Raw genomic sequence first — 57,671 nt, forward strand, 5'->3', positions numbered from 1 at the left:
GCATCTTGCGGATCAGACGGTCCGACGACGGGATGATCGAACCCACCATCACCGGATGTTTGAGAAACCCCTGGAAGAACATCGAGACCGGACTCGGCACGCCGGCAGGACGGGAATTGCGCCGTGCGGCGGTGGTCGGACTGGGCATCATAATCCTGTCGTGTTCGTGATCGGCCCGCGTTCGACCCGCGGGTGACACCCCGTGCCACGTTTCCCGAACGCGTTTCAAGACACAGGGTTGCGTTTGCGCGACGCTTCACCGCAGCCGGCGCGCTTGTCCGGCGTCCCCGCCGGCCTAGAATGGACCGCGCCGAGGACGTCGGAGGAGCAGCGATGACGAAGCGGGACGCGGGCACGATGGTGGTGATCTTCGTATCGCAGCGCACCGGCGCCGATCCGGCCGGCTATGACGCCGCGGCAGCGCGGATGGACGCGCTCGCCGCCGCGCAACCCGGCTATCGCGGCGTCGACAGCGTGCGCGACGTGGCCGGGCTCGGCATTACGGTGAGCTATTGGGCGGACGCGGTGACCGCCGCGGCGTGGCGCGACCATCCGGAGCATGTCGCGATCCGCGAGCAGGGCCGGGCCTTGTGGTACGACTGGTACACGGTCACCGTGAGCGAGACGACGCGCGCGTACCGCTGGACGCGCGGTTGAGCCGACGGGCGGCCGTCATGACGATTTCGGCGCAGCAATGCTGCCGTGGGCATGGCTAAGGTATTGTCAGGCCAGCGCGGATGACGTCCGCGCAACGGCCGGCGCGGCGCTTGGGAAGAGCGGCGCTTCGACATGCTGAGCGCGAACGGGGGTGGGGGTGGCCGCTTTCCTCCCCCCTGCCCCTGACTTCTTCCGTTAGTCCTGACTCCTCGTTGGCCCTGAGTTCGACGAAGGGCGGGGTTCTGCGAGCGAGCACCCGCCCGTAGACAGGTGCCCTTCCCACTCACTCCGCCCGCGCAAGCAGAGGCGCAAGGCGATCAATGGTCCGCCTTGCCGCCGCGGCTCTGCAACTGGCCGGGCGAGATGAAGCCGATCGGCTGGATCGCCGCGGCGTCCTGCTTCAGCCGGGCGGCGATCTGTTCGTAATCCTTCTCCATCTCGGGCGTGACGCTGGCGCGCGATTCGGTCAGCGCCTCGTCGAAGTCGGCCATCGTCACCGCGGTCGACTGCAACGAGCGGCGCAGGGCGACGAGGCCGGCGCGGCGCACCACGTCTTCCAGATCCGCGCCGGTGAAGCGGTCGGTCCGCCGCGCCACCGCGTCGAGGTCGACATCGTCGGCGAGCGGCATCTTCTGCGTCTGGATCGCGAGGATGCGCCGCCGCCCGTCGCTGTCAGGCACGCCGACATAGACGAGTTCGTCGAACCGCCCTGGCCGCAGCAGCGCCGGATCGATAAGATTGGGCCGGTTCGTCGCGCCGATCACCACCACCGATTGCAGCTCCTCCAGCCCGTCCATCTCGGCGAGGATGGTGTTGACGACACGCTCGGTCACCTGCGGCTCGCCCGCGCCGGACCCGCGTGCCGGCACCAGGCTGTCGAGCTCGTCGATGAAGATCACGCAAGGCGCGACCTGGCGCGCACGCTGGAACAGCCGGGTGATCTGCTGCTCGCTCTCACCATACCATTTACTCAGCAGGTCGGAGGATTTGGTGGCGATGAAATTCGCCTCCGCCTCGCGCGCCACCGCCTTGGCGAGCAAGGTCTTGCCGGTGCCCGGCGGACCGTAGAGCAGGAAGCCCTTGGCCGGACGGATGCCGAGCCGGCGGAAGGCGTCGGGATCCTTGAGCGGCAGCTCCACCCCCTCCTTGAGCCGGACCTGCGCGGCATCGAGCCCGCCGACATCGTCCCAGCGGACGCGCGGCGCCTCGACCATCACCTCGCGCATCGCCGACGGCTGGACGCGCTTCAACGCGCCGAGGAAATCCTCGCGCGTCACCGACAGGGTATCGAGCACCTCCGGCGGCACCGTCCGTTCCTCGAGGTTGAGCCGCGGCATGATCCGCCGCACCGCCTCGATCGCCGCCTCGCGGGTCAGCGCGGCGAGATCGGCGCCGACGAAACCGTAGGTGGTCCGCGCCAGCTCGGCGAGGTCGACCTTGTCGCCGAGCGGCATGCCGCGGGTGTGGATGCCGAGGATCTCGCGCCGGCCGCGCTCGTCGGGCACGCCGACGACGATCTCGCGATCGAACCGGCCCGGCCGGCGCAGCGCCTCGTCGATCGCCTCGGGCCGGTTGGTCGCGGCGATGACGACCAGATTGGCGCGTGATTCGAGCCCGTCCATCAGCGTCAGCAATTGCGCGACGACGCGCTTCTCCGCCTCACCCTGGACGTTGCCGCGCTTGGGCGCGATCGAATCGATCTCGTCGATGAAGACGATCGACGGCGCCGACTTGGCCGCCTCCTCGAAGATCTCGCGCAGCCGCCCTTCGGACTCGCCATAGGCCGAGCCCATGATCTCGGGGCCGTTGATCAGGAAGAAGCTCGCATCGGATTCGTTGGCGACGGCGCGCGCCAGCCGCGTCTTGCCGGTGCCCGGCGGGCCGTAGAGCAGCAGCCCCTTGGGCGGCTCGACGCCGAGCCGTTCGAACAATTCGGGATAGCGCAGCGGCAGCTCGACCATCTCGCGCAGCTGGTCGATCGTCGTCGCCATGCCGCCGATATCGTCATAGGTGACGTCGGCGCGGCGCTGCGTCGGCTCCTCATATTCGGGGCGCAGCTCGATCTCGGTATTCTCGTCGATATGGACGATGCCCTTGGGGCTCGCCGCGACCACCGCGAGGCGGATCTCCTGCAAGGCATAAGCGGGGGCGTTCATGAACTGCTGGATGCCCGGCGGCATGTTGCCGACGCGCTGATGCCCCGCGGTCGCGACGACATCGCCCTGGCAGAGCGGCCGACCGAAGAAGGTCCGCTTGAGCGCCTGCGGCTGGCCCTGCAGCCGCAGATTCTGCTGCGCCGGCGCGAAGACGACGCGCGTCGCGGGCTTCGATTCGACCTTGCGCACCTCGACGAAGTCGCCCGCGCCGACGCCGGCATTGGCGCGTTGCAGACCGTCGATGCGCAGCACCTCGATCCCCTCGTCCTCGCTATACGGCCCCACCGCCCGCGCCGGCGTCGACTGTTTGCCGACGATCTCGATCACGTCGCCTTCGCCGACACCGAGCGCCGCCATCAGGCTGCGCGGCAGATGCGCCAGACCACGGCCCGAATCTTCGGGACGGCTGTTCGCCACCTGGATCTTGCGGGTGGGGGTATCGCTATCGGCCATGCAGCTGGAATCCTCGAAACGGCGTCGAGGGTGGGAGATAGGAGCGAGGGAGCGGACGCGCTACCGGCGGCAAAGCCAAAAAAAGGGCCAGCCCCGAAGGGCCGGCCCGTGAAAGTTTTTAGGAGAGGATGCCTGAAAGGCCCGTCCCTTTTGTCCGCCGACACTTTATGTTGCAACTGCGAAAAGAGACGGTACGATTGCAGAAGTTGCACTCGTTGGCGTAAGGCGCGTCGGCGAGGCAGGGAGAGGATCGTCATGCGCAGACTGCCGCCGCTCGGCGCGATCGAGGCTTTCGTTCAGGTCGCGCGGCTCGGCTCGGTCAAGGCCGCCGCGACCGAACTCGCCTTGTCGGCGCCGGCACTGAGCCGCCGCGTCCAGTCGCTCGAACGCTTCATCGACCGGCCGCTGTTCGAGCGCCGCCACCAGGCGATGGTGCTCAACGCCGATGGCGAGCGACTGCTCGGCCAGATCGCGCCGGTGCTCGACAGCCTGTCGGACGCGGTCGAGGGGATGACCGGGACGATCGAGGTATTGCGGCTGCGGCTCGGCATCCTGCCGCTGTTCGCCTCGCAGCGGCTGTTCCCGCGGCTGGGCGAGCTGCGCGCGGCGCATCCCGAACTGCACCTCGACATCGATACCGCCGGCCACGGCATCGCCCGGCTCGGCGAAGGGCTCGATGCGGTGATCGCCCTGTCGCGCGAGATCGATCCGACGCTCTACGCCAAGCGGCTCGATCGCAACTCGGTCTATGTGATCGGCGCGCGCACCCTGCTCGACGGCCCCGATCCGGTCAGGCGGCCCGAGCAGCTTGCCGGGCTGACCGCGCTGATCCATCGCGAGATGCCCGACAATTTCACCGCCTGGCGCGATGCGGCGAAGATCGATCCGGGCATCGAGCCGCTGGCGATCGACTATTTCGATTCGGGCGCGCTGATGCTGGAGGCGGCGGCGCAGGGCCTCGGCGTCGCCTTCATGCACGAGAGCCATTTCCAGGAAGCCCGCGACCCGCGGCTGGTGCGCCTGTTCGATATCGTCGTCGAAAGCCCGTACAGCTATTGGTTCGTCTGCCGCCCGCGAGCGCTGCACCAGCGCCCGGTGCGCATGTTCCACGACTGGCTGATCAAGACGCTGGGCGAGGTGTGATCCTCCCCGGCACGGGGAGGTGGCAGCGCGCCGGCGCTGACGGAGGGGGAGCTTCCACGAACGCCTCGCTTGCGGAAGCCCCCCTCCACCACGGCCTGCGGCCGCGGTCCCCCTCCCCGGTGCTAGGGAGGAGTGATTACGCCGCCCGTGCCTTGACGATCTTGCCCGGCTCGCGCGGCGGCTCGCCCTTGGGCAGCGCGTCGATCAGCTCCATGCCGTCGGTCACTTCGCCCCAGACGGTGTACTGGTTGTCGAGGAAGCGCGCGTCGTCGAAGACGATGAAGAACTGGCTGTTCGCCGAATTGGGATCGCTGGTCCGCGCCATCGAGCAGATGCCGCGCACGTGCGGCTCCTTGTTGAACTCCTGCTTCAGGTTCGGCTTGGTCGAACCGCCGGTGCCGTCGCCACGGCCGCCGTCGCCGCCCTGCGCCATGAAGCCGGGAATGACGCGGTGGAACGGCACGCCGTCATAAAAGCCCTCATTGGCCAGTTCCGCGATCCGCGCGACGTGGTTCGGCGCCAGATCGGGCCGCAGCTTGATCGTAACGTCGCCGTCGGCCAGCGTCAGCGTCAGTGTAGTGTAGGTATCGGCCATGGTTCTTCCTCTTATGGTTGACACGCAGGTAGTATCGCTGACGCCCGGAGGCAAATCCGCAAGGGTGGCCAATACGGTCGCGGCGCGATAGAGCGCAGGCGAACAACGCCGGGCGGAGGCTGCGATGAGCGAGATCGAACTTCCCGAGCCGCCGGTCGTCGAGCAGGACGAACTCGACGAGGACGATCGCCTCCGTCCCGAATTCGTCGACGCGGTGCTGGAAGCGGTCGCCGACGGCGACGACGAGGCGGCGCGTGTGCTGGTCGAACCGCTCCACCCCGCCGACATCGCCGACCTGTTCGAGCTGACCCCGCACGAGGATCGCGGGCCGCTCGCCAAGGCGCTGAAAGACCTGCTCGACGCCGACGTCTTCGCGGAGATGAACGATTACGTCCGCGAGGACCTGATCGACGCGCTGACGCCGACCCAGGTCGCCGACCTCGCCTCCGAGCTCGATACCGACGATGCGGTCGCGATCATCGAGGACATGGACGAGGCCGAGCAGCGCGCGGTGCTGCGCGCGCTCGACCCCGACGATCGCGCCGCGATCGAGGAAGCGCTCTCCTATCCCGAGGAATCCGCCGGCCGGCTGATGCAGCGCGAGCTGATCGCGGTGCCCGATCACTGGACGGTCGGCGACGCGATCGAATTCCTGCGCGGCCATGACGAACTCACCACCGATTTCTGGGAGATTTTCGTCGTCGATGCGGGGCATCACCCGGTCGGCACCTGCCAATTGTCGTGGATCCTGCGCACGCCGGGCAGCATCGCCATCGCCGACGTGATGAAGCGCGAACAGACGCTGATCCCGGTCGACATGGATCAGGAAGAGGTGGCGCTGCGCTTCCAGAAATATGCGCTGATCTCCGCCGCGGTGGTCGATGCCTCCAACCGGCTGGTCGGCATGATCACCGTCGACGACATCGTCCATATCATCCAAGCGGAAGCGAGCGAGGATACGCTGCTGCTGTCGGGCGCAGGCGACGGCGACATCAACGAACCGCTCCGCCTGACCGTGCGCACGCGGCTGATGTGGCTGGTCGTCAATCTCGGCACGGCGATGATCGCTTCGTCGGTGGTGGGGCTGTTCCAGAGCACGATCGCCGCCTTTGCGACGCTGGCGGTGCTGATGCCGATCGTCTCCGGCATGGGCGGCAATGCCGGCACGCAGACGCTCGCCGTCGTCGTCCGCGCGATCGCCACCAACCAGCTCACCGATTCGAACACGCGCTGGATGGTGTTGCGCGAATTGCGCATCGCGGCCGCCAACGGCCTCGCGCTCGGCGTGCTGATCGGGCTTGGCACCTTCATCATCTTCGGGCGCACCGATCTCGCGCTGGTCATCGCCGCGGCGATGTTCACCAACAACATCACCGCCGGCCTCGGCGGCGTGCTGGTGCCGGTGACGCTCGACCGGATGAACGTCGATCCCGCGGTGTCCTCGGCGGTGTTCGTGACGACGCTGACCGATACGATGGGCTTCTTCTCGTTCCTCGGCCTTGCCACCTTGTGGGGACTGCACGCTTGACCCACATCGCAAGGCCATGTTGCACCTGACGAAAGTGGCCTTCGGCGCGACCAGCGTCGAACATCTCGCCGAGCGGTTGACGCTGCGCGCCGCCGATGGGCCGGTGTTCCTCACCACCCGCTACCTGCCCAAGCGGCACGAGGAGGTCGCCGGGGTTGGATCGCTGTTCTGGATCCTCAAGCACCAGCTCGTCGCCCGTTCCGCGATCACCGGCTTCGGCGAGGCGGAGGGCGGCCGCGTCGCGATCCATATCGATCCCGCCCTGGTGCTGGTGCAGACCCGCCCCAAGCGCGCGCATCAGGGCTGGCGCTATCTCGAGGCGGCGGATGCGCCGCTCGACCTCGGCGGCGAGACGGACGGGCTGGCGGCGATGCCGCCGGCGCTGATCGGCCGGCTGGCGGAACTCGCGCTGATCTGAGCCGGGTCGCCTATTCCCCCGTGCCGCACGTCACCGGCGCGCCGGCGCTGGCGACGACGCGGCATTTCGGCCGCCCGGCGACGCTCACCGTCCCCAGACCGTTGCTCGCGACCAAAGCGGTGTAGCCCGCCTGCGCGCGTACCGTGCCCGGTCCGTCGAGATGGACAGTGAGGTCGTTGGTCGCCAACGCCGCGGCCTCGATCGTCCCCGTCCCGCTCGCCACCAGCCGCGCATCGGTGGCGCGTCCGGCGAGCGTGATCTTGCCGTCGCCGGCGAGCTGCACGCCGAGCTGGTCCGCCTCCACCGCGGCGACCGCGAGCGTCGCCGTCCCCGCCGCGGACAGGTCGACACGGGCACCCTTGAGCTGCGCGATCGTCACCACGCTGCCGCCGATCACGGTTAGGGCGGCGAGGCGCGGCGTGGTCAGGCGGATGCGCAGCGGCGCCGTCGCCGCCTGCCGCTGTTCGCCCCAGCGTGTCGCATTGGTCTGGCGGATGGTCAGCGTCGTGCCGTCGGCGTGGAGGTCGACGGCGCCGATCGCCGCGCGGTCACCCTCCACCGTCGCGGCGGGGGCACCGGTGGCGATCGTCACCGCAAAGCTGCCGTTGATCCGCACACGCTCGAAGCTGCCGAGCGCAACGTCGCGCTGCTCGGCGGCAGCGGTGGTGGGAAGCAGGGCGAGCGCGGCGAGCAGGCGGATCATCGGCCGGAGACTCGCATCCGCCGCGCCTCGGGGCAAGTCAGCCGCCGCAGCGGACCGAACCGGTGCCGTGATTGCTGACGGTGCAGCGCGCGCTCGCGCCGAGATCGACATCGCCGGTGCCGCTGATCGCGACCTGTGCCGGTCCGTCGACCGCGGCGCGCACGTCGCCCATACCGGCGACAGAGACATCGGCGCGTGCGACGCGCAGCCCCGCGGCGTCGACGCTGCCGGTCCCCGCCACCGCGACGTGCAGCATCTTGACCGCACCGCCGGCGCGTACGTCACCCGTGCCGGTGATCGACAGATCCGCCGTGTCGACGGTGAGCGCGGCGATGTTGAGGTCGCCCGATCCGCTTACCTCAGCCTTGAAGCCGGCGCCGGTGATCCGGTCGACCGCCACCGTCGCGGTGCCGGTGACGCGCGCTTCGGCGAGGCGCGGCAGCGTCACGAACACCTTCACCGCGCGGTGGCGGCCCCAGCCGATGCCGCGCTTGCGTCCGATCGTCAGCGTCCCGTCGCTTTCGGCGATGCGCAGCGTATCGAGCTCGTCCGCCGGCCCCTCGGCGCGCACCGAAAAGCCATTGCCGAGCCGCACGTCGACGTCGTCGCTGCCGGTGACGTCGATCCGCGAGAAGCCCTGGGCCGGATAGGTCCGGCTCGGCCCGCTGCCCTTGGCGGCGAGCGCGGCGCCATCGTCATATCCCATCGAGCAACCGACCAGCATCATCGCTGCCATCGCCATCGATATGTTGCGCATCGCCCGTCCCTCCTTGTGTATTGCATCAATAATACACTATCAGCGGATAGGCAAGCGCCGGTGCGAGCCGCCCCATCGTCATGCGACCGTCTCGCCTAAAAAAAGGGCGGCCCCGCAGGACCGCCCCCTCGTCATCAGCGAAGTTACCAGCGGTTACGCCGGCACCTTCTCCTTGTTGTAGATCGCCGCGGCGGCGCGGAGGATGTCGAGGATCTTCTCCTGCGCCTTGGGCTCGTCGATCTCTTCCATCGCGGCGAGTTCGCGGGCGAGACGGCTGCACGCCGCTTCGAAGATCTGCCGCTCCGAATAGCTCTGCTCGGGCTGGTCGTCGGCACGGAACAGGTCGCGGACCACTTCGGCGATCGACGCGAGGTCGCCCGAATTGATCTTCGCCTCATATTCCTGAGCGCGGCGCGACCACATCGTGCGCTTGACCTTGGGCTTGCCCTTCAGGGTCTCCATCGCCTCGCGCATCGTCTTGTCGGACGACAATTTGCGCATGCCGACCGATTCGGCCTTGTTGGTGGGGACGCGCAGCGTCATCCGCTCTTTCTCGAAGCGCAGCACGTACAGTTCGAGACTGCACCCGGCGATCTCCTGCTTTTGCAGCTCGATCACACGGCCGACGCCATGCTTCGGATAAACAACGTAATCACCGACATCGAAGGACAATGCCTTGGCAGCCATGAACGGGCCTTTCTGGATCACATCCGTCGCCGGGATCATCCGGGGCGGGGACCGCCGGGCCGGATCGCGAGGATGGTTGGTACGAGTGTCTCCTGACGGGCAGGACTCATCATGCCCGTCGTGGACACTTTTAACACAGTCGCAACAAAATTACCAGCGCCGTTAAGCCAGTCGCGCTGACTTACCGCCAAGACCGCCGACGTGATTCGCCCGCTCAGTCGCCCGCGCCGGGCTCCGGCGAGAAGAATTGCTCGTATTTGTTCTCGACCCCCTTCATCGCATCCGCGTCGGGCGGCGTCTGGTCGAGCTTGCGCGTGACGTTGGGCCATTGCGCCGAGAAGGTGGTGTTGAGCTCCAGCCATTGTTCCAGCCCGCTCTCGGTATCGGGCAGGATCGCCTCGGCCGGGCATTCGGGCTCGCACACGCCGCAGTCGATGCACTCGCTGGGGTTGATGACGAGCATGTTCTCGCCTTCATAGAAGCAGTCGACCGGACATACCTCGACGCAGTCCATATACTTGCAGCGGATGCAGGCATCGGTGACGACGTAGGTCATTCTGGTTCCTTGCGGCCCTGCGGCCACGATGATGCGGCGAGGGAAAGACGGGTGATGAACGCGAGGCTGCTATGCCGCGTTCCCGCCGACGTCAATCGATGCCGTTCGCCGTCGATACGTTTGCTACCAGCTCCTGATAGCATCCCTGTGCCTCCGGTGCCGGTCCGCGCCGGGTCGGCAGCGCCTCGACGCGGAGTACGCGCACCCGGTCGTGCAACGCGAAGGTGAGGATATTGCCGACGCGCACCGGGGCGGCGCTGCGTTCGATCCGCCGTCCGTCGATGCGCAACCGGCCGTCGCAGGCGAGCGCCTGCGCGATGCTGCGCGTCTTGGCGAGACGCACGAACCACAGGAACATGTCGATCCGCATCGTGTCAGCCATGGCCGCTCCACGCCGCCAGCGCGGCGAAGGCGCCGGTCGGCGACGGTGCGGGTCGTTCGGCACGCCGCGGCGGCCGGCGGCCGCGCCACACCCAGGCGGGCGGCGCATCCTCGTGCGCGGGGACGGTGCGGAAGCCGAGTTCGGCCATCAGCCGCTCGAATGTCGCCGGCGCGATCCCCATCGAGGTGGCGAGCGCAGGATCGGGCGCGAACGGCTTGCGCCCCTGCCGCGCGTCATGCGCGCTGCGCGCGATCCGCTCGACGAGGTCAACACGCACTGCCTGCGCGGCGAGCGGGCGGAAGCCGGTGGCGAGCTGCGCGCCGAGGCCGCCGCGCGGCAACACCGTCGCCCCCTCGCGCGGCAGCACGGCACCCCGGCCGCGCACGCCGAGCAGCGTCTGCCGCCAGCGCGCCGCCGCCGGCTTGAGCAGCCGCGGATCGAACAGGTCAAGCGTGCCGATGGTGATGCCGATGCGGCGCAACCGCTTGCGCTCGTCCGCGGTCAGCGCGTCGACCGGTTCGTAGATCGCCAGCCGCGGCACCAGCCCGCCCGCCGCCTCCAGCTCGCCGGCGACGACGCGCAGCGACGGCGTCGCCTGCGGGTCGCGCGCCGCCTCGGCCAGCGCGACCAGCGCCGGGACATGGCGGTCGAGCATCGCCGCGAGCCAGCGCGCGAGCCGCGCCGCCACCGCCTCGCGCAGCGGCTTGGCGAGGCAGTCGAGATCCCGGTCGAGCCGCAGCTGCGGTCGCGCCAGCGACGGCCCCGGCAGCAGCTGCGCGACGCGATGGCCGTTCCACAGCAACGCATCGCCCTCGATCCCCAAGGCCGCATCCTCCGCGGCGACCAGCGCCTCGCCACGCCGCCGCCGCTCGCCGCTGAGGTGGCGCTCCGCCGCGGCGAGCAGCAGCCGGCGGTCGGTCGCGCGCGCCTGCGGGTCGACGGTGAAGCGGAAGCCGTCGAGCCGGCCGATCGCATGATCCTCGACCAGCACCTCGCCCTCGGCGCCGATCACCACCGGCAGCAGCGAGGCGTCCGCGCCGATCTGGCGGATCAGCGCGGTGGTGCGCTTGTCGACGAAGCGCTGCGTCAGGCTGGCGTGGAGCCCGTCGGACAGCCGCTCCTCGATCGCCTGCGTCCGTTCCGCCCCCGCGGCGGGATCGGCGAGCCAGTCGGCGCGCTGCGCGATATAGGCCCAGCTGCGGATCGCCGCGATCCGCCCGGCGATCGTCTCGACATCGCCGGCGATCGTATCGAGCCGCGTCACCTCGTCGGCGAACCACTGGTTGGGGACGACGCCGCGGCCTTCGCTGAGATAGCCGAACACGCGGCTGACGAAGCGGGTGTGCGGATCGAGCCCGAGCTTGCGGAAATCGGGCAGGCCGCACGCCGCCCACAGCCGCTTGACCATCGCCGGCGACCGCGCGCGCTCGCGCACCCACGGTTCGTCGGCAAGCCGCTTGAGCACCGCGAGATCGGTCGATTGCGGCGCGGCGAGCAGCACGCCGGGCTCGGGCCGCCGTTCGAGGCTGGCGATCAGCGCATCGATGCTGGCGTAATCGGGCTCGCCGTTGCGCCAGTAGAGCTGCTCGATGCGCGGGAAGCGATGTTCCTCGATCGCGAACACCTCTTCGGGGAGGAAGGCACCCGGCCCTTCCTCGGTGACCCCGCCGAAGGTGCCGTCGCGCTGGTGCCGCCCGGCGCGCCCGGCGATCTGCGCCATCTCGGCGACGGTCAGCCGGCGGCTGCGGCGACCGTCGAACTTGCTGAGCCCGGCGAAGGCGACGTGCGCGACGTCCATGTTGAGGCCCATGCCGATCGCATCGGTGGCGACGAGATAATCGACCTCGCCCGCCTGGAACATCGCCACCTGCGCGTTGCGCGTGCGCGGCGAGAGCGCCCCCATCACCACCGCCGCGCCGCCGCGCAGCCGGCGCAGCATTTCGGCGACGGCATAGACTTCCTCGGCGCTGAACGCGACGATCGCCGAGCGTTTGGGCAGGCGGCTGATCTTCTTGGCGCCCGCATAGCTGAGCTTGGAGAAGCGCGGACGGACGATGATCTCGGCATCCGGCACCAGCGTGCGGATCATCGGCCGCAGCGCTTCCGAGCCGAGGATCATCGTCTCCTCGCGTCCGCGCCGGCGCAGCAGCCGGTCGGTGAAGACATGGCCGCGCTCGGCATCGGTGCCGAGCTGCGCCTCGTCGAGCGCGACGAAGGCGGCGTCGTGTTCCGGCATCGATTCGACGGTGCACAGGTGCCAGCGCGCGTTGGGTGGGACGATCTTCTCCTCGCCGGTGACCAGCGCGACGCTGTCCGCGCCCTTCAGCTTGACGACGCGGTCGTAGACCTCGCGCGCGAGCAGCCGCAGCGGGAAGCCCATGATCCCGCTCGAATGCGCGCACATCCGTTCGACGGCGAGATGGGTCTTGCCCGTGTTGGTCGGTCCGAGGACCGCGGTGACCGCCGCTTTCATAAGGGTAACATCGTGCCTCCCGACCGATCGCGCAATGAGGCAAAACGACCGCAGCGACCAAGCCGCCGCCCGCCCCCGGACCGCCGCGCCCGCACCACCGTCCGTCGCAGCCGCCGCCGGTTAATTTGACTTTCAACAATGCGCCTTACAGGCAGCGACGACGCGCCGGGGGGTGATCGGCGACACCGTAGCTGAGATGAGGCGCGCTTCGTGTTTCTGCGCAACGACCAGGGTTTCGAATCCGCCGGGGGCACCGCCGCCCGGCCGTTCGGCCGTGCGCTCGCGGTGCCGCGGCGAATCGGGACGATCGAGCGGCTGCGGCGGCTCGACTGGGCACCCGATCTCGGCGCCGACATCGGCAGCCGCGACTGGTGGCGCGGCCTCGCCACGCTCGGCACGCTGCTCGGCACGGTATGGCTGCTCGCCCCCGGCCTCGCGCCGTTGCCGGGCGCGGTCGCGCCGCCGCTCGACGGCGTCGCCTATGAGGAAGCGCGGACGCAGGCGATCGCCCCGCTCGCCTGGGGTGGCGACACCGGGCGGCGGATGGCGGCGAACGATCTGGTCGCGCCGCTCGCCGAGGCGCCCGAACGCCCGCGGATCGAACTCAGCGCGACGCTCGGCGAGGGCGACGATCTCGACCATGTGCTGATGCGCGCCGGCGTCGGCCGCAAGGACGCGCAGGCGGCGGCGGGTCTCGTCGCGCAGGCGGTGACGCTCGGCGATATCCAGCCGGGCACCCGCCTCGCGCTGACGCTCGGCCCGCGCCCGACCAAGACGGTGGCGCGGCCACTCGAAAAGCTCAGCCTGCGTGCCCGCTTCGACCTCGCGCTCAGCCTCGACCGCACCGCCGCCGGGCTGGCGATGACGCGCCAGCCGATCGCCATCGACACCACGCCGCTGCGCATCCAGGGCCTCGTCGGGTCGAGCCTCTACCGGTCGGCACGGGCCGCGGGCGCACCGGCGCGGATCGTCGAAAGCTATATCAAGGCGCTGGCGACACGCCTGTCGATCGGCCGCGACGTCAGCGCCGCCGACGGGTTCGACCTCATCATCGAACAGCAGCGTGCCGCGACCGGCGAAGTCCAGCTCGGCGATCTGCTGTTCGCCGGCATCGATCAGGACCGGCGCAAGCTGGAACTGGTCCGCTGGGACGACGACGGCCGGCCGGGCTGGTTCGACCTGCGCGGCCAGGGCGAGCGGCGCGGCGGCAGCATGGGCATGCCGGTGGCGGGCCGGATCACCTCCTCCTTCGGCTTCCGCATGCATCCGCTGCTCGGCTATCTCAAGATGCACAAGGGGCTCGACATCGGCGCGCCTTATGGTTCGCCGATCTTCGCCGCGCTCGACGGCGTCGTGCAGGGCGCGGGGCGCGCCGGCGGCTACGGCAATTTCGTCAAGCTGGTCCATGGCGGCGGCCTGGCGAGCGGTTACGGCCATATGAGCCGGATCGCGGTGACGCGCGGCCAGCACGTCCGTCAGGGTCAGGTGATCGGCTATGTCGGCTCGACCGGCCTGTCGACCGGCCCGCATCTCCATTGGGAAGTGTGGCGCAACGGCCAGACGATCAACCCGCGCTCGATCGCCGTCACCCAGGTCGACGCGCTGTCTGGCAGCGCGCTCAGCCGCTTCAAGACACGCGCGGCGAGCCTGCTCGCCGTCCGGCCCGGCCGCACCGGCTAGCCGCGGGCGGCGCGCTTACCGCCCCTGCGCGCGCCAGCGCAGCACGGTGCGCTGGATGATCGCCTCCTCGCCGCCGACATCGCGCCACAGCGTCGAGAACAGGGGATCGCCCGAGGCCGGCCGCTTGCCCTCTTCGAGCGCGTCGAAGCTGACCCGGATCGGCACCGCGACGCCCTCGCCGCAGATGATGCATTCACGGTTGCGCAGCGCGGGGATCGAATCGAGGAACCCGCGCGCGCCCTCCGGCATCGCGGCGCGCACGAACGCCTGGTCGCGCTCGTTGTTGAGCCGCATCGCGATGATCGTGCCGCATTGCGACAGCACGCCCTCTTCGAGGTCGGACGGCCGCTGCGTGATCAGGCCGAGGCTGACGCCATATTTGCGCCCTTCCTTGGCGATCCGGCTGAGGATCCGCCCGACCGAGGCCCCCCGCCCCTCGCCGCGCGCATCGCTGGGGATGTAGCGGTGCGCCTCCTCGCAGACGAGCAGGATCGGCCGCTTGGGCTCGTTGCGCGACCAGATCGCGAAGTCGAACGTCATCCGGCTGAGCACCGCCACCACCACTGAGGTGATCTCGGACGGCACGCCCGACACGTCGATGATCGAGATCGGCTTGCCGTCGCCCGGCATGCGGAAGACGCGGGCGAGGAAGTCGCCCATCGTATCCGCGACGAGCATGCCGGAGAACATGAAGCTGTAGCGCGGATCGGCCTTGATCTCGTCGATCTTCGCCTTGAGCCGCAGATAGGGCGAGGTATCGCCGGCGCGGTCCATCTTGCCCATCTCGGCCGCGAGGATCGCGGTCAGGTCGCTGAGCAGATAGGGGATCGGCGCATCGACGGTGAGCTTGGCGATCTCCTGCCCCAGCCGGTTCTTGGCGCGCGCCATCAGCAGGCATTTGGCGAGGATGTCGCGATCGACCGAGCGGTCGCCGCCGGTGCCGGTGACGAAGACCTCGCAATGTTCCTCGAGGTTCATCAGCCAATAGGGCATCGCCAGATTGTTGACGTCGTAGATCGCGCCATTGCCGCGGAACGCCGCGGCATATTCGCCGTGCGGATCGATCATCACGACATGGCCCTGCGGCGCGAGCTCGCAGATGCGGTGGAGGATCAGCGCCGCCGCGGTCGACTTGCCGGTGCCGGTCGAGCCGACCAGCGCGAAATGCTTGCCGAGCATCGCGTCGACGTAGAGCGACGCATGGACCGACCGCGTCGGATAGACGGTGCCGACGCGGATATGCGGCTGGTCCGCCGCCGAATAGATCTGTTCGAGGTCGCGGGTGGTGATCGCGAACACCTCGCAGCCGGGGATCGGATAGCGGGTGACGCCGCGGCGGAAGCTGTAGAGCTTGCCGGTCAGCCGCTCCTCGTCGCCCTCGCCGAGGAAATCGATATCGGCGGCGACCCAGTCGTTGCCGGTGCCTTCGAGCACCAGGCTGCGGATATTGGCGATCAGCCACGCGCCGCCGACGCGCATCTTGATTTGGCCGCCGACCTGGCCCGCGGTGGCGACGACCGGATCGGCATCCTGCGCGATCAGTTCGAGCGCGTTGCGGTCGAACAGCACGCGGCTGCCGCCGCCGGCGACCGCGAGCACGCAGCCGATCGGCATCGGCATGCCCCCCGCCGCCACCGGCGCGGCGGCGGCTAGAGGTGTCGCGCCGGCGAAAACGCCCGGCCCCGGCATGTCGGTCATCACGGCTGCTTCCTGCTTATTACCGGCGGATGCTAGCCGATGGCCGTTAAGATACCGTCATCAGCGACTTAGAACCGCCGTGCGATCCACCCCGCGGCGAGGCCCAGCCCGACCGACAGCGCCACTGCGGCGAGGCCGTAGAGGATCGCCTGCCGCTCCGCCGCGCGTGCGACGAAGCGTTCGAAGCCCGATTTGCGGATGTCGATCTCGCGCACCGCGGCGGCGAGCACGCGGCCGTCACGGATCAGGAAGGTCTCGGCGGTGAACCGCCCGACCGGCACGCGCGCGGGGATGGTCAGCCGCGCCCGGTACAGCACGCCGGCGCTGATCTCGACCGCATGCGGCGCCTCGAGATACAGGCCGGCGCGGCGCTTGAGGTCGACGAGGCCGCGCTGGAATCCCTGTTCGACGCCGGTCGCGGTGTTCGACCCCGGCGACAATTGCAGGCTGTCGAGCCCCAGTTCGTAGATCGCGCGGGTGCGCGCGTCGACGATCCGCCCGATCGGCCGCGACGAGGCGAGCGCGTAGAAGCTCGGCACCGAACTATAGCGCTGATGCTCGGCATTGACCCAGATGCCGGCGACCTTCTTCTTCTCGCGCACCAGCACCGGCTGCGTCGGCCCCTTGACGACGACGACGATATCGGTCGGCGCCTCGCCCTGCGGCAGCCGCCCGCCGGGATAGAGGATCGCGCCGAACAGCAGCAGTTCGGCGCCGGTGAAGCTGTAGGCGATCTCGATATCGCGCTGCGACACGTCGGGGACGAGCACCGGCTTGGGCGCCTGTGCCATCAGCAGCGGCGCGAGCAGCGGCAGCGCGCGCCTCACGTCAGCTCGACCGTGAAGATCTCCTCGGGCCGCCAGACGAGGCCGAGCAGGATCCGCAGCCCGACGAGCAGCACCATGATCGCCAGCGCGAGGCGGAGATATTCGGGCTTCACCTTGGTGGCGAAGCGCGCGCCCAATTGCGCACCGATCACTGAGCCGATCAGCAGCAGCCCGGCGAGGACGATGTCGACCGCCTTGGTGGTCATCGCATGGACCATCGTCGCCACCGCGGTGACGAACAAGGTCTGGAACAGCGAGGTGCCGACGACGACGCTGGTCGCCATGCCGAGCAGGTAGATCATCGCCGGCACGAGGATGAAGCCGCCGCCGATGCCGAGCAGGATGGTGAGGATGCCGGTACCGAAGCCGAGCAGCAACGGCGCGAGCGGCGAGATATACAGGCCCGAGGCGTAGAATCGCGTGCGCAGCGGCAGCGCGGCGACGAGCGGATGATGGCGGCGCTTGCGCGGCTTGACCGGGCGGCGGCCGCTGGCGACACTGATCGCGCCGATCGACTCGCGCGCCATCAGCGTGCCGATCGAACCGAGCATCAGGACGTAGACGACGCCGATCACCGTGTCGATCTGGCCACTCGCCTGCAGCAGCCGGAAGATCCACGCGCCGGCGAAGCTGCCGAGGATCCCCCCGGCGACGAGCACCCCGCCCATCTTGGTATCGACGCCGCGGCGATGGAAATGCGCGATCACCCCCGACACGCTCGCGCCGGTCACCTGGCTCGCCGAGGAGGCGGCGGCGACGGTCGGCGGGATGCCGTAGATGATCAGCAGCGGCGTGGTGAGGAAGCCGCCGCCGACCCCGAACATCCCCGACAGCAGGCCGACACCGCCGCCGAGCAGGATGATGACGAGCGCATTGACCGACAGATTGGCGATGGGAAGATAGACGTCCACGCCGCGCTTTATAGCCGGTGCGCGGGCGCGGACCATCACAAGTTGCCGCCAAGGCTGATGGCCAGGCCCGAAGCCGGCGACGCGGCGCCGCCGACCCGCTGCCGCCAGTCGACGGCAAGCCGCAGCGCATGTCCGCCGACGGGCAAAGCGAGCCCCACGGACGGGCCGACATCGAGCCGAGACACACCGGGCTGCATCCCGCCCCAGGCACCCACGCCGACATCGATCGCCCGGCGACCGGTCCTAGCGAGCGGCCGGGTGACGCGGATCGCGCCGTCGGCGAACAGTCCGCCGCCGCGTCGCGCCACGCCGCCGGCCTGCGCATAGGCTTCGGCGGTCCATCGCCCGGCGATCGCAGCCGGTCCAAAGCCGCCGATCACGCCGATCATTGGGCCGCTCGTACCCTCGTCGAGGGCGACACGCTCTTCGGCGATGACATGCACCGGCGCCCGCGTCGGCTGCCAATCGAGCCCCACCGCCAACTCACGCCCGACACCCGTGCGAGGCGTCGAGACTCGGGCAGCCGCGGCGAGCCGGCGGGTGCCGGTCAGAGCATAGGTGATCCGCACGCCGGCTTGCGAAGCCCCTAATTGGCCGTTCGCCAGTCCGAGGCTGGCGCCGTCGCGCACGACCAGCCATGCGCTGCCGCTCCATCGCGCGGCCGCCACCGGCGGCAAGCGGTACGGGGTCAGGATGAAGGGAGCCGGCATGAGCACGATTCGCGATGCAGGGTCGGCGGTCATCGGCTCCGCCAGCGCGACAGGCGCGACATCACGGCCGATCGCACCGCCACGATCATCGAGTGCGGGGCGGCCGGACGATGACTTCATGGTCCGATCGGCGATTCTGACGGCAACGCGCTCGCCGGCTTTGCGACTCGTATGCGATGAAACGGCAGAGACAGGCCACGGGCTCGCGCGATGCGGTGTCTCGGCGAGCAGCGGCGCTTCGGCTCGGGTCAGCCGATGGGCCGAGCCGCTGCCGTGCGCCTGGGTCACCGCCGCCGTCGGCGGCGCGGCACCGGATGGCCTGCGCCGTCCATCGACATCCACCAGCCGCATCGAAATCCACAGCGCCAGCACCAGCGTCAGGAAGCGTAGCGGACGGCCTCGTCTCACCCGCCCTGCTCCAGCTCCGGAAAGCGGTGCGACGTCTTGTCCCAGACCGGCGCCGATCCGCACAGCCATTGCTGGTAGCGGCGCAGCGCCAGCAGCGCGGCGACCAGCATCACGGCATTGGCGAAGAAGAAGCGAGGGACGGCCCGCCACGCTTCTCCCCAGCCGTAAGCGCTCGCGGTACAGGCCATGCGCATCAGAAGACGCCAGCCGAACAGCGCCGTCGTCGCCCACCACAGCCACATCGCAATATGCCGGCCGTCATCGGGAATGGCGGCGATCCAGTGCAGGCTCGTCGTGATCGATAGCAGCAGCACGGCGAGATAGGCCGCCGTCAGGACGATCACCGCGATCGGGCCGCGCCGGTCACGCATCCGCATCCAATGATCGATCAGCGCGTGCGGCCGGCCCCAGCCGATACGATCCCATCCCGCCAGCGCGATGCCGGTCATCCACCGCGCCTTCTGCCGTACCGCCGCCATGAACTGCTCGGGAAAATAGGCGCGCACCGCGACGAGGCTGCCGTCGACCGGATCACGCAGTCGTGCGAAACAGACGCCCCTGCCCGAGGCGGAGACGCGCAGGCCCAATTCGTAATCCTCGGTCAGGCTCATCGTGTCGAACGGCCGGCCGGAGCGCTCGGCGGCGATCGCGGCGAGAATGGCGGTCGTCATCGCGCAGCCGGTGCCGGCCAGCGGCAGCGGTGCACCGAGCAACGCGCGCACCGGCTGCTGCACGCCATGGGCATAAGCGAATTCGTCGGCATAATGGCCCGACACCCAGGACCCGTGCCGGACCAACGGCAGCACCGGCAGCTGGACCACCGCATGATCCGGAAGCAGCGCGGAAAAGACGCGCAGCTCCGCGCGATGGACGACATCCTCCGCATCATGGATGATGACCGCGTCCGTATGCCGGCCGGTGTCAGCATCATCGCGACACAGCGCCACCCACAAGCTGTTGAGGCAATCCGCCTTGGTCGTCGGGCCGGCATGCGCGCCGATGACGACGCGGATGCGCGCGTCGCGAACCGCCGCCGCCGCGGCTGCGCGGATCGTGTCCGGATCATTGGGATAGACGCCGACGAAAATACGGCAATTTGCATCGTCCAGGCGCGACGAAGCCGTCGCCAGCATCGCCTCGATCACGGCGGCTTCCTGCCAAGCCGCGACGAACGTCGCGACGATCATCTTGGCCGGCGGCGGCAGCGTAGCGACCGACCGATCGGCGACCCGATAGCGCGCCATCCAGCAGAGAAGGAAGCAGAGATCGACGGCAAGATCATCGATCCCGCCAAGCAACAGGCCGACCGACGCGAAGAGCATCGACTCGCGCGCCGCGCCATCCAGACTATTCAAGACGAATTCCAAGGCCCCCGCCCCAAGATCCCGCCTGACTATATCCGATTTGGATACGTCATGAGCAAGCGGGATCGCGCAAGCTGTTCTTGCCGCGGCCTTTCCCTGATTGCGCCGACGGCAGTCGCCAGAGGGAAAATCGTATAGTCTACGTGCGACGCCAACGGGTTGCCGTGAGCCGCGCCGCGCGACTCATCACGGCAACAGGAACGTCCCCTCGATCACCGTCACGCACGCCCCGCCCAGCACGACGCGGTCCGCCTCCAGCCGGCAGGTCAGCGCGCCGCCGCGCGCGCTCGCCTGATAGGCGGTGAAGCGGTCGGTGCCGAGCCGGTCGGCCCAATAGGGCACGATCACCGCATGCGCCGATCCGGTCACCGGGTCTTCGTCCACACCCGCGCCGGGCGCGAACATGCGGCTGACGACATCGGCGGTCTGCCCGCGCGCGGTGACGATCGCCTGATGGTCCCCCGTCGCGGCGAGCGCGCGCAGGTCGGGGCGGACTTCGCGCACCGCCGTCTCGGATTCGAGCACGATCACGCCATAGCCGCCCTCGCGCCACAGCGTCTCGACCACGCCGTCGACGCCGAGCGCCGAGACCACCTCGGGCAGAGGCTTGGGCTCGGGCTTCCACGCCGGCAGCGCCAGCGCATAGCCGACGCCGTCGCGCGCGACGGTGAGCACGCCCGCCTGCCGGGTGCGGAAGCGCACCGCATCGCCGTCACCGCCCGACGACAGCACGAAATGCCCGCTCGCCAGCGTCGCATGACCGCACAGCCGCACCTCCGCGCCCGGCGTGAACCAGCGCAGCTCGAAATCCGCCGCGCCGCTCGTGTCCGGCACCAGAAAGGCGGTTTCCGACAGATTGTTCTCCGCGGCGATGGCGAGCAGCACGTCGTCGGCGAGCCACGCGGACAGCGGCATCACCGCGGCCGGATTGCCGCCGAACGGCGTCGCCGAAAAGGCGTCGATCTGCGCAAACGGGATTCGCATCGCTGAGGCTTTCGGGCAGGAGGTCAGAGGCGCTTGCTGAACCAGTGCGGCGTGACGTCCGCCTCGACCAGCGGATTGTCGGTATCGACATGGCCTTCGGGATCGAGATGGATCAGCACCTCGACCTTGGGGAAGGTGCTGCGCAGGGTACGTTCGACCGATTCGACGATGTCATGCGCCGCGCCGACGGTGAGGTCGCGGTCCACCTCCATGTGGAATTGAGCGAAATCGTGGCTGCCCGAGCGGCGGGTGCGGAAGTCGTGGATGCCCTTGAGCCCCGGCTGGCGTGCCGCGACGTCGAGGAAGGCGGCGCGCTCGTCGTCGGGCCATTCCTTGTCCATCAGCTGGTCGATCGCGTTGGACGAGGCCTGGAAGGCGCCCCAGGCGAGCCACAGGGCGATGGCGATGCCGAGCACCGGGTCCGCCTTGTGCCAGCCGAGATACTGGTCGAGCACCAGCGCGACGATCACCGATCCGTTGAGCAGCACGTCCGACTGGTAATGGACATTGTCCGCCATGATCGCGACCGATCCGGTCTGGCGGATGATGCGGCGCTGATACCAGAGCAGCACGATGGTCGCGCCGATCGCGACGATCGACACGCCGATGCCGAATTCGGCGTCGGCGGTCGGGCCGTTCTCCGACAGCGCGGCGATCGCGCGCCAGGCGATGCCTGCGGCCGAGGCGGTGATCAGCGCGACCTGGAACAGCGCGGCGAGCGCCTCCGCCTTGCCGTGGCCGAAGCGATGGTCGTGGTCGGCGGGCGTCGCGGCGAGGCGCACGCCGTACAGGGTGACGAGGCTGGCGAGCAGGTCGAGCGCGGTGTCGGCGAGACTGCCGAGCATCGCCACCGATCCGGTATGCCAGGCGGCGAAGCCCTTGAGCGCGAGCAGCGAGCAGGCCATCGCCACGCTGGCGAGCGCGGCCCGGGTGGCAAGCGGCAGCAGCTGGCGCTGTTCGTCACGGGTCATGGAAACAACAGTCCTTCGGTCCAGCCGTCGGCTCCCGCGGCGGTGCGGGTGAACAGGCGTCGTTCGTGCAGGCGGTGCGCGCGATCCTGCCAGAATTCGATCCGGTGCGGCGTGACGCGATAGCCGCCCCATTGCGGCGGACGCGGTACGTCGCTGCCGGCGAACCGCCGCTCCATCTCGGCAAAGCGCGCCTCGAAGGTCGCGCGGCTGTCGAGGGCACGCGACTGGTCGGAGGCCCAGGCGCCGAGCTGCGAATCACGGCTGCGACTGGCGAAATAGGCGTCCGATTCCGCATCGCTGACGCGGCTGACGGCTCCTTCGATGCGGATCTGCCGGCGCAGCGACTTCCAGTGGAACAGCAGCGCCGCCTTGGGCACCGCCGCGATCTCCGCCGCCTTGCGACCCTCGCGATTGGTGTAGAAGACGAAACCGTCGCGGCCGTGGCCCTTCAGCAGCACCATGCGCACCGCGGGCTGCCCTGCGGCATCGACGGTGGCGAGCGCCATCGCGTTGGAATCGTTGATCTCACTTTCGCGTGCCTCGGCGTACCAGGACTCGAACAGGGCGAAGGGGTCGTCAGCCATTCCCGGCTCTTAGCGCATGTTGGCCGATCGCGGAACCGGGCGCCGAGGACTTGCCCGCCGCGGAACGACTCCGCCGCCCGCGAATTGAATCGCCTCCGCAATAATAAGGCCTCGCTCATGCCCGCACGCGCCTATTGGCAAGGTCAGATCCGCCTGGCGCTGGTGTCGATCCCGGTCGAGATCTACGCGGCGACGAAGAGCGGCGCCGCGGTCGCGTTCAAGCAGATCCACGAGCCGACCGGCCAGCCGATCCATTACGAGAAGATCGTCACCGGCGTCGGCCCGGTCGACACCGACGAGATCATGAAGGGCTATGAGGTGTCGAAGGGCGAATTCGTCCTGCTCGAACAGGACGAGATCGACGCGGTCAAGCTCGAGTCGAAGAAGACGCTCGAATTGACGCAGTTCGTCGACGCGAGCGAGATCGACGTGCTCTATTACGAAAAGCCCTATTTCGTCGTCCCCGCCGACGATCTTGCCGAGGAAGCGTTCATCGTGCTGCGCGAGGCGCTGCGCCGCACCAAGAAGGTCGGGCTCGGTCAGCTGGCGATGCGGGGGCGCGAATATGTCGTCAGCCTCAAGCCGTGTGGGCGCGGGCTAGTGCTCGAAACCCTGCGCTACGCCGACGAGGTCAACAAGGCGCAGAGCTATTTCCGCGACATCCCGCAGGGCAAGCCCGATCCCGAACTGCTCGACCTCGCCGAGGCGTTGATCGACAAGAAGAGCGCCGCCTTCGATCCGCAGGAATTCCACGACCGTTATGTCGATGCGCTCAAGGACCTCGTCGAGCGCAAACGCAAGGCGAAGGGCGCCAAGGTGATCGAGGACAAGGACGAAGGCGGCAAGACGTCGAGCAACGTCGTCGACCTGATGGCCGCGCTCAAGAAATCGATGGAAGCGGGCAAGGCGAAGCCCGCCGCCGCGAAGAAGGCGCCGGCGAAGAAGACCCCGGCCAAGAAACGTGCATAAGGCGACGCCACGGCGATGAGCGACCCCCTCGAACGCTACAACGCCAAGCGCGACTTCGCCAAGACCGCAGAGCCGGCCGGCACGCTCGCGCCGGGCCACGGCAACAGCTTCATCGTCCAGAAGCATGATGCCACCCGCCTGCACTGGGATTTCCGGCTGGAGGTCGACGGCGTGCTCAAGAGCTGGGCGGTGACGCGCGGCCCCAGCCTCGATCCCGACGAGAAGCGGCTGGCGGTCCGCACCGAGGATCATCCGCTCTCTTATGCGACGTTCGAGGGGACGATCCCCGCCGGCGAATATGGCGGCGGCACGGTGATGCTGTGGGATCGCGGCACCTGGGCACCGGTGAAGGGCAAATCGGCCAAGGATATCGACAAGGGCCATCTCCACTTTACGCTCGACGGCGAGCGGATGAAGGGCGAATGGCTGCTGATCCGGCTCAAGCCGCGCGGCAAGGAGAAGCGCGAGAACTGGCTGCTGCGCAAGATCGACGATGCCTATGCCGGCGGCACCGACACATTGGTCGAGGAGGCGCTGACCAGCGTCGCCACCGGCCGGACGATGGCCGAGATCGCCGAGGGCAAGGCTCGCAAATCCGCCCCGGCACGGGGAGGCGGACCAGCGAAGCTGGTGGAGGGGGGTGGCCGCACGCGCAGCGCCCGCGGCGCCCCCCCCTCCACCACGGCGCAGAAGCGCCGCGGTTCCCAGCGAGGGGTCGGATCGTCCCCCGGACGATCCTCGACCACGCGGGGCGTGGTCGACCCGTCGCTCCGTGCCGGAAAGGATTTCCCGGCGTTTCGCGAGCCGCAGCTCTGCACCCTGGTCGATCACGTCCCGACCGGCAGCGGCTGGCTGCACGAGGTCAAATATGACGGCTATCGTGCGCTGGTCGCGATCGCCGGCGGCCAGGCGAAGGTCTATACCCGCAGCGGGCTCGACTGGACCGACACATTCGCCGCGATCGCCGATGCGGCGGCCGAGCTGCCGGTCGACAGCGCGTTGATCGATGGCGAGATCGTCGCCTTCAAGGACGGCAAGCCCGATTTCTCGACGCTCAAGGACGCGATCGCCAGCGGCGGCGACATGACGCTGTGCGCCTTCGACCTGCTCGCGCTCAACGGCGAGGACCTCACCCCGCTGACCACGATTGAGCGCAAGGACCGGCTGCGCGCGATCCTCCGCGACGGCCCGCGCCTGCAATATGCCGATCACGTGCTCGGCTCGGGCGAGGAGCTGTATGCGGCGATGTGCCGCGAGGGGCTGGAAGGCGTCGTCTCGAAACGCGCCGACGCGCCTTATGCAGGCAAGCGCAACCGCACCTGGCTGAAGGCGAAATGCACGCTGCGGCAGGAGTTCGTCATCATCGGCTGGACGTCGTCCGACAAGAAGCGCGGCTTCAAGTCGCTGCTGCTCGGCGTCCATGAGGACGGCGGCTGGCGCTATGCCGGCAAGGTCGGCACCGGCTTCGACCAGGCGCGGATGGACGATCTCATCGACCGGTTCGCCGATCTCGCCGCCGAGGCGCCGCCGGTCGCCGCCGCCGACCTCAAACCGTTCCGGGCGGCGCTGCGCGGCGCGCGCTGGCTGCGCCCCGAGCTGGTCGCCGAGGTCGCCTTCGCCGAGGTGACGCCCGACAAGGTACTGCGCCACGCCAGTTTCCTCGGCCTGCGCGAAGACAAGGCGGCGAGCGCGGTGGTCGCCGAGCGGCCGGAACCCGCGCCGGATGCGCCAGAGGTGCATATCAAGGTGAGCAGCCGCGACCGCGTCATCTTCCCCGACAGCGACGTCACCAAGGGCGATCTCGCCGATTATTATGCCGCGATCGCGCCGGTGATGCTGCCCTGGGCGGGGCGCCGGCCGGTCAGCCTCGTCCGCTGTCCGCAGGGCCGCGCCAAGCAGTGCTTCTTCCAGAAGCATGACGCGGGCAGCTTCGGCGACACCGTCCACCATGTCGACGTCACCGAGAAGGACGGTTCGGTCCAGCCCTATCTCTACGTCGACGATGCCGACGGGCTGGTCGCCTGCGTGCAGATGGGGACGATCGAATTCCACGGCTGGGGATCGCGGATCGACGCGATCGAAAAGCCCGACCGGCTGGTGATCGATCTCGATCCCGACGAGGGGCTCGACTTCGAAGACACCAAGCGCGCGGCCGACCATGTCAGCGCGCAGCTCGCCGAACTGGGGCTGGTCAGCTTCCCGCTGCTGTCGGGCGGCAAGGGCGTCCACGTCGTCGTGCCGCTGACGCCGCAGGCGGAATGGCCCGCGGTCAAGGATTTCGCCGACCGCTTCGCCCGCGCGCTCGCCGCGGCCGAACCCGACCGGTTCGTCGCGGTGATGACCAAGGCCAAGCGCAAGGGCAAGATCTTCATCGACTATCTGCGCAACCAGCGCGGCAGCACCGCGATCATGCCCTATTCGGCGCGCGCGCGCCCCGGCGCGCCGGTCGCCGCGCCGGTATCGTGGACCGAGTTGCGCGACCTCGACACCGCGGGGCGATGGAGCGTGCGCGACCTGGACGCGCTGATCGCCCGCGCATCGTCGCGCGCGCTCGCCGGCTGGGGCGTGGCGGAGCAGGTGCTGCCGGATCTGTGATGCTGGGGGCGAGGCAAGAGCGTCCCCTCACAAGCGGCCATTCGCCTGCGGACACCTGCCCTTCGACAGGCTCAGGGCCAACGGCATAGCCGGGAAAGCGGCGATCCCCCGTTCGCGCTGAGCCTGTCGAAGCGCACCTTTCCTCAAGCGAAGGCGCGCGCGCCCCCGAAGTCGCGTTCACCCCAAAGGCGCGACGTCGACGCTCACCGCCATGCTCTGCGCCTGCGAGCCGAGCACGACGCCGTCGACCGGGGCGATCTCGGCATAATCGCGGCCGACCGCCATGACGATATGGTCGCCCGCCATCCAGATGCCGTTGGTGGGGTCGAGCCCGACCCAGCCATGCACCGGCCCGCACCACAGCAGCACCCAGGCGTGGGTGGCATCGGCGCCGACGAGGCGCGGCTGGCCGGCGGGCGGTATGGTGCGGATATAGCCGCTGGCATAGGCCGCGGGCAGGCCGGCGGCGCGCAGCCCGGTGATCATGATCTGCGCGAAATCCTGGCAGACGCCCTTGCGCTGGGCGAAGGCCTCGTGCGGCGGCGTGTCGACCAGCGTGGCGGTCGCATCGAAGGTGAAGTCGCGCTGGATGCGGCGGGCAAGCGCGATCCCCGCCGCCAGCGCGCCCTGCGCCGGATCGAGGTCGGCGGCGCAATAATCGGCGATCTGGTGGTCGAGCGGGATCAGCGGCGAGGGGAAGAGATAATTGGCCGGTCCCGCTGCCGACAGGTCGCGGCTGGCACGCGCCAGCGCGGCGATCTCGCTCAGCGTCGGGTCGTCCGCCGCGGGCACCGGCACCAGCCGGTCGACGCGCATCCGCGACCGGCTCTCGATCGTCAGGCTGCGCACCGGCGTGTCGATCATCAGCCGCGTGACATGCGCCAGCCCCGCCTCGGCGCGCGCCGGGCTCAGCCGCCCGGCCGGCTCGACGGTGAGCGCATAATCCTCGAGCGTCTGCCCCGGCCAGTCGATCGGCTTGAGCCGCAGGTTGCAGCGCGCGAACTTGACGTTGCCGCCGTAATCGAAGCGGGTGATGTGGCGGATGTCGTAGCGCATCGCGCCGATGAGGCCTCCGTCGGTCACGCGAGCGTCAGTCCGCCGGCGCGGAGCGGTTCGGCGCCCTGCAGGAAATAGCGGCGCGCGACGCTTTCCGACAATTGCGTCAGCCGCTGCTCGATGTCGCCGAGCTGTTCGGCGGTGAGCGTCGCCGCGCCGGTCATCGCCAGCGCCGCGGCGAGGGTGCGGCCGTGCACCTGCTGCGGCTCGGGCATGCCGTCGTCGCTCAGCACGGGCAGGTCGCGCAGCCGTTCGTTGATCCGCTCGGCCTGGAAGGCGAGGCTGCGCGGATTGCCGGGGTCGAGCGCGACCAGATCGACCACCGGCACCCGCGCGATACCGGTGAGATAGCGCTGGCGATAGCTGATCTGGCTGTCGGCGAGGTCGAGCAGCGTCGAAAGATCGTCCGCGGTCGCGCCGGCCATGCCGAACAGGCGCAGCGCGCGCGTCATCGCGATGCCACGCTCGACGCGGCGGCCGAGGTCGTGGAACCGCCACGCCGCGGTCCGCCCCATATGCTCCGCCGACAGGCCGGCGATCGCGACATAGCGGCGTTGCAGCGATCCGGCGCGATCGAGCATGCCGCGATGGCTCGGGAAGGGCGCTTCGAGCAGCCGCACCATGTCCGCCGACAGCCGGTCGCGCGACCCTTCGCCGATGCCGCGGGCGAGCCGGTTGATCGTCGCGACCGAATGGCGGCTCTCGTCCTCCATCGCCGTGCGCGCGAGGGCGGTGAGGTCGCCGCGCTTGAGCGAGGGCGGCTGTGCCGCGGCATCGCCGGCGACGATCATCCCGACCAGCTTGCCGAGCGTCGCCGCAGGCAGCGACGCGCCGGCATCCGCCGCGATCGAATGGCCGAGCATCACGCGGATCGCCGCGAGCAGCGCCTCGCCGCGCTCCAGATACCGGCCGAGCCAGTAGAAATTGTCGGCGACGCGGCTCGGCAACGTGCCGGGATTGCGGCGGACGTGCGGCGAATCCGGTGCCGGCAGCAGCGACACCGGCTCGACGCTGTCGGCGCCGTGGACGCACACGTCGGCGGACCAGGTGCCCTCGCCGAGCACGCTCGCGCGCGGATCGGTCGCCTCGCCGATCCGGGCGAAGCCGCCGGGCAGCACCGTCCATTCGCCCCGTTCGTCGCGGGCGGCGAAGACGCGCAGCGTGAACGGGCGCGGCTCGAGCCGGTCGCCGATCACCACCGGCATGGTCGACAGGCGGACGATCTCCTGCCCGACATAATCCTGCGGCCGTCGCGCCATGTCGGCACGCAAGGCGGCGCGCTGTCCGGCATCCAGCTCGCTGCCGGGGACGATCCGCCCGCCGGGCAGGCCGAGCGGCACCGGGCCGAACGCCGGGCCGATCAGCAACCGGTCGAGATCCTCCTCGACGCGCGCGCATTCGTCGGGCTGGCCGCACCACCAGGTGGCGATGTTGGGCAGGTGCAGGCTCTCGCCGCACAATCGCGTCGCGAGCTGCGGCAGGAAGGCGCCGAACGCCGGCGCCTCCAGCACCCCTGCCCCCGGCGCGTTGGAGAGCAGGACGTTGCCCGCGGCATAGGCGTCGATCAGCCCGGGCACGCCGATCTGCGAATGCGAATCGAACGCCAGCGGATCGAGCAGCCGCGGATCGACCCGCCGCCACAGGGCATCGATCCGCTTGAGCCCGCCGATCGTGCGCACGTAGAGCTGGTTTTCGAGCGCGGCGAGATCGGCGCCCTCGACCAGCAGCAGGCCGAGATAGCGCGCGAGATGCGCCTGCTCGGGATAGCTCGGGTTGAACCGCCCCGGCGTCATCAGGCCGATGCGCGGGTCGCTGCGCCGGCACATCGCGGCGATGCCGGCGCGGAAGGCGGCGAAGAAGGGCGCGTGGCGCTGGACGTTGATCCGCCCCTGCAGGCCGCCGAGCGTGCGGCTCACCGCCAGCCGGTTCTCCAGCGCATAGCCGGCGCCGGCGGGCGCGCGCAGGTGATCGCCGAGCACACGCCATTCACCGGTCGGCCCGCGGCCGAGGTCGATCGCGATGAAATGCAGGTGGCGGCCGCCGGGTGGCTCCAGCCCGACCATCGGCCGCAGGAAATAGGGGCTGCCGGTGACCAGCGCGGCAGGGATCAGCCCGCGCTCGACGAGCCGGCCGGGGCCGTAGAGGTCGGCGATCACCGTCTCGAGCAGCGCCGCGCGCTGGGTGACGCCGCGGACGATCTGCGCCCATTCCCCCGCCTCGATCAGCAGCGGCACCGGCGAGACCGGCCAGGGCCGCTCGTCCGCCTCGCCGATGACGCGAAAGCCCATGCCGATGTCGGCGGCGTGGCGGCGGACGCGCTCGCGGACATGGTCGAGATCGTCGGAGGCGACGATCGCCAGTTCCTCGAACATCGCCGTCCAGGCGGGATCGTCGCTGCCGCACAGCACGTCGCCGGCGGTGGCGCGCGTGCAATAATCGCTGATCCAGTGCCGAGCGTGCGCCGTCGCATCCAGGGGTAAGGCCTGCGTCGCCATAGCCTAACGTGTCACCTCATCCGCCCGGCCGGCACCGTCTACATGTCAGGCGCCGAGCGCAACCCTTTACGGACGGTGAGCGGCCCCGCGCCTACAGGCTGGCGCGCGGCCGGCGGCGGGGCGGCGCATCCGACTGGCGACGGATCAGCGTATAGTCGAGCACCTGATGGCGCGGCGCGTCGCCGCCACGCTGGCGGCGGATCGTGCCGACCAGCAGCGCCACCGCGGCGCGCGCCATGTCGGCGATCGGCTGGTGGATCGTCGTCAGTTCGGGCCAGATCGCGGTCGACAATGTCGTGTCGTCGAAGCCGCAGACGGTAAGGTCGCCCGGCACGTCGAGCCCGTGGCGGTGCGCGACCGCGACCGTCGCCGCCGCCATATCGTCGTTGGACGAGACGATCGCGGTCGGCGGATCGCTGAGGCAGAGCAATTGCTCCGCCGCATCGAGCCCCGACAGATAGGTGAACAGGCCATCGACGATCAGCGCGGGATCGATCGCGATCCCCGCCTCCGCCAGCGCCGCGCGATAGCCCTCCAGCCGCTGGGCGCTCGCCGACAGATTGGGCGCGCCCTTGATGAAGCCGATGCGGCGATGGCCGAGATCCATGACGTGCCGCGTCATCACCGCCGCGGCGGCGCAATCGTCGATGCGGATCGCCATCTGGCTCTCGGCGGGCTGGCCGGTCGCCACCGCGACGCTCGGCACGTTGGCGGCGTCGAGCAGCGCGAGCAGCGCGGGCGCCTCGCACAGGGGCGGCGGCAGCAGGATGCCGTCGATGCCGCCGTCGATCAGATGCTGCGCCACCTCCAGCTCATGATCGCCGAGATCGCATTTCTCGACGATGATCTGCACGTCGCTGCGGCTCGCCTGATCGAGGCTGCCGAGCAGGAATTCGCTGAGGAAGCCGGCGCTGGGGTTGCTGTAGAGCAGCCCGACCCGCGACGGCCCCGCCCCGGCGAGGCTGCGCGCGGCGGGATTGGGCGCATAATTGAGCGCGGAGATCGCGTCATTGACCCGATCGCGCGTCGCGGGGCGGACGTTGGTCTCGCCGTTGATGACGCGCGACACGGTCATCGGCGAGACGCCGGCGCGTTTGGCGACGTCGCTGATCGTCGGCGCGGAACCCGTCCGGCGGGAGGAACGGGGCGAAGGGGCTAGGGTCATGACGCGCGCGGAACAATCCGTTGGAGACGATGCGCACGCATGGACGCCTGCGGCCGATCCGGCAAGAGCGGCGAAACGGGTGCCTGTCCCACCTTCATCCCCGCGACGATTTGACTTGCATCGACGCACCCCTCCGAACAACAACCGCGACGCCGATGACGTTCGCCAGTTCTCGATAAGTTACCGTTTAAAGACAAGGGAGTTAACACCATGACTATGATCTCTCGCCTATTTGCCGCAGCCGCCGGAACCGCGCTGCTCGCCGCCCCCGTCGCCGCGGCGGCCGCTCCGGCGACGACCACCGCCAATCCCGCCGCAAGCCTGTCGATCAGCCGCGCCGCCGCCCCGGCCGGCGCCAAGAGCCAGCTCGGCGCGTCGATTCCCGGCACGACGCTGATCAGTATCGGCGTTCTCGCCGCGCTCGTCGTCGGCGTGCTCGTCGCCACCGGTGGCAGCGACAATTCCGACAGCAACTGATCGCTGAGCCGCGTCGCGAAGGCCCCGTCGCCCACCGGTGACGGGGCCTTCGCTGGTTTTGCCGGCCGCGCCGCGCCCACTGGAATCGCACCCCCGCGGGACCTATCGTGCCGACCGGGCAGACTCGGGGGCGGCGGATGCGCGGGGCGATGCGGTGGGCGGTGCTGGCATTGGCGCTCGCGCCGGTGGCGGCGTTCGGCGACAACAGTGCGCAGGTGGTGCTCGCCCAGCCCGGGAGCGGCGGCCAGGGCGGCGCGGTCGAACGCTATACGATCCGCTTCAACCAGCCGATGGTGCCGCTCGGCGATCCGCGCGCCGCGGCCCCCTTCACCACCGCCTGCGCCGGCACCGGGCGCTGGGTCGATCCGCAGACCTGGGTGTTCGACTTCGCCGCGCCGCTCGCCGGCGAGACGCAATGCGCGTTCGAGGCCGCCAAGCACGTGCGCAGCGTCGCCGGCTACGACCTCAAGGGCCGCAGCCGCTTCACCGTCGCGGCGGGCGGCCCGCGCGCGATCGCGGTGCTGCCGGCGGGCGACGACGACACGATCGAGGAGGATCAGGTCTTCCTCGTCGCCGCGCCCGTCGCGCCGACACGCGCCTCGGTTGCCGCCAACGCCTATTGCGCGGTCGACGGGCTCGGCGAAAAGATCCCGGTCGACGTGCTGGGCCGCGACGTGCCAGCGACGCTGCTCGGCGCGCTCGGCACGCAGCCATGGTCGGTGCGCAATTTCCTGGCGGACGCCGGTCTGCCCGAAGCGATCCCCGCCACGCCCGCCGACCGGCAGGCGCTCTACGCCAATGTCACCGCGCTGAAATGCCGTCGGTCGCTGCCGCCCGGCCGCGACGTCGCGCTGGTCTGGCCGAAGGGCATCGCCTCCGCATCGGGCAAACTCGCCGGCAGCGACCAACGGTTCGACTATAGCGTCCGCAAGCCGTTCGCCGCGCGGTTCGAATGCAGCCGCACCAACCCGCAGGCGGGGTGCAGCCCGGTCCAGCCTGCCTATGTCCGCTTCACCGCGCCGGTCGCGATGCGCCAGGCGGCGGCGATCCGGCTGACGCTCGCCGACGGCAGGCAGATAGCGCCGACCTTCACCGACGACGAGCGCAAGACGGCGACCATCTCGGATGTCAGCTTCAAGGCGCCGCTGCCCCATGACAGCTTGGTGAAGCTCAGCCTGCCCGCCGGCCTGACCGACGAAAGCGGGCGCGCGCTGACCAATGCCGAACGCTTCCCGCTCGACGTCCGCTTCGACGCCGCGCCGCCGCTGGTCAAATTCGCCGCCGGCTTCGGCATCCTCGAAGCCCGGCAGGGCGGCGTGCTGCCCGTCACCGTCCGCAACGTCGAACCCGATCTGCAGGGCCGCAACCTCGTGATCGGCGGCCGCACGCTCAAGGTCGCCGATTCGGACGGCGCCGTCGCCGAGTGGCTGCGCACCGTCGATGCCGCGGCGGACACCAACATCGAGGAGGTGAAGCGCGGCGACGAGGTGGTGCGGCGGATCAACCATACCGGTGACCGCTCGATCCTCGGCGATCAGGGCGCGGGCCTGCGGCTCGGCCTTCCCGGCAAGGGGCGCGATTTCGAGGTCGTCGGCATCCCGCTCGGCAAGCCCGGCTTCTACGTCGTCGAACTCGCCAGCCCCGCGCTCGGCCGGTCGCTGCTCGGCCGCAACGCGCCGCGCTATGTCGCCAGCGCCGCGCTCGTCACCAACATGGCGGTTCATTTCAAATGGGGGCGCGAGCGCAGCCTCGTCTGGGTGACCGCGCTCGATACCGGCAAGCCGGTCGCCGACGCGACCGTGCAGATCAGCGACAGCTGCACCGGCCGCGCGCTCGCGCGCGGTGCGACCGATCGCAGCGGCGGCGTGATGATCCCCGCCGGCCTGCCGCAGCCGGAGACCTATGGTAGTTGCGACGCCGGCAGCGCGTCGCATCCGCTGATGGTGTCGGCGCGCGCCGGTGACGATTACAGCTTCGCGCTGACCAGCTGGAGCGAGGGCATCCGCCCGTTCGATTTCGAACTGCCCTATGGCTATTCGGCCCCCGCCGACACCTGCCACACCGTGTTCGACCGCGCGCTTGTCCGCCAGGGCGAGACGATCCACATGAAGCATATCGTCCGCCGCGCGAGCGGCGCCGGCTTCGCGATCCCCGCCGGCTTCACCGGCACATTGCGCCTGTCGCACCGCGGATCGGACACGGCGTTCGACCTGCCGCTGACGATCGACGCGCACGGCAATGGCGAGACGAGCTGGACCGCACCGCAGGGCGCGCCGATGGGCGATTACGACCTGCGCATCGTCCGCGGCGACGACGTCACCTACACCGACCAGTCGTTCAAGGTCGACGAATACAAATTGCCGACGATGCGCGCGAGCGTCGCCGGCCCCAGGACCGCGGCGGTGCGACCCCGGTCGCTGCCGCTCGATCTCTATGTCGGCTATCTGTCGGGCGGCGGCGCGGGCCATCTGCCGGTCGACGTGCGCGTCGGCTGGTTCGCGCGCGCCGCCGCGCCGGAGGGCTATGACGGCTTCACCTTCGGCGGCGCCCGCGTCGAGGAGGGCGTCAAGCCGCTCAACGGCGATGGCGACGACCAGCCGACGCCGCTGCCGCCGACGCAGACGCTCCCCGTCACGCTCGGCGCGGACGGCACCGCGCGCACCAGCGTCGACGTTCCGGCGCTCGACGGGCTTGCCGACATGCGCGTCGAGATGGACTATCAGGACGCCAATGGCGAGATGCTCACCGCCAGCCGCACGGTGCCGATCTACCCCTCGGCGGTGCAGCTGGGGGTGAAGACCGACGGCTGGCTGATGAAGCAGGACGATCTGCGGCTGCGCTTCGTCGCGCTCGACACCGCGGGCAAGCCGCTCGCCGATCAGAAGATCAGCGTCGCGCTCTACAGCCGCCAGATCCTCACCGCGCGACGGCGGCTGATCGGCGGCTTCTACGCCTATGACAATCAGATGCGCACGTCGCGCCTCGCCGCCACCTGCACCGCGACCAGCGATGCGCAGGGGCTGGCGCAATGCAGCGTCGCGGCCGGGGTGTCGGGAGAGGTCTATGTCGTCGCCACCACCACCGATGCCGACGGCAATGTCGCGCGCGCGGTGCGATCGGTGTGGCTGGCGGGCGACGACGCCTGGTGGTTCGGCGGCGACAATGGCGACCGGATGGACGTCGTCCCCGAACGAACCACCTATCAGGCGGGCGAGACCGCGCGCTTCCAGGTACGCATGCCGTTCCGCAGCGCCACCGCGCTCGTCACCGTCGAGCGCGAAGGCGTGCTGTCGAGCTTCGTCACCGAATTGAGCGGCACCGATCCCGTCGTCGAGGTGCCGATGCCGGGCAGCTATGCGCCCGACATCTACGTCTCGGTGCTGGCGGTGCGCGGGCGGATCGAAAGCGGCTGGACGAGCTGGTTGCGCGGCATCGGCACCGCGCTCGGGCTGGTCAAGGCCGAGCCCGCGCCGGCGCCGACCGCTTTGGTCGATCTCTCCAAGCCCGCCTACCGGCTCGGCATCGCCCGGGTGAAGGTCGGCTGGGAGGGGCATCGGCTTGCGGTCGCGGTGCAGGCGGATCACGACCGCTTCGCACCCCGCGGCACCGCCCAGGTCGCGCTGCAGGTCCGCCGCCCCGACGGCAGCGCCGCGGCCGGTGCCGACGTCGCCTTCGTCGCGGTCGACGAGGCGCTGCTCCAGCTCGCACCCAACGACAGCTGGGACGTGCTCACCGCGATGATGGGCGATCGCCCGCTGTCGGTGCTCACCGCGACCGCGCAGATGCAGGTGGTCGGCAAGCGGCATTATGGTCGCAAGGCGGTGGAGGCCGGCGGCGGTGGCGGCGGCGATGCCGCGGCGATCAACCGCGAGAATTTCAAGCCGGTGCTGCTGTGGCGCGGCCATGTCGCGCTCGATGCGGCGGGACGGGCGCGGCTGTCGGTGCCGCTGTCGGACGCGCTCTCCTCGTTCAAGCTGGTCGCGATCGCCACCGAAGGCGACGGCCTGTTCGGCACCGGCAGCACCGCGATCCGCACCGCGCAGGATCTGTCGGTCTATGCCGGCCTGCCGCCGCTGGTGCGCAGCGGCGATGTCTATGCGGCGGGCTTCACGCTGCGCAACGGCAGCGACCGGCCGATGACCGTCACCGCCACGGTCGATCTGCTGCCGCGCATCGCACAGGGCCGGCCGCTTACCGTCACGATCCCGGCGGGCGGCGCGGTGCCGGTGGCGTGGAACCTCACCGCGCCGCCCGCCGCCGGAACGCTGCGCTGGCAGGTCACCGCGCGCAGCCGGGACGGCAAGGCGACCGATCGCCTCACCGCAACGCAGGAGGTCGTGCCCGCGGTGCCGGTCGAGACCTGGGCGGCGGCGCTGACCCGTGTCGGCGACACGACGCTGCCGATCGCGCCGCCGGCCGGCGCGCTGCCCGGCCGCGGCTCGGTCGACGTGCAACTGACCGACACGCTGGCGCCGCCGCTCGCCGGCGTGCAGCGCTATATGACCGATTATCCGTACAATTGCTTCGAGCAGCAATTGAGCCGCATCGTCGCGCTCGGCGACACGCGCCGCTGGGCGGCGCTGGCGGGGGCGATCCCGACCTATCAGGCATCGGACGGGCTGCTGCGCTACTGGCCACGCGAGACGCTCGACGGGTCGGAGGCGCTCACCGCTTATGTGCTGTCGCTGACCAGCGAGGCGGGCCTGCCGCTGCCGCCGGCGCCGCGCGCGCGGATGATCGAGGGGCTGAAGGCGGTGCTCGACGGCCGCGTCCGCCATGAAAGCTACGGCGATCCCCGTCAGCAGAAGCTCGCCGCCTTCGCTGCGCTCGCCCGCGCCGGTGCGGCGACGCCGGCGATGCTCGGCCAGATCGGCCTGCCCGCGCAGGATATGCCGACCGCGTTGCTCGCCGATTATATCGCCGCGCTCGATCGCGTGCCGCTCGCCAATGCCGCGGCGCTGCGCGCACAGGCGGAAGGCGTGCTGCGCAGCCGGCTGGTCTATGACGGCACCCGGCTCGACCTCAGCGATGCGGCCGCCTCGCCCTGGTGGCTGATGTCGTCGGGCGACGAGGCGTCGATCAAGGCGCTGCTCGTCACGCTCGGCCGCCCCGGCTGGCAGGACGAGGCGGCGAAGATGATGGTCGGCGTCGCGCTGCGCCAGGCGCGCGGCCATTGGGACACGACCACCGCCAATGCCTGGGGCGCGATGGCGGTGCGCAAGTTCGCCGGCCTCTATCCGGCGCAGGCGATCGCCGGCACCACCAGCCTCCAGCTCGGCGCCACCATTGTCAGCCGCACCTGGCCGCTCGCCGCCGAGGCGCGCGCCGTCAGTCTGCCGCTCCCCGCGACGACCACCCCGCTGCTGCTCCGCCAGAGCGGCGGTGCCGGGCCGTGGGCGACCGTGTCGGTGCGCGCCGCGGTGCCGCTGACCGCGCCGCTCTCCGCCGGCTATCGCGCCAGCCGCACGGTGACGCCGGTGCAGGTCCGCACCAGGGGGCAACTGACCCGCGGCGACGTGCTGCGCGTGACGATCACCGTCGATGCCAGCGCCGAGCGCAACTGGGTGGTGGTCAACGATCCGATCCCCGCCGGCGCGACGATCATCGGCGATCTCGCCAATCAGTCGCAGCTGCTGGGCGAGGGCGGCAGCGACGCGGGGGTGCGCCCCGCCTATGTCGAGCGCGGCAACGACAACTGGCGCGGCTTCTTCGCCTGGGTGCCGCGCGGCCGGTTCACGGTGAGCTATGCGCTGCGGCTCAACGGCGCCGGGCGCTTCAGCCTGCCGCCGACCCGCGTCGAGGCGATGTATTCCCCCGCGATCCGCGCGCAACTGCCGAATGCGCCGGTGACGGTGGTGCAGCGGTGAGGCGGGACGGCGAGGTGGGTGGCGGGGCTGGCGTGACAAAGCGTCCGTGTGGATGCCGCCTCCCCTTTGCCGTCGTCTTCGACGTAGCCGATACCGTTGCGAAGACGCACCGCTTTTCATCCCACCCCGGCGAAGGCCGGGGTCCCGTTCGATGAGGTCTCGCACGAAGTCACGACGGTCGTCCAACTGGCCCCCGGCCTTCGCCGGGGTGGTTCGGATCCTTTGCGGATCGGTGGATGCCGCAACGAGTCCGGCATGACGATGGGGGTTCCTTGCAGATGTCGTCAAAGCCGGTTGTGGACGGCTGGGCGACACGATGGCCTGTGGCCCCTGCCGCTCTGGGCTCCTGCTTCCGCAGGAGCATTGCGGCGATCGCTAAGGTCGGCGCACGGTCACGGGAGCCTCGCGGGCGTCACCGAACCTCTGCATCGCACCAGGCCCCGCCGGCTTCAAGCCGCCCACCGCCGACCGCACCCACCGGTACGCCGCGCATGGCACCCGCGATAACCCCCCGCCGCATCATGGCCGGCGTCGCCCTTGTCGCCGTCACCGGCGGTGCGCTCGATTACGCGACGCTCCCCCCGCTGCTCCCTACCTACCAACAGGTCCGCGCGCACTGGCGGCCCTCCGAAGCCTGGCTATACGATCGCCACGGCCGGCTGATCGACAGCGCCCGCGTCGATTTCGCCGTGCGCCGGCTCGCCTGGACGCCGCTCGCCGCCGTCTCGCCCGCGGCGCGCGAGGCGATCGTCGCGGCGGAGGATCATCGCTTCCGCGATCATGCCGGCGTCGACTGGCTGGCGCTCGGCGCCGCGGCGCGTGACCGGATCGAGCAACGCAAGGCTCGCGGTGCCTCGACGCTCTCGATGCAGCTCGCCGCCTTCCTCTCGCCCGCGCTCGCCCGACCCGGCGCGCGCGGCTGGCGCGACAAGCTCCGCCAGCTGCGCGCCGCGCGCGCGCTCGAGGCGCGGTGGAGCAAGGACCAGATCCTCGAAGCCTATCTCAATCTCGTCGGCTATCGGGGCGAGGCGCAGGGGATCGGCGCCGCCGCGCTCGGCCTGTTCGGCAAGACCCCCGCGAGCCTGAACCGCGACGACGGCCTGCTGCTCGCCGCCCTGCTCCCCGATCCGGGTGCCGACGCGCTCACGATCGCCCGCCGCGCCTGCGCGCTCGCCGGCCCCGGCGACTGTACGCGCTTCCCCGCCGCCGCCGCGGCGATGCTCGGCCCGGCGCGCAGCCTCGCGCTCGATCCCGGCCTCGCGCCGCACCTCGCCGACCGGCTGCTGGTCAGGCCCGGGCTGCGCATCACCACGACGCTCGATGCGGATATCCAGCGGCTTGCCGCCGCGGCGCTGCGCCGGCAGTTGCTCGGGCTGGGCGGCACCCGCGCGCGCGATGGGGCGGTGGTGGTGGTCGACAATGCCAGCGGCGCGGTGCTCGCCTATGTCGGCGGCATCGGCGGCGCCTCGACCGCGCCGGCGGTCGACAATGCCAATGCCTATCGGCAGGCGGGATCGACGCTCAAGCCCTTCCTCTACGCGCAGGCGATCGAGCGCAGATATCTCACCGCCGCCTCGATCCTCGACGATTCGCCGGTGCAGCTCGACACCGCCTCCGGCCTGTACGTGCCGCAGAATTACGATCGCGGCTTCAAGGGGCCGGTGTCGGCGCGCACCGCGCTCGCCGGTTCGCTCAACGTGCCGGCGGTGCGCACGCTGCTGCTCGTCGGCGTCGAACCGTTCCGCGACCGGCTGTGGGACCTCGGCTATCGCGGGCTGGTCGAGGACGGCGCCTATTACGGCTTCTCGCTGGCGCTGGGATCGGCGGAGGTGACGCTGCTCGAACAGGCCGCCGCCTATCGCGCGCTCGCCAACCATGGCCGCTGGAGCCCGCTGCGGCTGACCCGCGATCAGCCCGCGACGCCGCCGCGCGCCATCGTCAGCCCGGCGGCGGCGTGGATCGTCGACGACGTCATCGCCGATCCCAATGCGCGCGCCGCCACCTTCGGGCTCGATTCGGCGCTGCGCCTGCCCTTCTGGGCGGCGGTGAAGACGGGCACGTCGAAGGCGATGCGCGACAATTGGTGCGTCGGCTTTTCCGACCGCTTCACCGTCGCGGTCTGGGTCGGCAATGCCGAGGGCGATCCGATGCGCGCCGTCTCCGGCACCAGCGGCGCGGCGCCGGTGTGGCGCGACGTGATGATGGCGCTGCACGCGCGCTTGCCGAGCCGCGAACCCGCCGCGCCGGCCGGCATCGTCGCGACCCGCGTCGCCTTCGCCGACGGGATCGAGGAACCGCGCCGCGACTATTTTATCGCCGGCACGGCACAAACGCGTATCGCCAGCGTCCCTGCCGCGGCGCGCCGGCCGCGGATCACCAATCCGGTCTCCGGCAGCGTCTATGCGCTCGACCCGGACATTCCGATCGACCGGCAGCGGCTCGGCATCGCGATCAGCGGCGCGGCGATGGCGCATCGCCTGCTGCTCGACCGGCGCGATCTCGGCCCGGCCGATCATGCGCCGATGATCCTGCCCGGCCCGGGCCAGCACCGCCTGCGCCTCGTCGATCCCGCCGGCAAGGTGGTCGATCAGGTGGTGTTCACCGTCCGCTGACCGGGATCACAAAATTCCGTCGGATTAGGCCCGGATCGGCGAACCATTCGGGCGGCGGCGCGTTACCCGCCACTGATCCCTTTCCCCTTTCGGGATCAGTGCCGGTCCAAGCACGGCACGGTCGCGCCGATGCGTAGCAGGCGGCGCGGCCAACGTGCTGGGACGGACGCTCGTCGCGCCGCCGGAGCTTATGGCGTGTCGCGACCGCCGCCGGTGCCGCGGCCCGCGCCGCCGCCCGCACCCGCCGCGCCGACCGTGCCGATGTTGCCGAACAGATCCTCGAAGAAGCCGCGCTTGCGACCCAGCGTCGGCGTGGTCTTGCCATAGGGATCGATGCTGGCGATCTGGTCGACGCCCGTGCGCGTCACCGAGGTCACCGTGCCCTTCGCGTCGAAGCTGATCTTGAGCGCGATCTGGTCCTTCGGCTTCGGCTTCTGGAAGTTGAGGTTACGGCTGTCGCGCGCGACATAATACCAGTCCTGCGGCGCGAACTGGCTGGCGATCGTCGGCTGGCCCAGCGTGCTCGCCACCGACTGGCGGTTGTCGACGCCCGGCTGCACCGAATTCACCAGATCGGCGTCGATGATATAGCCCTGATGCGACCGCAGCGGCGCGCAGCCGCCAGCGGCGACGGTCAGCCCGAGGCCGGCGAGAAGGCCGATACGGGCCAAGGATACGCTCATCACTATCTCCAGCGGCAGCGCCGCGCATATGATTGCATCGCCTGCCGATCGCCTCGATATGCGAAGCTCGGGCGGGCTTCAAGCGCCGGGGCCATGTCGGCGCAACAGGTGAGGATGGTATTTTGGGCTGGTGGGGACGATTGTTCGGCGAGCGGCATGACGAGGCGCTGCCGCTCTACACCGCGGTGGTGCGGCGCGGGCGCGAGGATCATTGGTATCTCGCGGGCGGCGTGCCGGACACGGTCGACGGGCGGTTCGACATGATCGCCGCGGTGCTGGCGATGGTGTTGCTCCGCCTCGAAGGCGATGCCGCCGCCGCGCCGCTGTCGGCGCATCTCACCGAACGATTCGTCGAGGATATGGACGGCCAGCTGCGCCAGATGGGGATCGGCGACATCGTCGTCGGCAAGCATATCGGCAAGATGATGAGCATGCTCGGCGGCCGGCTCGGCGCCTATCGCGACGGTCTCGCCGCGGGCGACCTCGGGCCGGCGCTGGTCCGCAACCTCTACCGCGGCGAGGCACCCGCGCCCGCCGCGCTGGCGCATGTCGCGGCGCAGCTCACCGCGCTGTACGCCGCGCTCGCCGCCACCCCGCTCGATGCGCTTGCCGCCGGAGACCTGCCATGACTCCCGAATTCAGCCGCCCCGAACGTCTCGACGCGATCGGCGCCGGCGAGCGGACGATCACCATCGCCGCCGACCCGGCCGAGCGCGCCGCGCTCGCCAGACGCTTCGGCGTGCGCTCGGTCGAGCGGCTCGAAGCGGAGCTGACGATCCGGCGCGAGGCGGCGGGAATCGTGGTGCGCGGCCGCGTCACCGGCGCGGTGGTGCAGGCGTGCTCGGTCACCGACGTACCGCTCGACGCGACGATCGACGAACCGGTCGCGCTGCTGTTCGTCGAGACGCTCGGCGAGCAGGAGGAGGTCGAGCTCGACGCGGACGCGCTCGACACGGTCGAGATCGAGGGCGGCGCGGTCGATCTCGGCGAGGCGGCGGCGGAGACGATGGCACTCGCGCTCGATCCCTTCCCGCGCAGCCCGGAGGCGGAGGCGGCATTGCGCGAGGCCGGCGTGATCCGCGAGGAGGAACACCGGCCGTATAGTCCGCTGCAGGGGCTGAAGTCGTTGCTGGGGAAGGAATAGCCCAACTCGTCATCCCGGCGAACGCCGGGACTCGTGGACACGGGACGTCGACGTGGCGCGGGTCGTTGGCGCCTCGTATCCCCGGATGCCGACTTTCGTCGGCATGACGAAGGGCGGCCAGGGCCTGACCGTTACCCCCTCACGCCTCCCGGCCCTGCCGCTGCTCGGCCAGGATCTGCCAGCCCGTGATGAACAGCGCCGCGACCAGCGGGCCGACGACGATGCCGCTGATCCCCGCCACCTCGATCCCGCCCAGCGTCGTCACCAGCACCAGCCAGTCGGGGATGCCGGTATCGCGCCCGACCAGGATCGGCCGCAGGATATTGTCGGCGAGCCCGATCACCGCGACGCCGGACACGACGACGACCACGCCCTGCCACACCGCACCGGTGGCGAGCAGATAGATGGCGACCGGCACCCAGATCAGCGCCGGCCCGATCGCCGGCAGCAACGCGGCGAGCGCCATCAGCAGGCCCCAGAGCAGCGCCGCGGGCAGGCCGACGATCCAGAAGGTGATCGCCCCCAGCGCGCCCTGCACCAGCGCCACCACCACCGATCCCTTGATCGTCGCGCGCACCACCGCGACGAACTTGTCGATCAGCCGGTCGGCGACCGCCCGTTCGAGCGGCAAGGCGGCACGCACCGCCGGCCCGAGCCGGTCGCCGTCGCGCAGCAGGAAGAAGGTGACGTAGAGGCCGACGCCGAAGGCGAGCAGGAACGCCGCGGCGTTGCGCCCGATCGACAGCGCCTGCGCCGCGATCGACTGGAAGCTGCTGCGCAACCCCTGCACGATCCGCGCCTGCGCGGTGTCGAAACTGCCCAGCCCGGCGCGGTCGAGCGGATGCTGCACCCATTGCGGCAGGGCGTCGTGCACCTGCGCGAAATAGCGGGCGAAATCGATCTGGCCGCTCTGCACCCTGGCATAGACGCCGGCCGACTGGTCGACGACCATGCCGGTGATCGCCAGCGCCGGGATGATCACCGCGACGAGGATGATGAGCAGCGTCGCCGCCGCCGCCGCATTGCGCCGCCCCGGCCATTTGCCGAGCAGCCAGTGGAACAGCGACTGGAACAGGATCGCCGCGAGCAGGCTCCACAGCAGCGCGGCGACGAACGACGAGACGACGAGCAGCAGGCCGGCGCTGATCAGCACCAGGAACAGGATGAGCCCGCCCGATTCGAGCTTTCGTCTGTCGATCACGTCATTCCCCCGGTTCGCCCCTGCGGACGGGGCAAGAACCCGTCAGGGCCGTTTCGGGTCCGTCCCGGCTTGATCCGGGGCGATTGTTTGATCCGGAGGCATCTCGCCATCGGAGACATGGTTTACCCCCGTCCAAGGGCACGTCGCTCGCCCAAAGCACCGTATTCCCGCGCAGGCGGGAATCCAGTGGCCAAGCCAAACACCGACTTGCGGCAAGGAACCTGGGCTCCGGCCTGCGCGGGAGCACTGCAAATGCCTACGCGTAGCTACGTCTGTGCGATTACCCCGGACGTGCTTCGAGTCCGCTGTGGTGCGCAAAGCAACGGCCTAGTCTCGGCCGAACTGTTCTATGTCGGAACGCCATCTCCATGACCGATGAGTCTTCACAAAGACCCGGCTCGCCCCACCCTCTCAGGCGAGGCCGCACGACCGGACCTCCCGCGCCCTATCCGTCCGGGCCGAGGCTCGGGTCGAGATCGCGCGGGCGGATGAAGCGGGTCAGCGTCGCGCCGCCCGGCGCGAGCGACGGCCAGCCGCCGTCGAACGACAGTTCGGCGAGCGTCGCGGTCGGATATTTCTCCTCGATCTGGCCGCGCAGGCCATCGGCCGCCGCCGGCACCAGCATCAGCGCGAGATCCTCCAGCCCCGGATTATGGCCGACGAGCAGCACCCGCTCGGCGCCCTCCGGCAGCTCGTGGATCAGGTCGAGCAACGTCGCGGCGGAGGCGAGATAGACGCGCCGCTCCCACACCGGCGACAGCCGACGACCATAGCCCGCCACGATCGCGTCGAGCGTCTCGCCGACGCGCACCGCGGGCGAGGCGACGACGTGATCGAAGCCGAGATCGAGACTGCGCATGTGCCGCCCGACCGCCTCGGCGGCGCGGCGGCCCTTGGCGTTGAGCGGGCGATCGAAATCGCGGCTGACCGTATCGTCCCAGCCGGACTTGGCGTGGCGCAGCAGCGTCAGCGTCTTCAACCGGCGTCTCCGTGGTGGCTCGCGAGAGCCGCCTCATGCCCGATCCGGCCCGGCAAGGAAAGCCGCGCCTGCACCCGCGCCACCGCCTCGTCCAGCGTTACCCGCGCGATGCCGACTCCGGGCGGGAAGGCGGAGAGCAGCCGCGACGGCATCGCCGCCGACAGCATCACGAACGCGCCGCGATCGTCGGCGCGCCGGATCAGCCGGCCGAACGCCTGCGCCAGCCGCGCCCGCACGATACGGTCGTCATAGGCCGATCCGCCGCCGGCCAGCCGCCGCGCGGCATGCAGCACGCTCGGCTTGGGCCAGGGCACGCCCTCCATCACCACCAGCCGCAGCGACGATCCCGGCACGTCGACGCCGTCGCGCAGCGCATCGGTGCCGAGCAGCGACGCCGCCGGATCGTCGCGGAAAATGTCGACCAGCGTGCCGGTGTCGATCGGATCGACGTGCTGCGCGTGCAGCGGCAGCCCCTCGCGCGCCAGCCGGTCGGCGATCCGGCCATGCACGCCGCGCAGCCGCCGGATCGCGGTGAACAGCCCGAGCGTGCCGCCGCCCGCCGCGACGATCAGCCGCGCATAGGCATTGGCGAGCGCGGGCAGGTCGCCGCGCTTGACGTCGGTGACGATCAGCACCTCGGCATTGGCGGGATAATCGAACGGGCTCGGCACCGCGAAGCGGGCGGGCGCACGGGCGAGATGCGGCGCGCCGACGCGCGCTTCGGCGATGTCCCAGCCGTCGGCGTCGTTGGCGCCGCCGCCGGTCAGCGTCGCCGAGGTGACGAGCGCCCCGTGCGCGGGCTTGAGCACGATCTCGGCGAACGGCCGCGTCGGATCGAGCCAGTGGCGGTGCAGGCCGATGTCATATTCGCGCCCCTCGATCCGGTCGACCGCCAGCCAGTCGACATGCGCCGGATCGACCGGGCCGCCGACCCGCGCGAGCAGCGACAGCCACGCCGCCACCGTCTCCGCGCGCCAGCCGATCGAGGCGATCGCCCCCTCGACGCGGGCGCGGGCGGGTGCGTCCATCCAGTCGGGCGCCTCGGCGAGCACCGCCTCCAGCCGCCGCCCGAGCGTCACCAGCGGCCGCACCAGCGCGTCGAGCGCCGCCGCGGCGGGCGCCGCCGCCTCGATCAGCTCGGGCGTCGGCTCGGCGAGTTCGGTCTCGAGGCCATAGCCGGCATCCCCCGGCTGTTCGGCACGCGCATAGGTCAGCCCGCGCACCGCGGCGAGCAGATGCTCGACCGGCCCGAACGGCGCGCCTTCGTTGATCCGGCCGAGCCAACCGTCGCTGGCGAGATGCCGTGCCGCCTCGATCGCATCCTGGATGGCGATGCCGCCCTGTTCGTCATAGCTGGCGACGTCGGACAGGCGCGCCTGCAACCCGCGCCGCCGGCCGCGACCGCCGCTCTCCGGACCGAGGATCCAGCGGCGCAGCTCGATCGTCTCCTGCCCGGTCAGCGCGGTGGCGAACATCGAATCCGCCGCCTCGAACAGATGATGGCCCTCGTCGAAGACGTAGCGCGTCGGTCGCGTCGTCGTCTCGCGGCCGCGAGCGGCATTGACCATCACCAGCGCATGGTTGGCGATCACCACGTCCGCCTCCGCCGAGGCGCGCGCGGCGCGCTCGATGAAGCATTTGTGGTAATGCGGGCAACCGGCATAGACGCACTCGCCGCGGCGATCGGTGAGCGCGGTCGGGCCGTTGCGGCGGAACAGCGTCGGCAGCCAGCCGGGCAGATCGCCGCCGACCATGTCGCCGTCGGCGCTATAGGCCGCCCAGCGCGCGACCAGCTGCGCGAGGATCGCCGCCCGCCCGGCGAACCCGCCCTGCAACGCGTCCTCGAGATTGAGCAGGCAGAGGTAATTCTCCCGCCCCTTACGCGTCACCACCTTGTGCCGGCGCGTCGCGGCGTCGGGGAACAGCCGCTCCGTCTCCTTGGCGAGCTGGCGTTGCAACGCCTTGGTATAGGTGCTGATCCACACCGCGCCGCCGGCCCGCTCCGCCCACAGCGAGGCGGGGGCGAGATAGCCCAACGTCTTGCCGATCCCCGTCCCCGCCTCGGCGAGCACCAGATTGGGCGCGTCGCGCATCGCGCGCGGGCTGAACGCGTCGGTCGCCGCGGCAGCGAAGGCGCGCTGGCCGAGCCGTTCCTCGGCGCCGTCGCCGGTCAGCGCGGCGAGCCGCGCCTCGGCATCGGCCGCCGGTATCTGGACCGTGAGCGGCGCCGGCCGCGGCGCCTGCTCCTCCCATTCGGGCAAGGTCGCGAACAGCCAGCGTTCGTTGACCTGCGGCTTGGCGAGCAGCGGCGCGATCGCCGGTGCCCATGGCCAGCGCAGCCGGGTCAGCGACTGCGCCGCGGTCCACGCACCGGCACGCTCCGCCCAGTCGCCCTGCGGCACCGCGAGCAGCGCCGCCGCCGCCTCACGCAGGAAGGCGGCGACCGCCTCGTCGGTCTCCGGCGGCGACAGATCGACGGCGCGGGCGAAGCCGCGCGGCGTCGGTACCGCGAATTGCGCCGGATGGAGGAAGGCGAACAATTCGAGCAGGTCGAGCCCCGACAGCTCGGGATAGCCGAGCCGCTGGCCGATCAGCGGCGCGTTGAGCAGGATCACCGGCGTGTCCGCGGCGATGCGGATCGCCTCGCCGCGCCCGATCGGCCGCGTGCCGTCGTCGGACGCGATCCAGATGCCGCCGTGGCTGGCGTGGAGGGCGGGATAGGGGATCACGACGATGGCCATAACCGACCGGAACAGATTGGCAACCGGGCGGCGGTGCAACCCGGCGGCCGATCGCACGTTCGGCACGGATCATCCGCTTGCTCAGGATCAGTCCCATGCGTTCTCTGCTGTTCACCCTCGGTGCCGTCTCGCTCGCCCTCCCCGCCAGCCTCGCGCTGCCGGTCAGCCAGGCGGAGGCGCGCCATCACTATCGGCATGCGCACGAGCGCGGCTATCACCACGTCAAGCGCTGCCGCTATTCGAGCGGGACGACCGGGCTCGTCGCGGGCGGCGTCGGCGGCGCCTTGCTCGGCAATTCGGTGCTCGGCCATGGCGCGCTCGGCACGATCGGCGGCGCGGTCGGCGGCGCCTTTGCCGGTCGCGCGATCGATCGCACGGTGACCGCGAAGAACCGCTGCCGCTGAGCCGCCGTTCAAGAGAGTTGCCGTGAGCGCGCGGGGTGCTTAGTCCCGCGCGCATCATGACGACTGATCTGCGCTCCGCCGCTCTCGACTCCAAGGCCTGGCCGTTCGAAGAGGCGCGCAAGCTGCTCAAACGCTATCCGGACGGCAAGCCCGGCGGCGGCCCGGTGCTGTTCGAGACCGGCTATGGCCCCTCGGGTCTGCCGCATATCGGCACGTTCAACGAAGTGCTGCGCACGACGATGGTGCGCAACGCCTTCCATGCGCTCAGCGACCAGCCGACGCGGCTGATCGCGTTCAGCGACGATATGGACGGGCTGCGCAAGGTGCCCGACAACGTCCCCAACGGCGACATGCTGCGCGCCCATCTCGGCAAGCCGCTGACCCGCATTCCCGATCCGTTCGGCAAGTTCGACAGCTTCGCCGCTCACAACAACGCCATGCTGCGCCAGTTCCTCGACCGGTTCGGCTTCGATTACGACTTCGCCTCCTCGACCGAATATTATGAGGGCGGCCGGTTCGACGACGCGATCAAGGGCGTGTTGCAGCATTATCAGGGCATCCTCGACGTGATGCTGCCGACGCTGCGGGCGGAGCGGCGCGAGACCTATTCGCCGGTGCTGCCGGTCAGCCCGACCAGCGGCATCGTCCTGCAGGTGCCGGTCGAGGTGGTCGATGCCGAGGCCGGGACGATCGCCTTCACCGACGACAGCGGCGAGCGGATCGTCCAGTCCGCGCTCGGCGGCCGCTCCAAGCTGCAATGGAAGGTCGACTGGGCGATGCGCTGGGTCGCGCTCGGCGTCGATTACGAGATGGCGGGCAAGGACCTGATCGATTCGGTGACGCAGAGCTCGAAGATCGCGCGCGTGCTCGGCGGCCGCCCGCCCGAGGGCTTCAATTACGAGATGTTCCTCGACGAGAAGGGCGAGAAGATCTCCAAGTCGAAGGGCAACGGCCTCAGCCTCGACCAATGGCTGACCTATGGCCCCGAGGAGAGCCTCGCCTTCTTCGCCTATCGCGAGCCCAAGAAGGCGAAGGCGCTGCACTTCGGCGTGATCCCGCGCGCGGTCGACGATTACTGGCAGTTCCGCGGAAATTACCCGACGCAGGAATTGCCGCAGAAGCTCGGCAATCCCGTCCACCATATCCATGACGGCAAGGTGCCGGAGGCGACGCTGCCGGTCACCTTCGGCCTGCTGCTCAACCTCGTCGGCGTGATGGGCGAGGCGAGCCAGGAGCAGGTCTGGGGCTATCTGCGCAACTACGTGCCCGACGCGACGCCCGAGCGCGATCCCGAACTCGACCGGCTGATCGGCTATGCGCTGGCCTATGCGCGCGATTTCGTCGCCCCGACGCTCCACCGCCGCGCGCCGGCGGGGGTAGAGATCGACGCGCTGCGCCGGCTCGATGCCGACCTCGCCGCGCTGCCCGCCGGCGCTTCGGCGGAGGCCATCCAGAACGTCGTCTACGAGATCGGCAAGACCGCCGGCTTCGACACGCTGCGCGACTGGTTCAAGGCGCTGTACGAAACGCTGCTCGGCTCCGAACAGGGGCCGCGGATGGGCAGCTTCATCGCCTTGTACGGGGTGGAGAACAGCCGCAGGCTGATCGCGGAGGCGCTGGCGAAGGCGTGAGGGGCAAGGCAGTTTCGCCATCCCGTTCGGGCGTTATGCGTGACGCCTTGCATGAATATTCCCGCGCAGGCGGAAATCCAGTGGCCAAGCAGAACCGCCGCCGGTGATCCGAAGACCACAGGGCTCACGCCCGCGCGGGAGCATTGGAGGTGTCATGCTTCCGGCCATTCCGGCGACGAGCGTCTCTGTCGCGGCTGGTCCGCGGTCATGCCGGATTACCTCCAGCATCTGGCGCTCCGCAGAAGCGAAAGCCGTAGGTCCCGCGGCACGATCGGCCCGGATCATCGCGCGAGACTCGCCGAAATCCCTCCGAATCGCTCTCTCGCACCACCCCGGCGGAGGCCGGGGTCCAGTCGGGTGACGGTTTGCGGCGAAGGACGACGGCCTTCCCACCTGGACCCCGGCCTTCGCCGGGGTGGCAGCGTTTTGCAGAAGTCACGGCCGACGACTCGGGTGACGCGATGGTCGAGCGGAGGTTGAGCCGTCGGAGGTCTCGATACGCCGGCCGGTGACCGGATTCGATACCACCCCGCCCGCACCGTCTCCCGGAACCACCGCGCCTCGCCGTCCGTTGCATTTGCTGCAACGCAGCAAGCGCGGCTAAGGCAGCTTCATGACCCTCAGAGACATAGCCGCGACCCGCCCCGGGCTCGTCCATCTCGCGCTCGCCGTCGGTGGCTTCGCAATCGGCACGACCGAATTCGCCGCGATGAGCCTCGAACCCGATCTGGCACGCGGGCTCAACGTCGATGCGCCGGCGGTCGGTCATATCATCAGCGCCTATGCGCTGGGCGTGGTGGTCGGTGCGCCGACGATCGCGGTGCTGTCGGCCAAGATGTCGCGCTACACGCTGCTGATCGGACTGATGACGCTGTTCGCGATCGGCAATGCGCTGTCGGCGATCGCACCGACCTATGGCTGGATGCTCGTCTTCCGCTTCTGCGCCGGCCTGCCGCACGGCGCCTATTTCGGCATCGCCGCGCTCGTCGCCGCGTCGCTGGTGCCGCCGGGGCGGCGGACGCAGGCGGTCGGGCGGATCATGCTCGGGCTGACCGTCGCGACGATCGTCGGCGTGCCGGTGGCGACGCTGCTCGGCCAGATCGCGAGCTGGCGCTGGATGTTCGGCCTCGTCGCGGGGCTCGCGCTGCTCACCGCGGCGCTGGTCGCGCTGCTCGCGCCGATCGATCCGCCCGACCGCAGCGCCAGCCCGCTGCGCGAGCTCGACGCGCTGCGCCGGCCGCAGGTGTGGCTGACGCTCGGCACCGGCGCGATCGGCTTCGGCGGCATGTTCGCGGTCTATACCTATCTTGCCGCGACGCTGAACGACGTCACCGGCCTCGCGCCAAGCCGCGTGCCGCTGATCCTCGCGGTGTTCGGCAGCGGCATGACGCTCGGCAACCTCGTCGTGCCGCGCTTCGCCGATCGCGCGCTGATGCCGACCGCGGGGGCGCTGCTGCTCTGGTCGGCGGCGGCGCTGCTGCTGTATCCGCTCGCCGCGACCAACGTCTGGACTATGACGCTCGACGTCTTCGCGATCGGCCTCGGCGGCGCGCTCGGCACGGTGTTGCAGACGCGGCTGATGGACGTCGCCGGCGACGCCCAGTCGCTCGCCGCCGCGCTCAACCATTCGGCGTTCAACACCGCCAATGCGATCGGCCCGTTGCTCGGCGGCCTCGCCATCGCGGCGGGCTATGGCTGGACCGCGACGGGCGTGGTCGGCAGCGGTCTCGCGCTCGCCGGCCTGGCGATCTGGGCGGTATCGCTGGCGGTCGAACGCGGCATGCCGATCGCCGGGCGGCGCCATGCCCGGCAGTGAGGCACCGCTCGCCAAGGGGACGCCCGCCTATCGCCGGCTGACGCTGGCGATGCTGTTCGCGGGCTTTTCGACCTTTTCGCTGCTCTATTCGGTGCAGCCGCTGCTGCCGCTGTTCGCCGCCGATTACCATCTCACCGCCGAAGCGGCGTCGCTCGCCGTCTCGCTCGCCACCGGGCCGCTCGCGATCGGCATCCTGTTCGCCGGCATTCTGTCCGACCGGATCGGGCGGCGGCCGCTGATGGTCGCCGCGATGTTCGCCGCCGGCGCGCTGACGCTCGCTGCGGCGCTGGTCCCCGGCTGGAGCGGGTTGCTCGCGTTACGGCTGCTAACCGGGATCGCGCTCGCCGGCGTGCCCGCGGTGGCGATGGCCTATGTCGCCGAAGAGGTCGACGCCGCCTCGGTCGGCGCGGCGATGGGCCTCTATATCGCCGGCAGCGCGATCGGCGGCATGGGCGGCCGGCTCGTCGCCAGCCTCGTCGCCGATGTCGCCGACTGGCGCTGGGCGCTCGGCAGCGTCGGGCTGACCGGGCTGATGATGGCGGAGGCGTTCCGCCGGCTCGCGCCGCCGTCGCGCCGCTTCGTCGCCGGCTCGGGCGCGAGCCCGCTCGCCGGCGTCGCGACGCTGTTCGCCGACCGTGCGCTGCCGCTGCTCTACGCCGAGGCCTTCGTGCTGATGGGCATCTTCGTCACCATCTACAATTATGCCGGCTTCCGCCTGCTCGCGCCGCCCTACGGCCTCAGCCAGGCCGCGGTCGGCGCGGTCTTCCTGCTCTACATCCTCGGCTCGGCAAGCTCGGCATTGTTCGGCGCGGTCGCCGGATCGGTCGGGCGGCGGCGGATCTTCTGGCTGCCGATCGTGCTGCTGCTCGCCGGCGTCGGCGTCACCGCGGCGCATCCGCTGCTGCTGGTGATCCTGGGCATCGCGTTGGTCACGATCGGCTTTTTCGGCGCGCATTCGATCGCCAGCGCCTGGGTCGGCCGCCGCGCGCGCAGCAACCGCGGCCAGGGCGCGGCCTTCTACCTGTTCTTCTACTATCTCGGCTCGAGCGTGCTCGGCTCGGCCGGCGGCATCGCCTGGACGCGGGGCGGCTGGCCCGGCGTCGCCGGCTTCTGCCTCGCGCTCGGCGTGGTGGCGTTGCTGCTCGCGCTGCGCCTCGCGCAGATCGCGCCGCTCGCCGATCCCGAGACACCGCCGATCGCACCGGTCGCCCCCTGACCGCGAACCGCGCTTGCCAGCGGACAAGCTTTTCTTCATTCTCCTACTGATCCGATAGGATATCTATCGTCTCGGAGGTCGGATGATGACGCAGCAGGCCGCGCAACGATCAGACAGGCACGCGCGGTGACGCAGCCGGCGCCCCTGCCCGCGCCCACCGGCGCGGCGATCGGCGATGCGGTCGACGCGCTGCGCAGCGCCCGCGCGGCATGGCGGCAGCGGCAGAGCCCGGCGCGCGCCGCCGCCAGCTTCCCGTCGCGCGGTGCGATCGAGCGGATCGTCCTGCTGCTCGCCGGGGCGCTCTATCCGCGCCGGCTCGGCGAGCAGAGGGTCGCCCCGGCGGAGGAGGATCGCCTCGTCGCCGCCAAGCTCGCCGCCGCCTTCACCGAGCTGGAGCGGGAGATCGGCCACGAGCTCGGCTATTGGCAGGCGGAGGCGCAGACTGCCTTCGCGCCCGATCAGGCCGCGACCATCGTCCGCCTGTTCGCCGCGTCGCTCGGCGAGATCCGCCGGCTGATCGACAGCGATGTCGACGCCGCCTTCCTCGGCGATCCGGCGGCGCAGAGCACCGACGAGATCCTTGTTTGCTATCCCGGCGCGATCGCCAGCCTGCATCACCGGATCGCGCACCCGCTCTACACGCTCGGCGCGCCGATCGTCGCCCGGCTGATCTCCGAACTCGCCAACGAACGCACCGGGATCGACATCCATCCCGGCGCGACGATCGGCGAGCGATTCTTCATCGATCACGGCACCGGCGTCGTCATCGGCGAGACCGCGGTGGTCGGCGACGGCGTCCGCCTCTATCAGCACGTCACGCTCGGCGCCCGCAGTCCGCTCGGCGCGGCCCGGCATGGCCCGCGCGATCGCTATGCGCGGCATCCGGTCATCGGCGACGATGTCGTCATCTATGCCGGCGCGACGATCCTCGGCCGCGTCACGATCGGCCGCGGCGCGACGATCGGCGGCAACGTCTGGCTGCTCCGCGACGTGCCGCCGGGCGGCGTCGTCGTCCAGCCCGAGGCGACGCTGCTCGCGCCCGCCGCGGGCCATGCGCTGCGCGACACGCTCGTCGCGGCGGAAGCATGATGGCGCGCGCCGCCGCCCCGCGCCCGGTGATCGGCGTGCTCTGCTGCAACGAGGTCGCGGACCGGCCGGTGCAGGCGGTGGCGAGCCGCTTCATCGCGCCGCTGACGCATGTCTCCGACGCGACCGTGCTGCTCGTCCCCGCCCTGCCCGAGGCGGTCGACGTGGCGACGCTGGGCCGGCTGCTCGACGGACTGTTGCTCACCGGGTCGCGCTCGCATGTCGCGCCGTCGCGCTACGGTGCGCCGCCGCTCGCCGCCGATGCGACGCTGGACGCCGGGCGTGACGAGGTCGCGCTCGCCCTCGCCGGCGCGATGATCGAGGCGGGCAAGCCGGTGTTCGGCATTTGCCGCGGGTTGCAGGAGATCAACGTCCTGTTCGGCGGCTCGCTCTGCGCCGCGGCGAATCCCGATCGCCATCATCGCGGCGGCTGGGACGGCGACTATGACGCGATGTTCCGCCATGGCCATGACGTCGACCTGCGCGCCTGCGGTCGCCTCGCCGATGCCATCGGGCAGCGGCGCGTGCGCGTCAATTCGGTGCACCAGCAGGGCATCGACCGGCTCGGCACCGGACTGACCGTCGAGGCGGTGGCGGCCGACGACGGGCTGATCGAGGCGATCTCCGCCCGCCCGTGCGGCGCCGACGTGCTCTGCGTGCAATGGCATCCCGAATGGGATGCGGCGGATGCGCCCGCGAGCCGCGCCTTCTTTTCGCTGATCGGCGCCGGTCTGCGCGGCGACGACGCATGGGTTTCACCACGGAGGACTGCATGAAGATCACCACCCTCGCCCCCGCGCTGGCGCTCGCCGCGCTCAGCCTCGCGGCGTGCACGCCGAAGACCGACGCCGCGAACAACGACACGGCAGCCGACACGCTGACGCTCAACGAGGAGGGGGATGCCGCCTTCGACAATGGCGACGATGGCGCGGCGGGCAATTCACTCGCGGCCGATACGGCCGTCGATGGCAACGGGCTTGCCCCGGCTCCGGGTAACGCGCTCTAACGCCCGCTTTTTCGAGACACGCCAGGTCAGCTCCCTAGGCGTAGACTGCGGTCCGGCATTGCTGTGTCGGGCCGCTTTTTTTGGTCGAGGTTGAGGCCCAGTCTCACAGTATTCCCGCGAACGCGGGAATCCAGTAGCCAAGCAGAGCAACAGTTGTGGGAAACAGAACACTGGGCTCCCGCCTTCGCGAGAGCACTATGGCGGGTTATAGCGGGACTGGCGCATCGACCGGCCTCAACGCCCGGTCATGCCGCCTTTATTCCTCCCGCGCGGCGCAGGCCACCTCGAACCATCCCGCAGGCAGACGGGCGGCAGCACCCTCCGGCGCCGCCGCCCGCCCCGTGCATTACAGCTTTTCGGTCAGCTCCGGCACCACCTTGAACAGATCGCCGACCAGGCCGACGTCCGCGACCTGGAAGATCGGTGCGTCCTCGTCCTTGTTGATCGCGACGATGACCTTCGAATCCTTCATCCCGGCAAGGTGCTGGATCGCGCCCGAGATGCCGACCGCGATATAGACTTCCGGCGCGACGATCTTGCCGGTCTGGCCGACCTGATAGTCGTTCGGCACATAGCCCGCATCCACCGCCGCGCGGCTCGCGCCGACGCCCGCACCGAGCTTGTCGGCAAGCGGCTCGATCAGCGCGTGGAAGTTCTCGCCGCTCTGCAGCGCGCGGCCGCCCGAGACGATGATCTTGGCGCTGGTCAGTTCGGGCCGGGCATTGGCGGCGATCTCGGCGTCGACGAAGCGCGACTTGCCGGTGTCGCCCTGCGACGCCACCGCCTCGATCGTGCCCGAGCCGCCCTCGGTCGCGGCCTTGTCGAAGGCGGTGCCGCGGACGGTGATCACCTTCTTCGCGTCCGACGTCTGCACCGTCGCGATCGCATTGCCGGCGTAGATCGGGCGGGTGAAGGTATCCTCGCTCTCGACCGAGAGGATGTCGCTGATCTGCATCACGTCGAGCAGCGCGGCGACGCGCGGCGCGACGTTCTTGCCGGTGGTGGTCGACGGCGCGACGAAGGCGTCGTGATCGGCCATCAGCGCGACGACGAGCGGCGCGACATTCTCGGCAAGCGCATGCGCATAAGCGGCATCGTCGGCGACGTGGACCTTGCCGACGCCGGCGATCTTCGCCGCCGCCTGCGCGACGCCGTCGACGCCCTGGCCGGCGACGAGCAGATGCACCTCACCCAGTTTCGACGCGGCGGTGACCGCGGCGAGCGTGGCGTCCTTGACGGCCTTGCCGTCATGTTCGACCCAGACGAGCGTCTTCACTTGGCAATCCCCATCGCGTGCAGCTTCATGACGAGTTCGTCGACATCGGCGACCTTGACGCCCGCCTGGCGCTTGCCCGGCTCGACGACCTTGAGCGTGGTCAGCCGCGGCGTGACGTCGACGCCGTAATCGGCGGCGGTCTTCTGCGCGAGCGGCTTGGACTTGGCCTTCATGATGTTGGGCAGCGAGGCATAGCGCGGCTCGTTGAGGCGCAGGTCGGTGGTGACGATCGCGGGCAGCGGGAAGGCGTCGGTCTCGAGGCCGCCGTCGACCTCGCGCGTCACGGTGACGCCGTCGGCGGTCAGCTCGACCTTCGACGCGAACGTGCCCTGGCCCCAGCCGAGCAGGCCGGCGAGCATCTGGCCGGTCTGGTTGTTGTCGTCGTCGATCGCCTGCTTGCCGAGGATGACGAGGCTGGGCTGTTCCTCCTCGACGATCTTGGCGAGGATCTTGGCGACGCCGAGCGGCTCGACCTTCGTGTCGCTGGTGACGAGGATGCCGCGATCCGCGCCCATCGCGAGCGCGGTGCGGATCGTCTCCTGCGCCTTGGGTTCGCCGATCGAGACGACGACGATCTCGGTCACGCCCTTGTCCTTCAGGCGGATGGCTTCCTCGACCGCGATCTCGTCGAACGGGTTCATGCTCATCTTGACGTTCGCCAGATCGACGCCCGTCCCGTCCGCCTTCACGCGGGGCTTCACGTTATAGTCAAGCACACGCTTGACCGGCACCAGCACCTTCATCAGCTTCCTTCCGATTGCGCCGTCGACGCGGCGTTGCGGCATCGTATCGGCGGGTGAGATGGCTGTTTCGCGCGCCTTTCGCAAGTCCGGTACGGGAAACGCCGCTTGCCGTAACGGCATTCGCACGAGGGGAAACGAATCGGGCCCGGACATGATGCCCGGGCCCGAAAAGAATCAGCGAGTCACCCCCGGCATGGGGGCAGGAGCCGGCTTACGCCGCCTTCTGCACCTCGGCGACGATCTTCTTGGCGGCGTCGCCCAGGTCGTTCGCCGGCACGATCGCCAGGCCCGAATTGGCGAGGATGTCCTTGCCGGCCTGCACGTTGGTGCCTTCGAGGCGGACGACGAGCGGCACCTGCAGGTTCACTTCCTTCGCCGCGGCGACGATGCCCTCGGCGATGATGTCGCACTTCATGATGCCGCCGAAGATGTTGACCAGGATGCCCTTCACCGCCGGATCGGCGAGGATGATCTTGAACGCCGCGGTCACCTTCTCCTTGTTGGCGCCGCCGCCGACGTCGAGGAAGTTGGCCGGGAACATGCCGTTGAGCTTGATGATGTCCATCGTCGCCATGGCGAGGCCGGCGCCGTTGACCATGCAGCCGATGTCGCCGTCGAGCTTGATGTAGGCGAGGTCGTACTTCGACGCCTCGAGCTCCATCGCGTCTTCCTCGGTGGTGTCGCGCAGCTCCATCAGGTCCTTGTGACGGAACATCGCATTGCCGTCGAAGCCGACCTTGGCGTCGAGCACCATCAGCTTGCCGTCCTCGGTGACGGCGAGCGGGTTGATCTCGATCTGCTCGGCATCGGTGCCGAGGAAGGCGTCGTACAGCTTCGCCGCGACGTTCGCCGCCTGCTTGGCGAGGTCGCCGGTCAGTTCGAGCGCGGCGGCGACGGCGCGGCCGTGATGCGGCATGAAGCCGGTCGCAGCGTCGATGTCGATCGAATGGATCTTCTCGGGCGTGTCGTGCGCGACGGTCTCGATGTCCATGCCGCCCTCGGTCGAGGCGACCATCGAGACGCGGCCGGTGGCGCGATTGACGAGCAGCGCGAGGTAGAATTCCTTGGCGATGTCGACGCCGTCGGTCACGTACAGGCGGTTGACCTGCTTGCCGGCTTCACCGGTCTGCACCGTCACCAGCGTGTTGCCGAGCATCTCGCTCGCCGCGGCGCGGACTTCGTCGGCGGTCTTGGCGAGGCGGACGCCGCCCTTGGCGTCGGGACCGAGTTCCTTGAACTTGCCCTTGCCACGGCCACCAGCGTGGATCTGCGCCTTGACGACATAGAGCGGCCCGGGAAGCTTGCCCGCCGCTTCAACGGCTTCGTCGACGCTGAGCGCGGCGAAACCGGCGGGAACGGGGACGCCGAACTTGGCGAGCAGTTCCTTGGCTTGATATTCGTGGATGTTCATGGCCTGCCTCGCGTTATGCTATGAAGAGGAGATTGCTGCGGCCTTTTGCACAGCCGGCGCGATGAATCCACCCCGGATCGACATCGGAGCGGGACGGTTATTGCGAACGCATCGCAATATCTTCATGACGATGGGGTGGTGCGCGGGGGGGGGCGTGCCCGGCCCGTCGCAGCGTTGGCAGAAAAGTAACCAATCCCTGCGAGGGTCGTCGGCATGGAACAGCCGTCTTTCACGCCGCCCTATGATGCGGTCGAACCGACCGAGGAAGCGCGGCAGGCGCTGCGCAAGTCGGTCAAGATGCGCGCGCACCTGCGCGACCGCGGCCAGACCCGGTTCGAGATCGAGGTGACCGACCTGTCGCTGTCCGGCTTCCGCGCCGAAACCAGCTTCACGCTCTGGCCGGGTACCGTCGTGTGGCTGACGCTGCCGGGGCTCGCCGGACTCGAGGCGGTG

At 70.1% G+C, this 57,671-nt stretch carries 47 protein-coding genes (2 of these 47 only partly in view); 20 read left to right on the forward strand and 27 right to left on the reverse strand.

The features are described from left to right. Window positions 1-148 carry the 5' portion of a class I SAM-dependent methyltransferase gene (locus PBN85_RS16450; RefSeq protein ID WP_037535324.1) on the reverse strand. The gene continues 464 nt to the left of window position 1, outside the view, so the window shows 148 of its 612 coding nt (coding positions 1-148); the start codon lies at window positions 146-148; its stop codon lies beyond the left edge, outside the window. Window positions 149-333: 185 nt separating this feature from the next. Between PBN85_RS16450 and PBN85_RS16455 the strand changes: the two genes are divergently transcribed. Beyond that, on the forward strand, window positions 334-657 hold the full coding sequence (locus PBN85_RS16455) for an antibiotic biosynthesis monooxygenase family protein (RefSeq protein WP_271299665.1): 324 nt from the start codon (window positions 334-336) through the stop codon (window positions 655-657). A 317-nt stretch (window positions 658-974) separates the two neighbouring features. Here the strand turns inward: PBN85_RS16455 and PBN85_RS16460 are convergent, their stop codons facing one another. Further along, entirely contained in the window at window positions 975-3,266 is a 2,292-nt protein-coding gene (locus PBN85_RS16460; RefSeq protein WP_271299666.1) for a CDC48 family AAA ATPase, read from the reverse strand. Window positions 3,267-3,521: 255 nt separating this feature from the next. Between PBN85_RS16460 and PBN85_RS16465 the strand changes: the two genes are divergently transcribed. Continuing rightward, window positions 3,522-4,409, forward strand: coding sequence for a LysR substrate-binding domain-containing protein (locus PBN85_RS16465; RefSeq protein ID WP_037535194.1), 888 nt, complete (start codon window positions 3,522-3,524; stop codon window positions 4,407-4,409). A gap of 136 nt (window positions 4,410-4,545) precedes the next feature. Here PBN85_RS16465 and PBN85_RS16470 read toward each other — a convergent pair whose 3' ends face one another. Next, window positions 4,546-5,004 (reverse strand): peptidylprolyl isomerase, encoded by a 459-nt coding sequence (locus PBN85_RS16470; protein ID WP_037535195.1) that lies wholly within the window; start codon window positions 5,002-5,004, stop codon window positions 4,546-4,548. Window positions 5,005-5,128: 124 nt separating this feature from the next. Between PBN85_RS16470 and mgtE the strand changes: the two genes are divergently transcribed. Next, window positions 5,129-6,532, forward strand: coding sequence for a magnesium transporter (gene mgtE, locus PBN85_RS16475; RefSeq protein WP_037535196.1), 1,404 nt, complete (start codon window positions 5,129-5,131; stop codon window positions 6,530-6,532). Between the two features lie 16 nt (window positions 6,533-6,548). Then, window positions 6,549-6,950 (forward strand): DUF1489 family protein, encoded by a 402-nt coding sequence (locus PBN85_RS16480; RefSeq protein WP_037535197.1) that lies wholly within the window; start codon window positions 6,549-6,551, stop codon window positions 6,948-6,950. A 10-nt stretch (window positions 6,951-6,960) separates the two neighbouring features. Here the strand turns inward: PBN85_RS16480 and PBN85_RS16485 are convergent, their stop codons facing one another. The 6 genes from PBN85_RS16485 to PBN85_RS16510 form a co-directional block, all read right to left on the reverse strand. Then, a complete protein-coding gene (locus tag PBN85_RS16485) occupies window positions 6,961-7,653 on the reverse strand; it encodes a GIN domain-containing protein (protein ID WP_271299667.1) in 693 nt (230 codons plus the stop codon). A gap of 37 nt (window positions 7,654-7,690) precedes the next feature. Continuing rightward, complete coding sequence (locus tag PBN85_RS16490; protein WP_037535199.1) at window positions 7,691-8,410, reverse strand: head GIN domain-containing protein; 720 nt, start codon at window positions 8,408-8,410, stop codon at window positions 7,691-7,693. A 153-nt stretch (window positions 8,411-8,563) separates the two neighbouring features. After that, window positions 8,564-9,097: a CarD family transcriptional regulator gene (locus PBN85_RS16495; RefSeq protein WP_037535326.1), complete on the reverse strand. Its 534-nt coding sequence runs from the start codon at window positions 9,095-9,097 to the stop codon at window positions 8,564-8,566. A 214-nt stretch (window positions 9,098-9,311) separates the two neighbouring features. Beyond that, window positions 9,312-9,653 (reverse strand): ferredoxin FdxA, encoded by a 342-nt coding sequence (gene fdxA / locus PBN85_RS16500; RefSeq protein WP_038664097.1) that lies wholly within the window; start codon window positions 9,651-9,653, stop codon window positions 9,312-9,314. A gap of 91 nt (window positions 9,654-9,744) precedes the next feature. Next, window positions 9,745-10,035, reverse strand: coding sequence for an RNA-binding S4 domain-containing protein (locus PBN85_RS16505; protein WP_037535201.1), 291 nt, complete (start codon window positions 10,033-10,035; stop codon window positions 9,745-9,747). After that, entirely contained in the window at window positions 10,028-12,508 is a 2,481-nt protein-coding gene (locus PBN85_RS16510; protein WP_271299668.1) for a helicase-related protein, read from the reverse strand. The genes PBN85_RS16505 and PBN85_RS16510 overlap by 8 nt, the downstream gene beginning before the upstream one ends. Before the next feature lie 210 nt (window positions 12,509-12,718). Here PBN85_RS16510 and PBN85_RS16515 point away from each other — a divergent pair, with 210 nt between their 5' ends. Beyond that, window positions 12,719-14,188 carry a M23 family metallopeptidase gene (locus PBN85_RS16515; RefSeq protein WP_271299669.1) on the forward strand — a complete coding sequence of 490 codons (1,470 nt, stop codon included), beginning with the start codon at window positions 12,719-12,721 and terminating at the stop codon, window positions 14,186-14,188. Between the two features lie 15 nt (window positions 14,189-14,203). Here PBN85_RS16515 and PBN85_RS16520 read toward each other — a convergent pair whose 3' ends face one another. From PBN85_RS16520 to pdxH, 8 genes are all read right to left on the reverse strand, one after another. Beyond that, window positions 14,204-15,886: an ATP-binding protein gene (locus PBN85_RS16520; RefSeq protein WP_037535204.1), complete on the reverse strand. Its 1,683-nt coding sequence runs from the start codon at window positions 15,884-15,886 to the stop codon at window positions 14,204-14,206. Window positions 15,887-15,954: 68 nt separating this feature from the next. Further along, a complete protein-coding gene (locus PBN85_RS16525) occupies window positions 15,955-16,677 on the reverse strand; it encodes a TIGR02186 family protein (protein ID WP_051583523.1) in 723 nt (240 codons plus the stop codon). Between the two features lie 32 nt (window positions 16,678-16,709). Further along, the gene (locus tag PBN85_RS16530) at window positions 16,710-17,624 is read right to left on the reverse strand and encodes a sulfite exporter TauE/SafE family protein (RefSeq protein WP_271299670.1); all 915 of its coding nucleotides are present in this window, start codon (window positions 17,622-17,624) and stop codon (window positions 16,710-16,712) included. A gap of 35 nt (window positions 17,625-17,659) precedes the next feature. After that, window positions 17,660-18,706, reverse strand: a complete 1,047-nt coding sequence (locus tag PBN85_RS16535) for a hypothetical protein (protein ID WP_271299671.1) — start codon at window positions 18,704-18,706, stop codon at window positions 17,660-17,662. 32 nt (window positions 18,707-18,738) lie between these two features. After that, window positions 18,739-20,097 (reverse strand): glycosyl transferase family protein, encoded by a 1,359-nt coding sequence (locus PBN85_RS16540; RefSeq protein WP_271299672.1) that lies wholly within the window; start codon window positions 20,095-20,097, stop codon window positions 18,739-18,741. A 195-nt stretch (window positions 20,098-20,292) separates the two neighbouring features. Beyond that, entirely contained in the window at window positions 20,293-21,090 is a 798-nt protein-coding gene (locus PBN85_RS16545; protein ID WP_271299673.1) for a PhzF family phenazine biosynthesis protein, read from the reverse strand. Window positions 21,091-21,113: 23 nt separating this feature from the next. Further along, a complete protein-coding gene (locus PBN85_RS16550) occupies window positions 21,114-22,061 on the reverse strand; it encodes a cation diffusion facilitator family transporter (protein WP_037535208.1) in 948 nt (315 codons plus the stop codon). Further along, a complete protein-coding gene (pdxH, locus tag PBN85_RS16555; RefSeq protein ID WP_271299674.1) occupies window positions 22,058-22,645 on the reverse strand; it encodes a pyridoxamine 5'-phosphate oxidase in 588 nt (195 codons plus the stop codon). The genes PBN85_RS16550 and pdxH overlap by 4 nt, the downstream gene beginning before the upstream one ends. A gap of 117 nt (window positions 22,646-22,762) precedes the next feature. On the opposite strand from pdxH, the gene ku reads away from it, so the two are divergent. Both ku and ligD read left to right on the forward strand, forming a co-directional pair. Continuing rightward, window positions 22,763-23,614, forward strand: a complete 852-nt coding sequence (ku, locus tag PBN85_RS16560) for a non-homologous end joining protein Ku (RefSeq protein ID WP_037535210.1) — start codon at window positions 22,763-22,765, stop codon at window positions 23,612-23,614. 15 nt (window positions 23,615-23,629) lie between these two features. Further along, a complete protein-coding gene (gene ligD, locus PBN85_RS16565; RefSeq protein WP_271299675.1) occupies window positions 23,630-26,209 on the forward strand; it encodes a DNA ligase D in 2,580 nt (859 codons plus the stop codon). Window positions 26,210-26,386: 177 nt separating this feature from the next. On the opposite strand, the gene PBN85_RS16570 is transcribed toward ligD, so the two are convergent. The 3 genes from PBN85_RS16570 to PBN85_RS16580 form a co-directional block, all read right to left on the reverse strand. Further along, window positions 26,387-27,265 (reverse strand): transglutaminase family protein, encoded by an 879-nt coding sequence (locus PBN85_RS16570; protein WP_271300916.1) that lies wholly within the window; start codon window positions 27,263-27,265, stop codon window positions 26,387-26,389. 23 nt (window positions 27,266-27,288) lie between these two features. Continuing rightward, window positions 27,289-29,760, reverse strand: a complete 2,472-nt coding sequence (locus PBN85_RS16575) for a circularly permuted type 2 ATP-grasp protein (RefSeq protein WP_037535212.1) — start codon at window positions 29,758-29,760, stop codon at window positions 27,289-27,291. 91 nt (window positions 29,761-29,851) lie between these two features. After that, window positions 29,852-30,925, reverse strand: coding sequence for a LacI family DNA-binding transcriptional regulator (locus PBN85_RS16580; RefSeq protein WP_037535213.1), 1,074 nt, complete (start codon window positions 30,923-30,925; stop codon window positions 29,852-29,854). A 210-nt stretch (window positions 30,926-31,135) separates the two neighbouring features. Between PBN85_RS16580 and PBN85_RS16585 the strand changes: the two genes are divergently transcribed. From PBN85_RS16585 to pbpC, 3 genes are all read left to right on the forward strand, one after another. Continuing rightward, window positions 31,136-31,402, forward strand: a complete 267-nt coding sequence (locus PBN85_RS16585) for a hypothetical protein (protein WP_153810806.1) — start codon at window positions 31,136-31,138, stop codon at window positions 31,400-31,402. A gap of 137 nt (window positions 31,403-31,539) precedes the next feature. Beyond that, window positions 31,540-37,269 carry an alpha-2-macroglobulin family protein gene (locus PBN85_RS16590; RefSeq protein WP_271300917.1) on the forward strand — a complete coding sequence of 1,910 codons (5,730 nt, stop codon included), beginning with the start codon at window positions 31,540-31,542 and terminating at the stop codon, window positions 37,267-37,269. Window positions 37,270-37,760: 491 nt separating this feature from the next. Further along, on the forward strand, window positions 37,761-39,881 hold the full coding sequence (gene pbpC / locus PBN85_RS16595) for a penicillin-binding protein 1C (RefSeq protein WP_271299676.1): 2,121 nt from the start codon (window positions 37,761-37,763) through the stop codon (window positions 39,879-39,881). A gap of 188 nt (window positions 39,882-40,069) precedes the next feature. Here pbpC and PBN85_RS16600 read toward each other — a convergent pair whose 3' ends face one another. Next, window positions 40,070-40,564, reverse strand: coding sequence for an outer membrane protein assembly factor BamE (locus PBN85_RS16600; protein ID WP_051583524.1), 495 nt, complete (start codon window positions 40,562-40,564; stop codon window positions 40,070-40,072). A 122-nt stretch (window positions 40,565-40,686) separates the two neighbouring features. Between PBN85_RS16600 and PBN85_RS16605 the strand changes: the two genes are divergently transcribed. Both PBN85_RS16605 and PBN85_RS16610 read left to right on the forward strand, forming a co-directional pair. Further along, window positions 40,687-41,193, forward strand: a complete 507-nt coding sequence (locus PBN85_RS16605; RefSeq protein ID WP_235199780.1) for a ubiquinol-cytochrome C chaperone family protein — start codon at window positions 40,687-40,689, stop codon at window positions 41,191-41,193. Then, entirely contained in the window at window positions 41,190-41,708 is a 519-nt protein-coding gene (locus tag PBN85_RS16610; protein WP_037535218.1) for a YceD family protein, read from the forward strand. The genes PBN85_RS16605 and PBN85_RS16610 overlap by 4 nt, the downstream gene beginning before the upstream one ends. Window positions 41,709-41,847: 139 nt before the next feature. On the opposite strand, the gene PBN85_RS16615 is transcribed toward PBN85_RS16610, so the two are convergent. The 3 genes from PBN85_RS16615 to PBN85_RS16625 form a co-directional block, all read right to left on the reverse strand. Continuing rightward, window positions 41,848-42,909 (reverse strand): AI-2E family transporter, encoded by a 1,062-nt coding sequence (locus PBN85_RS16615; RefSeq protein WP_271299677.1) that lies wholly within the window; start codon window positions 42,907-42,909, stop codon window positions 41,848-41,850. Window positions 42,910-43,354: 445 nt separating this feature from the next. Continuing rightward, the gene (locus tag PBN85_RS16620; RefSeq protein WP_037535220.1) at window positions 43,355-43,888 is read right to left on the reverse strand and encodes a SixA phosphatase family protein; all 534 of its coding nucleotides are present in this window, start codon (window positions 43,886-43,888) and stop codon (window positions 43,355-43,357) included. Continuing rightward, window positions 43,885-46,629 (reverse strand): ATP-dependent DNA helicase, encoded by a 2,745-nt coding sequence (locus PBN85_RS16625; protein ID WP_271299678.1) that lies wholly within the window; start codon window positions 46,627-46,629, stop codon window positions 43,885-43,887. The genes PBN85_RS16620 and PBN85_RS16625 overlap by 4 nt, the downstream gene beginning before the upstream one ends. A gap of 95 nt (window positions 46,630-46,724) precedes the next feature. On the opposite strand from PBN85_RS16625, the gene PBN85_RS16630 reads away from it, so the two are divergent. From PBN85_RS16630 to PBN85_RS16660, 7 genes are all read left to right on the forward strand, one after another. Then, on the forward strand, window positions 46,725-47,033 hold the full coding sequence (locus PBN85_RS16630; RefSeq protein WP_037535221.1) for a hypothetical protein: 309 nt from the start codon (window positions 46,725-46,727) through the stop codon (window positions 47,031-47,033). Window positions 47,034-47,089: 56 nt separating this feature from the next. Continuing rightward, window positions 47,090-48,664 (forward strand): lysine--tRNA ligase, encoded by a 1,575-nt coding sequence (locus PBN85_RS16635; RefSeq protein ID WP_271299679.1) that lies wholly within the window; start codon window positions 47,090-47,092, stop codon window positions 48,662-48,664. A gap of 613 nt (window positions 48,665-49,277) precedes the next feature. Next, on the forward strand, window positions 49,278-50,480 hold the full coding sequence (locus tag PBN85_RS16640; protein WP_271299680.1) for an MFS transporter: 1,203 nt from the start codon (window positions 49,278-49,280) through the stop codon (window positions 50,478-50,480). Next, complete coding sequence (locus tag PBN85_RS16645; protein ID WP_271299681.1) at window positions 50,467-51,696, forward strand: MFS transporter; 1,230 nt, start codon at window positions 50,467-50,469, stop codon at window positions 51,694-51,696. The genes PBN85_RS16640 and PBN85_RS16645 overlap by 14 nt, the downstream gene beginning before the upstream one ends. A 126-nt stretch (window positions 51,697-51,822) precedes the next feature. Further along, window positions 51,823-52,785 (forward strand): serine O-acetyltransferase EpsC, encoded by a 963-nt coding sequence (epsC, locus tag PBN85_RS16650; protein WP_271299682.1) that lies wholly within the window; start codon window positions 51,823-51,825, stop codon window positions 52,783-52,785. After that, window positions 52,782-53,558, forward strand: a complete 777-nt coding sequence (locus tag PBN85_RS16655; RefSeq protein WP_271299683.1) for a gamma-glutamyl-gamma-aminobutyrate hydrolase family protein — start codon at window positions 52,782-52,784, stop codon at window positions 53,556-53,558. The genes epsC and PBN85_RS16655 overlap by 4 nt, the downstream gene beginning before the upstream one ends. Next, window positions 53,555-53,788, forward strand: a complete 234-nt coding sequence (locus PBN85_RS16660) for a hypothetical protein (protein WP_271299684.1) — start codon at window positions 53,555-53,557, stop codon at window positions 53,786-53,788. The genes PBN85_RS16655 and PBN85_RS16660 overlap by 4 nt, the downstream gene beginning before the upstream one ends. A 346-nt stretch (window positions 53,789-54,134) precedes the next feature. On the opposite strand, the gene PBN85_RS16665 is transcribed toward PBN85_RS16660, so the two are convergent. From PBN85_RS16665 to sucC, 3 genes are all read right to left on the reverse strand, one after another. Further along, window positions 54,135-55,064 carry an electron transfer flavoprotein subunit alpha/FixB family protein gene (locus PBN85_RS16665; RefSeq protein ID WP_271299685.1) on the reverse strand — a complete coding sequence of 310 codons (930 nt, stop codon included), beginning with the start codon at window positions 55,062-55,064 and terminating at the stop codon, window positions 54,135-54,137. Further along, on the reverse strand, window positions 55,061-55,807 hold the full coding sequence (locus PBN85_RS16670; protein WP_037535333.1) for an electron transfer flavoprotein subunit beta/FixA family protein: 747 nt from the start codon (window positions 55,805-55,807) through the stop codon (window positions 55,061-55,063). The genes PBN85_RS16665 and PBN85_RS16670 overlap by 4 nt, the downstream gene beginning before the upstream one ends. Window positions 55,808-56,018: 211 nt before the next feature. Continuing rightward, complete coding sequence (gene sucC, locus PBN85_RS16675) at window positions 56,019-57,218, reverse strand: ADP-forming succinate--CoA ligase subunit beta (RefSeq protein WP_037535228.1); 1,200 nt, start codon at window positions 57,216-57,218, stop codon at window positions 56,019-56,021. Window positions 57,219-57,431: 213 nt separating this feature from the next. Between sucC and PBN85_RS16680 the strand changes: the two genes are divergently transcribed. Next, on the forward strand, window positions 57,432-57,671 hold the 5' portion of the coding sequence (locus PBN85_RS16680; RefSeq protein WP_037535229.1) for a PilZ domain-containing protein. 96 nt of this gene lie beyond the right edge of the window; the window shows 240 of its 336 coding nt (coding positions 1-240); its start codon is at window positions 57,432-57,434; its stop codon lies beyond the right edge, outside the window.

It is taken from the genome of Sphingomonas sp. CV7422 (genome assembly GCF_027945725.1).
GTDB lineage: Bacteria > Pseudomonadota > Alphaproteobacteria > Sphingomonadales > Sphingomonadaceae > Sphingomonas > Sphingomonas kyungheensis.

Coding starts and splice junctions, on each gene's coding strand:
- PBN85_RS16490 (WP_037535199.1), bottom strand. CDS start 8,410: ATGCGCAACATATCGATGGCGATGGCAGCGATGATGCTGGTCGGTTGC.
- PBN85_RS16525 (WP_051583523.1), bottom strand. CDS start 16,677: ATGGCACAGGCGCCCAAGCCGGTGCTCGTCCCCGACGTGTCGCAGCGC.
- PBN85_RS16510 (WP_271299668.1), bottom strand. CDS start 12,508: ATGAAAGCGGCGGTCACCGCGGTCCTCGGACCGACCAACACGGGCAAG.
- PBN85_RS16625 (WP_271299678.1), bottom strand. CDS start 46,629: ATGGCCATCGTCGTGATCCCCTATCCCGCCCTCCACGCCAGCCACGGC.
- PBN85_RS16460 (WP_271299666.1), bottom strand. CDS start 3,266: ATGGCCGATAGCGATACCCCCACCCGCAAGATCCAGGTGGCGAACAGC.
- PBN85_RS16545 (WP_271299673.1), bottom strand. CDS start 21,090: ATGCGAATCCCGTTTGCGCAGATCGACGCCTTTTCGGCGACGCCGTTC.
- PBN85_RS16610 (WP_037535218.1), top strand. CDS start 41,190: ATGACTCCCGAATTCAGCCGCCCCGAACGTCTCGACGCGATCGGCGCC.
- PBN85_RS16670 (WP_037535333.1), bottom strand. CDS start 55,807: ATGAAGGTGCTGGTGCCGGTCAAGCGTGTGCTTGACTATAACGTGAAG.
- PBN85_RS16635 (WP_271299679.1), top strand. CDS start 47,090: ATGACGACTGATCTGCGCTCCGCCGCTCTCGACTCCAAGGCCTGGCCG.
- PBN85_RS16505 (WP_037535201.1), bottom strand. CDS start 10,035: ATGGCTGACACGATGCGGATCGACATGTTCCTGTGGTTCGTGCGTCTC.
- PBN85_RS16640 (WP_271299680.1), top strand. CDS start 49,278: ATGACCCTCAGAGACATAGCCGCGACCCGCCCCGGGCTCGTCCATCTC.
- PBN85_RS16485 (WP_271299667.1), bottom strand. CDS start 7,653: ATGATCCGCCTGCTCGCCGCGCTCGCCCTGCTTCCCACCACCGCTGCC.
- PBN85_RS16570 (WP_271300916.1), bottom strand. CDS start 27,265: ATGCGCTACGACATCCGCCACATCACCCGCTTCGATTACGGCGGCAAC.
- PBN85_RS16580 (WP_037535213.1), bottom strand. CDS start 30,925: ATGACCCTAGCCCCTTCGCCCCGTTCCTCCCGCCGGACGGGTTCCGCG.
- PBN85_RS16455 (WP_271299665.1), top strand. CDS start 334: ATGACGAAGCGGGACGCGGGCACGATGGTGGTGATCTTCGTATCGCAG.
- PBN85_RS16465 (WP_037535194.1), top strand. CDS start 3,522: ATGCGCAGACTGCCGCCGCTCGGCGCGATCGAGGCTTTCGTTCAGGTC.
- PBN85_RS16630 (WP_037535221.1), top strand. CDS start 46,725: ATGCGTTCTCTGCTGTTCACCCTCGGTGCCGTCTCGCTCGCCCTCCCC.
- ligD (WP_271299675.1), top strand. CDS start 23,630: ATGAGCGACCCCCTCGAACGCTACAACGCCAAGCGCGACTTCGCCAAG.
- PBN85_RS16660 (WP_271299684.1), top strand. CDS start 53,555: ATGAAGATCACCACCCTCGCCCCCGCGCTGGCGCTCGCCGCGCTCAGC.
- PBN85_RS16585 (WP_153810806.1), top strand. CDS start 31,136: ATGACTATGATCTCTCGCCTATTTGCCGCAGCCGCCGGAACCGCGCTG.
- sucC (WP_037535228.1), bottom strand. CDS start 57,218: ATGAACATCCACGAATATCAAGCCAAGGAACTGCTCGCCAAGTTCGGC.
- pbpC (WP_271299676.1), top strand. CDS start 37,761: ATGGCACCCGCGATAACCCCCCGCCGCATCATGGCCGGCGTCGCCCTT.
- PBN85_RS16575 (WP_037535212.1), bottom strand. CDS start 29,760: ATGGCGACGCAGGCCTTACCCCTGGATGCGACGGCGCACGCTCGGCAC.
- PBN85_RS16600 (WP_051583524.1), bottom strand. CDS start 40,564: ATGAGCGTATCCTTGGCCCGTATCGGCCTTCTCGCCGGCCTCGGGCTG.
- ku (WP_037535210.1), top strand. CDS start 22,763: ATGCCCGCACGCGCCTATTGGCAAGGTCAGATCCGCCTGGCGCTGGTG.
- PBN85_RS16550 (WP_037535208.1), bottom strand. CDS start 22,061: ATGACCCGTGACGAACAGCGCCAGCTGCTGCCGCTTGCCACCCGGGCC.
- PBN85_RS16520 (WP_037535204.1), bottom strand. CDS start 15,886: ATGACCGACATGCCGGGGCCGGGCGTTTTCGCCGGCGCGACACCTCTA.
- PBN85_RS16495 (WP_037535326.1), bottom strand. CDS start 9,097: ATGGCTGCCAAGGCATTGTCCTTCGATGTCGGTGATTACGTTGTTTAT.
- fdxA (WP_038664097.1), bottom strand. CDS start 9,653: ATGACCTACGTCGTCACCGATGCCTGCATCCGCTGCAAGTATATGGAC.
- PBN85_RS16480 (WP_037535197.1), top strand. CDS start 6,549: ATGTTGCACCTGACGAAAGTGGCCTTCGGCGCGACCAGCGTCGAACAT.
- PBN85_RS16645 (WP_271299681.1), top strand. CDS start 50,467: ATGCCCGGCAGTGAGGCACCGCTCGCCAAGGGGACGCCCGCCTATCGC.
- PBN85_RS16470 (WP_037535195.1), bottom strand. CDS start 5,004: ATGGCCGATACCTACACTACACTGACGCTGACGCTGGCCGACGGCGAC.
- mgtE (WP_037535196.1), top strand. CDS start 5,129: ATGAGCGAGATCGAACTTCCCGAGCCGCCGGTCGTCGAGCAGGACGAA.
- PBN85_RS16655 (WP_271299683.1), top strand. CDS start 52,782: ATGATGGCGCGCGCCGCCGCCCCGCGCCCGGTGATCGGCGTGCTCTGC.
- PBN85_RS16590 (WP_271300917.1), top strand. CDS start 31,540: ATGCGCGGGGCGATGCGGTGGGCGGTGCTGGCATTGGCGCTCGCGCCG.
- pdxH (WP_271299674.1), bottom strand. CDS start 22,645: ATGGCTGACGACCCCTTCGCCCTGTTCGAGTCCTGGTACGCCGAGGCA.